Below are 52046 nucleotides of genomic sequence, written 5' to 3'. Positions count from 1 at the left end.
AAGGCATTGCTGGTCCCCGAAACGAAGATAAAAACGCTGTCTCAAACCAAAACCCAAACCCAGAAACGAAACCGCCAGCGCACCCAGGACTCTCATAAAAACTGGCTCAAACTTCGGGGGCATTCCAATCTCGGTCGCAATGATCTTGCCTGCCTTGTCGGTATAATATCGGCCCGAATAGTGGTCACCTCCACGCGCCCACCATTTATCACGATAACCTCTGGCTTCCGGATTATTATCAAATCCGTCCATCATAACAGACATTTGCTCTGAATTGCTCCCTTTGGCCCGCTGGTTCAGAAACCCTATTGTTTTCCTGAGTATGATTGGATTTTGATGTTCTATACCATGGGTTATCTCGTGCATAGCATCACTCAGGCTGGCTTTGTCTGGATCAAGTTTAATGGCTCTTTCGGTACTGTCATAGGTCGCTCTGGGCTTATTTGAGGAGACAAGACCTACTGTCAGGCTTGGCAAAAGGCGAGCATCAACATACTGAGCTGTCAAGTCACCCGCTGCGGCCGCGTGTTTGCCCAGATCCAAGACCAGCCTTTGCCTCCATCTCACGTGGCCACGTTTATCTGGGGGAATGGCTACTAACATGCGTGTCGCCTCGGCCAATGCGAGTCGCCTCTTTGTAACAGTATCTAGCATGGCTTTAAATTGCTTTTTTGCAGCAGTGGCTTCGATCTGTTTTGAATGCGACATGCCCCCCTTAATAAGAGCATGATCCAAAGTCTTCAATTCCAACTCGAGCCTGTTTGCCTCATTTATCAGATGCCTGGCTTCTGCCTGCATCGGTTTAAGCATGGATTGCAAGTCGTTTATGGTCTGAGGCAATCAGATGCCTGGCTTCTGCCTGCATCGGTTTAAGCATGGATTGCAAGTCGTTTATGGTCTGAGGCAATTTGATATTTGCAGAGGAATAGTTACTAAAGGCAGGCACATTTTTAGTCAGTGAATCGAGAAGCACTTCTCTTGTTGGAGCAAGTGACTCCAGAGAGGTATCGTTTGGGCCTAAATCCCCACTAGGAACGGGCGGTGCCTCAAATACGTCAGAGCCCCCCAATCTCCCCACCGTCGCCCTCTCCAGCATCTCATACAACGGCCCGCGCTGCATCCCCGTCATCGCGGCCACCTGGCTTTCCTTGAAGGTCTTCTCCGTGCCATTCAAGCGCACCTGAAAAGTCCCGTCCGGGTTGCGACCCAGCACCGCCGCATCCTCACCATGGCGCGCACGGCCTTGCCAGATCGGGGGCAGGGAAGGGGGATGAGGCAGGGCGAGCTGCTGCCGGGTGGCCTGGGCCAGGTGCAACTCAAAGCCTGCCAAAAGCAGCCCCACGGCTTGCATCGCCTGAGCGGGCGACCGCGCGACATGATATCAATGCCACATCCGCCTCACGCGGATAGGAATGGTGATGCGCTACCCTCATTCAGTTGTCTCACAGGTCGCTCACGGGGTGGGCGGTCCTGGATCCAGGACATGCCAGGCGCGTCTCCTGTTGGGATAATTAAACGGGGGTTGCATCAGGATGTCGATGGCATCCTCTAAGGGCATGGTACCATTTCTTACAGCTTGCGAATACTTGCCCACCTGCATGGCCAGTTCCATTTGTTCTTGGGTCGGGTGCTTATGTTCTTGGTGGGTGTCTTTCATAGCCATCCTTTCTTTAACATTAAATCATCCATAACTTTTTTCATCTGATCCCAGTCAGTGTTACAGCAACCCAAGGCCTGCACCGTCTGGGCAGCATCAGCACCAAATCCAGTCCTTGCCTGCACGTGTGGAAGTGACCATCCGACAGCCTTTGATATTATGGGGATGCGATTAATCCAAGCTATCAATAAACCATCTGCGGGGCAGTCAGTAAATGATGTCATCTGGGCCAAGACTGTCAGAATACCCTGAGCCCGGCCTTTCAGGAAGGGTCAGGCTTTTGCGGACAATGTATTGTTCATAGTCTCCCTCTAGACGCAGGCCATGATCGTGAGCTGCAATGGAAAAATCACTCTTTAGAAGTTTGGGTATGGATTCTATGTGTATTTCATTCACCAATGTAGTGTCACCTTCATAAGTTACAGGAAGGAACCTGTCATGGTCTTTGTCTGGTGTATGGGCGGTTCTCGCTGCCAATACAATCTTGCCGTCTTTCAGAAGATGGATGAACATATTGATATCTATTATAATGGGCCAAAGAGGGAGGTGACAATGTCAAAAGTTTCCGTTTGGTGCTTGTTCCTACAATGATAGGCGATTCTCTCGGGTCCCCAAGAGACTTCTTCGAGATAGACGGAGGGTATTTCTGCGCCCCCTGCCCAGCCTCGGTAGAGTCGGCCAGCATATTCATTGATCCACCCGTCAAGAATGTATCTCCATCCTTCCTCATGCGTGCGGATGGGTTGCCCCTGCACTCGCTTCAGCCAATGCAAACGGATGGCTTGTTTCCAATCTTTGAGGCGCGGGTGGGCATCAGCCTGGTGATACAGCCAGTGTCCCAGTTCATGCCACATGAGCTCCCGCATTTTTCCTGCCCGCAGCCTGCCCGACCATACCTTGTATTCATCCAGGGATATACTCAGCATGTTGGTGTTGGCATCGTAATTTCCGAGGACTTTGCCTGGAATCTCCTTCACGAGCTGGACGTTTACCTTGCCTACCTTCTCCATGATTTCTCTGGGCAGCAGATCGAACAAGGATTGGGCGGCTCTTTCCGTTTCAAAACGTAAATCCTGGAAAGAAAGTCCCTCCACCCAATCAAACACATCACTGGCAGCCATCGGGTTAGGAACGTGCTTGTTCTGGAGCTTTTGGCGCCATTGTTCCGCGACTTTGGGGTCTGTTCCTGCGGGCAGGGGCTTGCGTGCCCAGCGTGCCTCTAGAGGCTCTTTTAACCGCTCGCTGTCGGTCTGCGTCTGAGATCCTACGGTAACGGGCACATCTGTCCGACTTCGCCGCATCTGCCGCATCCGCCCCACCGTCGCCCTCCCCAGCATCTCATACAGTGGCCCGCGCTGCATCCCGGTCATCGCGGCCACCTGGCTTTCCTTGAAGGTCTTCTCCGTGCCATTCAAGCGCACCTGAAAAGTCCCGTCCGGGTTGCGACCCAGCACCGCCGCATCCTCACCATGGCGGGCACGGCCCTGCCAAATGGGTGGCAGGGAAGGGGGATGGGAGGCAAGACTGCCGTTATGGGGATTGTTCGATAGCGATGTAAAAAGGTGGTTTACATCATCCAATGACGAGGTGCTTCTCCTGTCGGGCGTGGCCTGCGGGCGGAAAGAATCAGGCGCGGACTGCCCCGCGTTTGTCCTGTCCCTCACCGGTCTCAAGGCGGCCTCGCGGGCGCGGCGTTGCAGGTCTTTTACCTGGGTTTCAAAGCTGCGACCCAGCGTGGACTTCAGGTTTAGACTGGCCATGAAATCCAGCACCATCTCACGAAAGGCATCCCACATTTGCCGGGGCAGGCTGCCTTTCTCCAGCAGGCTCACCTCCTTCTCCGTGCGGCGGGCGAACCATTCAAAGGCGAGATCCTCGCGTCTTCCAGCCAGATGCCTGTACCCTGTCTCCGCCGCGATGGCCTCCAGTTCCGTCGGCGGGATCTGTGCACTCAGGGCAGCCCAGCGGCGGGAGCGGGCGCTCTCTGCATCGCCTAACAAGATTTGCAACCCACCATGCCCCACGCGCTCATGCAGCAGCACGCGGATGAGGGCCTGCTGCGGGCTTTCTCCCGGCAGCAAGCGGGTGTTTTCGGCGATGACGAAGCTGTGGCCCGTCTCCGTATCATGGAAGCCTTCCGCCTTGCGCAGGCTGGCGATCTGCTCCGCCGTGAAGGGGTATTGCCGGGCATAGTTGGAGGCTAGCAACTCCTCCACCGTGGTGAAGAGATGCGTGTGCGCATTGACCAGGCCGGGCTGTTTCTGATTTAGAAACCGGGCCGTCTCGGCAAGGGCGGTGGCGAGCCCACCGGGCCCTCTGGATACGGCGTCACCCACTCGCCTTTGCGGTAAGCCTCCAGCGCTTTCCGATGGTCGGCTATAGTAAAGATCGCGTGCCACCGACACCAACTCCCCATCGAGTCCCCCACCCTCAGTCCCTCCGGTGTGTCCACCCTGATCCGGGTATATAGTTGAAACGCCGCTCCCGGCGGACGATCGCTGTAACGCGGATCCGGTGACAAGGGCCCTAAGAAGTGTAGCCGAGCCAACTCCACTAACTCCGGGTTCCAATCGGTCCACAAGAGATTCGAGAGTTGCTCTGGTAATGGGGGTCCCTGTATGGCCATCAAGAATGCTATCCGTCGCCAGATCGTGTGTCAAATGGCTGAGGTCAATGCCCCGCGCCTGCGCCTCCTGCATGACATAGGCGTGCTCGGCCCTGAGAAGAAGGGCCAGGTTATGATCGTGGTCTCCAGGTTTCCAGCCAGGGACTTCGGTCTTGATCGCCCGAGTGGCTGCGTCCTTATAAGTAGCTAGGCCATTGAGGTGCTGGGTGGTGCCATGGCGCAGGGCGCTGGAGACCATCTGGCTGATGCGCCGTTTCTGGGCAATGGGGCTGACGGTGTCTTCTGGAAGGAAGGTGTAGCCGTGGTTGTGGGCAAAGGTCTGCACCATTTGGTAAACCTGAGCACCCCCGCCCGCCTTCTCTGTGTTGCTATCAAGACCGGGCGAGTTGATTTGGACAGTCCCCTTGTCCTGCCCTTTGGGCGGGTTAATGATCACAAAGGCAGAACCTTTGTTGGTATGAAGATAGAAGGCGTATCCATCCGGATGGTGCTGGTAATCTTCTCCTAAGATTAGTGGGCTTTCACTCACGGAAAACGCCACGGCCAACTCCTCCAGGGAATCACGCCAGTCATTTTCTCTGGCATTGCCCAGGGTCTCTGGCTTGCTCTTGCCAAGCTGGAAGGCGTCCTCAGATTCCGCGATCCGGTGGTGGACGCTGACGACTTCACTGTCGGCTGAATTAGTCTGGCTGAAGTGGAGTCGGCTTCTTGGAACTCCAGCGATAGCCTGAGGCGGAAGCAAAGCCACGCGAGCTTTGTTCACCGTCGCCCTCCCCAGCATCTCATGCAGCGGCCCGCGCTGCATCCCCGTCATGTAGGCCACGTCGCGCTCCGTACGGGTCCTTTCCTGGCCGCCGATGCGCGCCTGAAAAGTCCCGTCCGGGTTGCGACCCAGCACCGCCGCTTCCTCACCATGGCGGGCACGGCCTTGCCAGATCGGGGGCAGGGAAGCGGGATGAGGCAGGGCGAGCTGCTGCCGGGTGGCCTGGGCCAGGTGCGCATACAGCGGCCCGTGCTGCATCCCGGTCATCGCGGCCACCTGGCTTTCCTTGAAGGTCTTCTCCGCGCCATTGAGCCGCACCTGGAAGGTCCCGTCCGGGTTGCGACCCAGCACCGCCGCATCCTCGCCATGCCGCGCGCGGCCCTGCCAGATGGGTGGCAGGGAAGGGGGATGGGAGGCAAGACTGCCGTTATGGGGATTGTTCGATAGCGATGTAAAAAGGTGGTTTACATCATCCAATGACGAGGTGCTTCTCCTGTCGGGCGTGGCCTGCGGGCGGAAAGAATCAGGCGCGGACTGCCCCGCGTTTGTCCTGTCCCTCACCGGTCTCAAGGCGGCCTCGCGGGCGCGGCGTTGCAGGTCTTTTACCTGGGTTTCAAAGCTGCGACCCAGCGTGGACTTCAGGTTTAGACTGGCCATGAAATCCATCACCATCTCACGGAAGGCATCCCACATTTGCCGGGGCAGGCTGCCTTTCTCCAGCAGGCTCACCTCCTTCTCCGTGCGGCGGGCGAACCATTCAAAGGCGAGATCCTCGCGTCTTCCAGCTAGGTGCCGGTACCCTGTTTCCGCCGCGATGGCCTCAAGCTCTGCTGGCGGAATCTGTGCACTCAGGGCAGCCCAGCGGCGGGAGCGGGCGCTCTCTGCATCGCCTAACAAGATGTGCAACCCACCATGCCCCACGCGCTCATGCAGCAGCACGCGGATGAGGGCCTGCTGCGGGCTTTCGCCGGGCAGCAAGCGGGTGTTTTCTGTGATGACGAAGCTGTGGCCCGTCTCCGTATCATGGAAGCCTTCCGCCTTGCGCAGGCTGGTGATCTGCTCCGCCGTGAAGGGGTATTGCCGGGCATAGTCGGAGCCCAGCAACTCCTCCACCGTGGTGAAGAGATGCGTGTGCGCATTGACCAGGCCGGGCTGTTTCTGATTTAGAAACCGGGCCGTCTCGGCAAGGGCGGCGGCGAGCCCACCGGGCCCTCTGGATACGGCGTCACCCACTCGCCTTGGCGGTAAGCCTCCAGCGCCTTCCGGTGATCGACTATAGTAAAGATTCCGTGCCACCGACACCAGCCGCTCATTTGATTGCCGATCTTGTTCTCCTCGGGTGTCTCCACCCTGAATACGCCGTACAGGTCGAACGCTCCCCCCGGATCCCTCTCGCTGTAACGCGGATCCGGTGACAAGGGCCCTAAGAAGTGTAGCCGCGCCAACTCCACTAGCTCCGGGTTCCAATCGGTCCACAAGAGATTCGAGAGTTGCTCTGGTAATGGGGGTCCCTGTATGGCCATCAAGAATGCTATCCGTCGCCAGATCGTGTGTCAAATGGCTGAGGTCAATGCCCCGCGCCTGCGCCTCCTGCATGACATAGGCGTGCTCGGCCTTCAGGAGGAGGGCCAGGTTGTGGTCGTGGTCTCCGGTCTTCCACCCCGGCACGTCCACTTGCCACTGGCCGTTCTCATCTACAAATTCATGGTCACCTTTCAGATGTTGCGTGGTGCCGTGCCGCAGGGCACTGGCGATCATCTGGCTGATGCGGCGTTTCTGGGCAATTTCGGACACGCTGTCATCGGCTCGGAAGCGGAAACCTTTGTTATGTGCGTAGGTCTGCGCCAGTTGATAGATTTGTGCCCCACCGCCCGCTTTGGATTCGTTGCTGGCAGCCTTGCTCGTGTCCACGAAGATCTCCTTTTCGCGGGTCAATTCCACCATGCGGACAATCCCTTTCGGAGTCGTTAGCAGATACTCTCTGCCTGCCCCTCGGTAAGGTTTTTCTTCCAGCAGTTTCAAAGGCTGCTCCTGCAAAGAAAAAGCCTCCACCAACTCCTGCACGGAGGTGCTGTCTGGCTTGCTCTTGCCAAGCTGGAAGGAGTCCTCAGATTCCGCGATCTGGCGGTGGACGCTGACGGCCTCACTGTCGGCTGGGTGGGTCTGACTGAACTGAAATCGCCTGCTTGGAACTCCAGCGAAAGCCTGAGGAGGCAGAGGGGCTTGGCCTGCCTTCTTTTCTCGGTTCACCGTCGCCCTCCCCAGCATCTCATACAACGGCCCGCGCTGCATCCCCGTCATCGCAGCCACCTGACTTTCCTTGAAGGTCTTCTCCGCGCCATTGAGCCGCACCTGGAAGGTTCCGTCCGGGTTGCGGCCCAGCACCGCCGCATCTTCGCCATGCCGCGCACGGCCCTGCCAAATCGGGGGCAGGGAAGAGGGATGAGGCAGAGCGAGTTGCTGCCGGGTGGCTTGGGCCAGGTGCGCATACAGCGGCCCGCGCTGCATCCCGGTCATCGCGGCCAGCTGGCTTTCCTTGAAGGTCTTCTCCGTGCCATTCAAGCGAACCTGAAAGGTCCCGTCTGGGTTGCGACCCAGCACCGCCGCATCCTCGCCATGCCGCGCGCGGCCCTGCCAGATGGGTGGGGCGGGGGGAGCCACACGGTGAATGGCCGGGGCCGTCGCCTGCGCCCTCTCCGGGTGGTTGCTCACTGCCTGCGGCGGCTGCCCTGGCGGCATGGGATCTAGCGAAGCCTGAGGGGCGGGGCCCCCAACCTCGTCACCCACCGCCATCGGCAGGCCAGGCGGCACAGGTGCCGGGGGCTGTGTAGGCAGGGGAGGGGTTGCGGGCACGCTGGCATCTGGCCGCTGAATCTCCGCTGTATTCCCTGTGGCCCCACCCGCACCCGCCACGGGCGGCACTGGAACGGGCCTGTCACCACCCTGAGCTGGCAGCAGGGGCACTGGCGCAGCAGCCTGCGCCTGCTGGCGCGACGAGTGCAGGCCGCCGCTGCCGCCCAGCAGCATGACCGACCCGATGAACTCGGGTGACTCTGCCAGGAACCCGCCCAGGGCCTCCTTAGGGTCCTTCCCCAGCGCCATGGCCTCGATGACGGTCGAGGCCATTTCATCGAAGAACTCCTCCGGCACCTCCTTCATCGCATGGGCGGGCACATTCTTCAGCGCCTCCTTCCAAAAGCCGCGCACCCCTTGGGCCACCCTGCCGCGTGCGCCCGGCAGCAGCAGCGCCTCCGTGCCCGTGGCACCGCCCAGGGCCGTCAGCCCAGCCGTCGCCAGGCCCGAGGCCATGGCCGGGCCGCTGGCGCTCAGCCACGCCTCCATAGGGCCTGCCCCCTGCTGCCGCAGTTGTCCGTAGAGCGCGGCATACTGCCCGCCTGCCGTCTGCGCCCCCGCCAGCCCGTAGATCACCGCCTTGGCCGCCTTCTCCGGCAGCATATTCACCCGCAGGCCGCGGGTGATCAGGGCCTGCGCCACCAACGGTGGCAGCATCCGCACCACGCCCCCGGTCACCCGGCCCAGGGCACCGGTGCCCGTGCGCGCCTCCGTGCTCTCATCCACCATCGCGCCCAGCATGGCCAGGTCGGCCGCGTTCTGGGAGAAATACTCGCCCACGCCCGGCAGCCCCCCCGTGGCGATGGCCAGCCCCCCATTCACCTGGGTGAAAAAGTCCCCCGTGCCTAACAAAAAGGATGTTCCCAGCTTATCTGCCAGGCGCGTGCCATAGCCCCGCTGCACCTGCTCCCGCAGGAATAGCCTGGCCTGTTCCGCCTCCGGCAGCACGCCAAAGGCAGGCTCCTCCTGCGCCCGCCGCCCCACATAGTCTGTGAACTGCTCCCCAGGGAAGAAATCCGGCGTGGACTTTAGCGAAGGCAGCAGCGCCTTTGCCTGGCCGCGTTGCAGATCCCTCAGCCTGTCCATCGCCTGCCGTTTCGCCTCCGGCGTGGCCTGCGCCTCCTGCACCGCCTTGGCATAGGCCATATCATCATGGATGAGCAGCGGATTCACCACCACGCTGCCGTCCGCCAGCAGTCGGCTGTTTTCCGCACGGTTCACCTCCCACTTCCCCTCGGTCAGGGACTGGATCATCGCGTTTTTCAGGGACTCCGCCTCCGCCATCCCGGTGCCCGAGATCGCGCTTTCCCCCACCTGCTGGCCCCCTGCGGTCCAGTCCATCTGCTTCGCATCCTCCAGCAGGCGGGCATGCTCCGGATTGTCCGGATCCAGCCCCGTTTTTTTCACCGCCTCCCGCCGCAGTACTTCCGCCTCTTCCTCACTCCGCACCTGCTGCTGCACTCGCTTCCTCTGGTGGTCATGGGGGCCAAAATCATCCACCACCTTCTGCGCCCACCAGCCTGTATTCAGCGGCCCCGGCAGTTGCAGCGCATCGCCGATCGTATTCGCCCATTTGAGCAGCGGATGCTGCTGCTCCGCCCACGACTTCTCATGCGCCTCCATCCGCTCCTCATAGGCCTGCTGCCCCTTCCGGTGCGCGATTCCCGCCGCCGTTCTCAGCGACTCCGCCTCCGCGTTCAGCGCCTGGTTCATGGCCTTGCCCACACGCAGTCGCTCAAACAGCAGCTCCGTCTCCAGCTTCTTCACCATCTCCTCCTGCTCCGCCTCCGGCAGCGTGGCGCGGATGTTTTCCCTCATCACCTTTTCATCCGCCTCCAGCCCTCGCAACTGCTGGGCAAAGCGTGCCGTCACCGGGTCCTCCTCCAGCCGTTTCATCTCGCCCTCATGGGCGGCGCGCTGCCGCTCCATCTCATCCTCCGGCACGCTGGGCAGAGGGCGTGGCGGGTCCACATTCATCTGGAAAGGAGGCCGCTGCGCTGGCGACCTCTCCGCTGGAGCACTGGCCACCGCCTCCGGTGCAGGCCCCAGGGGCAGTCCATAAAAAGTCCCCGCCCCTCGCTGAGGAAGCTGGGCCGCAGGAGCAGCCGGGGCCTGAGGGGCCTGAGGGGCCTGAGGGGCCTGAGGGGCCTGAGGGGCCTGAGGGGCCGATAGCAGGCGCGATGCCTGGGAGCCATAAATCAGCGGCTTCACCTCCGGGACCGTCGGTGCCGGGGGCTGCAGGATGGCTTCAGGCTGAACTTGGGGCACAGGCTGCACCTGAGGCACAGGACCGGGCGCAGCCACAGCGGGCACATCCTCCGGGTAGGGTTTCTTGCGCAGGGCTGGCCGCGCCAGCTCCCCGGGGTGCATCGTCTGGACAAAAGGCATAACAAAAAGCGTGGAATGATGGGCCGCCATCCGCACAGGCGCGGCAGCCCGGAATCAGGTAATCAGGATAACAAAAAGCGTGGCGTCGGCGGACCTGCGGCATCCTCACGCCGCAGGTCCACCAGTCACCTTCAGGCCAGCAGCGTCTTCTTCGTCCGCGCAGGCGGCTGGGCCAGGTGCGAGTAGCTGTTGCGCATCAGCGGCGGCAGGCCCAGGTCCATCGGTGGCAGCTCCTTCTTAAAGGCCGCGCCCGGCTCCGCCTGGAGGGTGCCCATGCCCGCCGCCTCCCCCTTAGGCTCCAGCGACTTCGGCACCGGCACCGGATTCGGCACGGCAGATCCCCCTCCGCCGATGATCTCCCTCGGCGGCAGCTCCTTCTTAAAAGCCGCCGCCGTATCCGCCTGGATCGTGCCCGCCTGGATCGTCGCCGGAACGTCCCTCTTCGGCTCCGATGCCAGCCGTCCCGCCTGCGAGCCAAAGATGTTGTGCGAATGCCGCTTCTTCATCTCGTCGATTTCCGCCCGCAGCCTCGGGTCCCCGGCAGGTTTCACACCGGGCTGTCCCGGGGTGGAGGATCCCTTGCCATAGGGGCTCGTCAGCGTCCGGCTGCCATCCTTGGCGGTTTCGATCTTGGCCGGAGGCAGCGCCGGAGCCTGCGGCGCAGATGGCCGCTCCCGCACCTGGGACTGCGGCCGTGGTCGACCACCCTTTTGCATCGCATAATATCCGTCCAAGCCACCGCCCTGCGTCAGCGGGCGCGACTCATACAGTGGCCCGCCCCGGTACTGGCGCTGGCTCGTCTGCGCGCTGATTTCCGCACTCGTCGGCCCCACCACCCGCTTGCCCTCAGGCGTATGGTACACATTGCGTGGCCGGGCGTCAATGCGTTGCCGGTTTGGATCATAGGAACTGCTCATGCATCAATTTCCACCCCCGCACCCACCCTTGTCTAGCCACTAGCACCCCCAGTTAGGCCAAGTGCCAAAAAAAGTTTCCCGCCCGGCCTCAAAATCAGAAACACACGCGTATCATCCTGAAACATTGCCAAACATCCGGCAGCAAATCATACGCTTTAACCACACTGATTGTGTGAAACCAAGTTTCAGGCCTCCTGGGACTAATACACATCCCGATGCCTCTTTCCCCAGCCGCAGAGCGGCGTCCGTATTTTAGCCGCGCCTTTCAAGGCGCGGTTTTGGAGGGCGCACCATCTTCACTCATCGCGTCGCAGCGCGACGCCCGAACGGCCGCAATTTCACCCATCCATCACGCTAAATCGGATCATCCTAAAAACCGCCCAAAGAAAAGTCTCCTCGCGTCTCTGCGTTACTCCCCTGACAGACCCGTCGCCCTCCAGGCGGGCCACCTCACCGTGCCAGCGCCTTTTTCAGGATCGCGTCCAGGTGCGTCACCGGCAGGGAGTAGTGCCCCTCCTCCTCCAGCCACTCCGTCGTCGTGTGCGGCATGATGCCCGCCAGCTTCTCCGTGTAGCGCCAGTCAATGTTGCGGTCCTGCTTGCCATGCCAAAAGTGGATCGGGTAGCCGATGGCCCCCACCTCAAAGCCCCATTCAGAAAGGTAGATGTCCGCATCTGCGATGACCGACCTCGGGCCCCGGCGCAGCGCCTCCACCATGCCCGCGCGCACCTTGTCAAAGATCTCCGGCTGCCTCAGCACCGCCCGGTCCGCCCGGCCCAGCATCCCCACCAGCCACTTCAGCGGTGCCCGGTCCGGCGCGCCGCTGGCCACCTTTTCCCCCACCCGCAGCAGCCCCCCCAACACCGTCGGGAAGGCATGGCGCAGGCGGATCATCAGCCGGTACATCCAGAACATGTGCTCATAGCCCAGAAACGCCAGCGGTGGTGCCCCGCACACGATCGTCGCACTCAGCAGCCGCTCCGGCATCGTCAGCGCCGTCACCAGCACATACGGCCCGCCGCCAGACCAGCCCAGCACGTGAAATTGGTCGATCCCCAGGTGCCCTGCCAGCTCCGCCAGCAGCGGCGGCCAGTCCTTCAGCTCCCGCCCCTCATGAAAGTCAGAAAGGCCGATCCCCGGCCGGTCCGGCGAAATGAACCGCAGCCCATGCCGCCGCCCCGCCTCATCCATCAGCGCCCCCTGCACCCGCGCACTCGGCCAGCCATGAAAGTAAAAGCACGGCACCCCCGCAGGATCACCATGCTCAGCAAAGCCCAGCGTGCGGCCAGAGGACAGTCGGAAAGTATGGTCAGCCATGCGTCGCAGAAAAAGGGGGGGTGGGGGAGCCCGAAACATAAAGCCAACCCGCCGCCCTCGCAATCAGCATCCTATGCAGACCGTCATTGCATTCCCTAGCCCCCCGGTCAGCCAGCCCCCGTCCGCCGCCCCGCCGCGTTTTTCTCCCACAGGCCCCGCACTTTGCAAAACCCGATTGCACCCCGGCAATCCCACTCTACTCTCAGGCCGCGTCGAACACCCCTTCATGAAAACCGTCCCCGCCCTCCTCGCACTCGCCACCCTCCTCACTGCCTCCGTCTCTTGCGACAAGCACTCCTGGGAAGAAACCCAAGTGCTCCATGAAGGCATGCACAAAGAAGGCCACGGCGATGCCCACCACGGCGAAGCTAAAAAGGACGACCACGCCAAGCCCGCCGCCCACGCACCTGCGGCCCATGCTCCTGCTGCTCCTGCCGCCCACGCCCCAGAGGCCAAGCCCGCAGCCCACTGAGCCGCTTCCGGGGAAAGACCCCCAGACCGCCCATCGTTATCGGGCCGAGCTTTTTACAGCTCACTTTGGAAAAAGCTTCCAAAGTGAGCTTTTTTTTGAGCATCCTCCGTAGAAGAAGACTCCAAATACCGATGGCCTCCCACCCAGCCCCCCGCTGCTCCCCCCTGCGCTTCTGGCGCACCCTCGCCTGCCTCGGCACCCTCGTGCTCACCGGCAGCCTCCAGGCCCAGCAGCCCGCCGCCCCCGCCCGCCCGCTCGATTCCCTCACCGGCGAAAACGTCTGGCAGACCACGGCCGATCAGTTCCAGCAGCACTTCGCCCAGACCGGCCTCCAGTGGCTCTCAGAAAAGCGCGACCAGGCCCGATTCTTCGGCCCCGGACTCAGCCTCTGGCAGGGCCGCCTCCCCGTCACCGAGGCCCTCATCAATTTCAGCCCCGAAGGCCAGCCCACTCGCATCAGCCTCTCCATTTTCAACCGGGGCGACAGTAACAGCGAGTTCATGACCCGCGAGAAATTCGAGGCCCTCATCGAAGCTCACCGTGCCACCATCGGCCAGCAGCTCGGCGTGCCCTCCACGGAGCGCGGCAAGGACAAAACCACCACCGCCGCCGCCAAGGCCCCCTCCGTCACCAAAGACTCCCTCACCGCCAACCTGAAGCGCGAGGAAAATGGCGATGTCCTCATCGCCAACGTCCCCATGGTGGACCAAGGCCCCAAAGGCTACTGCGCCGTCGCCACCGCCGAGCGCGTCTTTAAATACTACGGCATCCCCGTCGATCAGCATGAGATGGCCCAGGTGGCGGATAGCAGCAGCGACGGCGGTACCAGCCCCGCCAAAATGTACGAGGCCCTCAACAAGCTCGAAGGTCGCCTCCGCGTCCGCGTCCGTGTCATCGAAAACTGGGATTATAAAACCTTCATGGACATGGTGGGCGACTACAACAAAGAGGCCAAACGCGCCGACAAACGCGAAGTCAGCGCCGCCCCGCGCGACGGCACCATCTACATTGATGAAATCTACGGCGCCATGGATGGCGAAGTCCTCAAGACCTCCCGCATCGGTCGCGACCGCTCCGGCTTCGGCAAATTCCAGCGCAGCATCACCGGCCTTATTGATCAGGGTATCCCGGTCATGTGGGGCGTCATGCTCGGCCTCCTGCCCGAGCCCGAAATCCCCCAGGCCGCCGGCGGCCACATGCGCCTCATCATCGGCTACAACCTCAAGACCAACGAATTTCTCTACACCGACTCCTGGGGCGCTGAGCACGCCCTCAAGCGCATGCCCATCCCCAACGCCTACACCATGACCACCGGCATCTACTACATGGAGCCGATGAAGTAACTCTCGGTTAGGCCAAAACGCCCCCCGTAGCTGCCTGCGCCAGCAGGTGGCCGACTCGAAAGCTCTCCCCCAATCGAGCTCCCCCAAAACCCCACGCCCTTGCGGGCGCAGCTACCCCTTGTAAACACCCGCGCTCCGCGCGCGTGATGGCCGAATGCTCTCACATCTCGAGCATTCCAGACATAGGCCCTATACGATCTCTAGGTCCTATCTCCTAACTTCGCAGCCCCCAAACCCCACGCCCTGGCGGGCGCAGCTACATCCCGTAGCTGCCCGCGCCAGCGGGTGGAGGGCCCGAATGCTCCCCCACAACGAGCTTCCCTCACGCCCACAAGGAGCAAGACTTGCCAAGTCCAGTCCCCTGAACCCACCCCCACCTTTCCTCCTCGACAGTCGCAGCGGCACCGCAGCCGCGAAGCGTCCTGGACTGCGCCAGTCCTCTGGCGCTTTCGAAAGCTCACCCACCTCCGAGCTTCCAAAAGGCCTCCCTTCTGCGGAATTCCGCACCCGCCACTCCGGCCTCGGCTCCCGGAGGGAGCCCGGAAAGTAGCCGGTGGTGAAGGGGGCGCAGCCACCGAGAACCACCGGACCCTCACCTAACAAACGATGTCAATCAAGGTCGCGTCCTGAAAGGACGCTGGAAGCCCCCGTCCGCCCCCACATCCTCAAGCTCCCCAAAAACTCCCCAAACCACGGGACTTGGCAAGTCCCGCTCCTTGGGCTCAAACCGGATTACACCTCCGTTCTCGCCAGCTCTGTTGGTGTCTAGCCTTTAGGCGATCTGGAGAAGGTCCGACAGGTCAGGGAGTCGCCTAAAGGCTAGACACCAACAGACCGAACAAACCTGCTCCCATCCGCCCCTTGGCCACACTTCCTGTAAATCCTGCCAATCCTGAAATCCTGTCTAAAAACTCCCCGCTCCCACTCCCTCCCAACCACCACCTTCCGTGTCTTCCGCATGTTCCGTGGTTGAAAAATCCGCCCCCGCCTACTTGCCACACATCTTGTTAATCCTGTCATCCTGTCAATCCTGTTAAAAAAAGCCCGCCCCACTCCCTCCGAGATCCGTCCGCCCCCCCGATCCTCCCCACCCACAAAAAAGGGTGCAACCTCGCGGCTGCACCCTTGATCAAATAAACGCGAAGCTTACTTCTTCGCCTCGCCGCCGCCGGCGTTGGCCACGGCCTGCATTTCGGGAGGCAGGAAGGCCTTGAAACGGCCTTTGTCGATGGCCTTCATGTACGCCTCCATCGGGCTGGCGTAGCCGTCGCGCAGCTTCTGCCAGATGGCATCGTCCATGAACTGCATGCCCTGGGCCTTGCCGCCGATGATGACGTCGTAAAGCTTCTGGGTCGCGCCTTCACGGATGATGGCACCCACGGCTGGGGTGGAGACCATGATCTCATTCACAGCCACACGGCCCTTGCCGTCGGCCTTCTTCATGAGGAGCTGGGCCACCACGCCTTTCAGGGAGGCAGCCAACATCGTGCGCACCTGGCTCTGCTGATCCGCCGGGAACACGTCGATGATACGGTCAACGGTCTTGCGGGCGTTGTTCGTGTGCAGGGTGCCGAAGACCAGGAGACCCGTCTCCGCCGCCGTGAGGGCCAGGGAGATGGTTTCCAGATCTCGCATTTCCCCCACCAGCACGATGTCCGCATCCTGACGGAGGGCAGCGCGCAGGCCGTCGGCGAAGCTCGGCGTCTGGATGGGCACCTCACGCTGGGTGATGATGCTCTTCTTGTTCTTATGCACGAACTCGATCGGCTCCTCCACCGTGATGATGTGGCGGCGGAAGTTCGTGTTGATGTAGTCCAGCAGGGCGGCCAGCGTCGTGGACTTGCCGGAGCCCGTCGGGCCCGTCACCAGCACCAGGCCGCTGCGCATGTGGCCAAATTCCTTCACCACCTGCGGGATGCCGAGCTGCTCCAGGCTGGCGATCTTGGTGGGAATGATACGGAAGACCGCCCCGTAGCCGTTCTGCTGCTTCAGGTAGTTGCAGCGAAAGCGGTGCTCCGCATCCATTTCATAGGCGAAGTCCAGATCGCCCTTTTCGGTGTAGCGTTCCCAGGCACGGGCTTCGCAGATCTCGCGCATCATCGTCTCCATCGTGGACTTCGTGAGGAGGTCCGGAGAGATGGCTTTGATGCTGCCGTGGACGCGCACTTTCGGTGGCTGCCCCTGGCTGAGGTGAAGGTCGGATCCGCCCAGCTCGATGAGCTGCTGGAAGTAATTGTCAATGATCGGCATGGCTTGTCAGAAGGTAAAAACGTGGATGATGGGGGGCGTGCTTAGCTCTGGAAGAAGAGGCGCATCTGCTGTTTGTCCTCAGCGCGGGATTCGCACTCTTCACGGCTGATGAGACCCTTGGTGAACAGGTTTCTCAGGGACTCATCCATCGTGATCATGCCGACGTTTTTGCCCGTCTGCATCACGCCGTTGAGCATGTAGGTTTTGCCTTCACGGATACAGGCGGCCACCGCAGGGGTGTTCACCAGAAGTTCCAGGGCCATCGCACGGCCGTTGCCATCCGTCTTCGGCACCAACTGCTGGGAAATGATGCCGCGCAGGGATTCAGACACCATGATGCGGATCTGGTCGCGCTGATCCGGCGGGAACACGTCCAGCACACGGTCCAGCGTACGGGCAGAGTTGCCAGTGTGCAGGGTACCCAGCACCAAGTGACCCGTTTCCGCCGCCGTGATGGCCAGGGAAATCGTTTCCAGGTCGCGCATTTCACCCACCATGATCACATCCGGATCTTCACGGAGGGCACCGCGCAGGGCGGCGGCAAAGGAATCCGTGTGGGTGCCCACCTCGCGCTGGTTCACGTGGCAGCTCTTCGGCTCCACCACGTATTCGATGGGGTCTTCCAGGGTGATGATGTGGTCCTGGCGCTCCTTGTTGATTTCATCCACCAGGGCAGCCAGCGTGGTGGACTTGCCGCAGCCCACCGGGCCGGTCACCAGCACCAGGCCGTTGTGATAGCGGATGAGCGTGCGCACCATGTCTGGCAGGCCCAGTTCATCCACCGAGCGGATGCTCGTGGAAATGATGCGGAAGGTGATATCGATGCCCAGGCGCTGCTGCACCACGGAGGCACGGAAGCGGCCAAAGTCTGGCGAGTAGGCAAAGTCCACATCGCCCTTGGTTTCCAGTTGGTGGATCTGGGCTTCGGTGAGGAAGCTGTAGGCCAGACGGCGGGTGTCTTCAGGCCCGAGTTGCACGGCATTGCCCCAGATCGGGGTCAGGTTGCCGAATCGTCTCCAGATGGGCTGGGCGGCGGTGGCCAGGTGCAGATCGGACGCTTCATACTGCATGCAGAAACGCAGATAGTCATCCACATGGCCCAGCACGGGCACGAGGTCTTGGGGGGCGGCTTGGTCGGACATGAGAGGGGTAGATCACGCACTCGGGCGGTCACCCTCGTGCTGAGAGAAATGTTGGGTCAGGTAAGATTGAAGATACTGGCTTCCATATTTCCACGCCGCCTGCCGGACCATGCCAAGCATGGGCGACAGAATTAGCGCAATAAGGCCGCCTTTTGTAGCGGATGCGCCAAAGTTGTCACGCTCAATCTTGGATCCGGGTGATGGCATGAGACTGCGCACCAGCAAAAGCCCCGCCGCAGCCGCCCCGCCAGCCCAGATCCATGGGTGTTCGCGGAGGGAGCGGGAGAGGATGACCTTCGGGTTCAGCTCCGCGCTGGCCAGTTGCAGGTGGGAGCCCAGATGGTCACGGGCTGCGTCCAGGTCTTTGATGGCCTTTTGTTTCGCTGTCATACGCCGGGAGGTGGGTTGCCGATCCATTCGCGGTCGCGCTGGAACTGGTGAAACGTTTCTTCAAACACGCGCAGCCTTTTCAGTCGGGATTTCAGCCGCAGCAGGAAAAGCATGGCCAGAAACAGGTGCCCACCGGCCGCACCCAGCGCCACCTTCCACCAGGGCCAGCCCTGGCTGTCTGCCACCAGCCACACCAGCGCAGGCAGCGCCAGCATCCAGCCGAACAGCAGAAAGCCGCTGAGCAGGGCCGCGAAGATGAGGATCTCGCTCAGCTTGGTCCCCGCCTCCTGCGCCTCGATCTGCAGCAGCCGCCCGCGTGCTTCCGCATACAGGGCCAGCGTGCGCAGCAGGGATCTCACCCGGGAAACCTCGGTGTCCATCATGATTCAGGCTTTTCTAAAAAAGGGGTTCTTAGCGGCGCAGCAGCAGGCCCACGACGAGGCCCACCCCAAACGCCGTCAGCAGCGCCTGGCGCGGCTTTTCACGCGTCATGTTTTCCGCTTCGGCCACCAGGTCCTGGTACTTGTCCTTGGCCTGGCCCAGCGCATCGTCCGCATAGTGGCGGATCTCGCCGGCCTTTTCCGTCAGGTCCGTCTTCAGCTCGGAGGCCTTCTGCTCCGCCACAGACTTCAGGTGCTGGGCGCGGGATTCAGCGGCACCGCGCAGTTCGCTGGCCTTTTGGCTGGCGGCGGCACGCAGCTCTTCGGCGGCTTTCATGGCGCTGGCCTTGGCGGCCTGGAAGGGATCATTGGCAGAAGGGCTGCCGAAACCGAGATCAGGGATGGAGGGCTCGTTCATAAGCTGGGAATGGGGATGCGATTCAAGGTTGGTTTTAAGGCCAACTGCCCTTCCTGGCGAATGAAAAAACAGGCACCAGGAAGTTCTCTGCGGCCGCCTGCCGGGTGGGGCAGGGCGGTTCGCACGGGGGCAGCGGACCAGCCACTTTTCCCTGCAATCTCCGTGCCACGTCCCGCGCATGCCGCGTGCCGATGCATGAACGGTTGCCGTGGCCTAACAAAAAGGGCGGAATCCTCACGGATTCCGCCCCTGAATTTCCAGTCGCCCGGCCTTACAGCTTCGTGTAGCCCACGCTCTCGCAGGGCAGGTCCCACAGCGCCTTCAGCTCCGCGTCCAGCTTGGTGATGCTGAAGCTCACCCCCGCCATCTCCTGGCAGGTGACGATGCTGTCCACAATCGTCTGGTGCACCTTGATGCCGCGTGCATCCAGCAGCGGTCGTGCGGCGCGCAGCATGATCAGCAGCTCCATCATGTGCGTGCTGCCCAAGCTGTTGACAAAAAACACGATCTCATCGCCGGCATTCAGCGGCAGGTCATCGCCAAACAGCAGGTCGATCATCTTCGCGGCCAGCTCATCCGCCGTGCACATCGGGATCAGGCCCACGCCTTTTTCACCGTGGATGCCCATGCCCAGGCCGATGACGTCATCCGCCAGTTCAAAGGTCGGCGCACCCGTGGCAGGGATGGAGCCCGGCTTGGTGGAGACACCCACCGTGCGCGTGGCGTCCACGGCCTTCTGCGCGATGCGGGCCAGCTCATCCAGGCTGTCCACCTGCGTGGCGGCAGCACCGGCCAGCTTCACCACCGGCACCAGACCACCCACCCCACGGCGCTTGGACTTTTCGGAAGGAGGGGCGGAGCAGACGTCATCATTGATGAAAACCGTCTTCACCGTGATGCCTTCTTCTTCGGCCAGCTCGGCACCGATGTCGAAGTTCATGATGTCGCCGGCGTAGTTGCCGTAGAGATACAGCACGCCCTTGCCACGGTTCACCGCCTGCGTGGCCTCCAGCACGATGTCTGGCGGCGGGGCGGCAAAGATGTCGCCCACGGCAGCACCGTCGCCCATGCCTTTGCCCACCAGACCGTGGTAGATCGGCTCATGGCCTGCGCCACCGCCGATGAGCAGGGCCGGGGCATCCGGGCGCAGATCGTTCATCACGATCGAGCGCTTGCCCACGCGGCGGGCCTTGCCGTCATAGGCCAGCACGAGGCCCTCAAAGAGTTCGTCGGCACATTTCAGGGGATCGTTGATGATCTTCTTCGCGGAATTCTTGCTCATGGTCAGTTGCGATGGATTTTGGGCCGCAAGGTGTAGCGGGTGGGCTTTGCGATGTCAAAGCAGGAAGTGATCATCGGCCAATCATCACCGAATCACTCAGACCAAAGGCATTTTCGATTAGATTCAGCTTCGGTTCCTCCCCTGGCAGCAGCAGCACCTCCAAAATATCAAAGCGGTACCGCACGTGCGGCCAGCGCATGATCCGCAGCCAGTGATGCGCCCCGCGCTGGATGAGCTGGCGCTTTTTGGCATTCACCGCATCCGCCGGGCGGCCAAAGTCCGCGCTCGTCCGCGTCTTCACCTCGATGAAGGTCAGCACCTTCCCATGCCGGGCCACGATGTCCACCTCCCCGCCGCCAGGGGCAAAATAGTTCCTATACAGCACCTTGCGCCCCTGCTTCGGCAGCCAGCGCGTGGCCAGCACCTCCCCCGCGTGGCCGATCTCCCTCTGCGTCATCCGGTGCCCCAGCACCAGCGGGTAAAACGGGCGGCGGAGGGAAAGCGTCCACTCCAGCACATGGCTGCGCGCCCACAGCACATGGTGCCGGTTCACCCCCGGCAGCCGGGCCAGCCGCAGCGCCACCCGGGCCGCCAGCGGCGGTTTCACCAGGGGCGGGGCTGCCAGCGGTGCGGTCATACCTTCAGTCGGGAGACGGAGATCTGGCCGCCAAAGCACACCTCCACATCGGAGCCTGGAATGCGCGGGCGCTCGGCATAGGAGGCCGTGTAATGGTAGCCCCCATCCGGCGCAGCCTGGTAGGCCACCTTCAGCGGCAGCCTTTCCGGATAGCAGCGCACCACTCCAGGCATCGGCAGCGGGCCGGGGGGGAGGTGGGGAAAGTTCACATTCCAGAATTCGCCATCGTGCAGCCGCTCGCCGGAAAGGCGACCCGTCAGCTCCACCACCCAGGTGGAAATGCGCGGCCAGTCGATCTCCAGCCCCCGGATCATGTAATGGGAAAAAGCCATCGCCGCGATGCCGTGGTACGCCGCCTCCCGCGCCGCCGCCACCGTGCCGGAGATCACCACATCCTGCCCCAGATTACCCCCGGCATTCACTCCAGAAATCACCCAGTCCGGCTTCAGATCCAGCGCAAAAAGGCCGATGCGCACGCAGTCTGCCGGGGTGCCGCCCACCGCCCAGCGCCGGGGTCCCCGCTCCTCCACATGCAGCACCTCATGGGTCGTCACCCGGTGGCCGCACATGGAATATTCGGCGGGCGGAGCCACGATGGAGACCTGCGCCCCCGGGATGGCCGTGATGGCCGCCGCCAGGGCCGCCAGGCCAGGGGCATCAATGCCATCGTCATTGGTCAGGAGAAAATGCATGCTGGCTAGGATTAGACGGGCACCCCCCGGCCTTGTCCACTTGAAAAGCCTCCGCAAAAGCACCGGCAGGAAAGGAGATGCCGGTAGAGATGGCAACGACCCTCAGTGGCTGGAGAAATAGGCACGCAAAGGCGCAAAAATTCAGGTCTTTGGCGGCTTTGCGCCTTTGCGTGAGTTCTGCTCCTGAATTTAGCAGGAGATTTTCAGGCGTGAACCGGATCCGATTATGACATTATCGTTTCTCGCATTGCCTTGTCATGACTTTGTAAATATGCACCATTGATTTAATGACCTATATTGCCCGCGCATTCTTTCTAGCGGCCAGCTTGGGGTTGGCCACCGCCAATGCTCGGGCCGCAGAACCGCGCCTCGTCGTCAGCCAGGTGGGCCTGCACTTCATCTGCACTGCCGATGGCCAGCCAGACATGTATAGCTGGCGCACACCTACGCTGGATACCAGCCCCTCGGCCAGCCCCGGGGATTTCATCATCCCGGTCATCAGGGAATCCAGCTTCGATGAAGCTGTGGTGTCCACAGTTCCCGTCATCAGTGGAGGTCGCACAGCGCTGCGGGTTTCTTCAGAGATCAACAGCACCGACATCGCCCACATGCACCCCGTCGGATTTGAAGGCGAGACCGCCCGTCTGGTCAATTTGGACGCTGTCCATTGGCGCAATGATAATGCCCCCAATGTGGGTCCTCACATGATGAAGGACCGCTTTTACTCCAATTTCCCGCCGCTGCGGAATCCAGATCAGGCCGGCCGATACGGTACGACGGCCGTCGAAGTCCCTGCGACCCATTCCCTCTATCCCCGCAATTACAAGAGGCATCCTGGCTATGACCCTGCCAACTGGAACTGGAGCCTGGACTATGACACGCCCTTGAGCACTGACAAAAAACGCCTCCAGGGGCGTCTACATCTTGAGTTGGTTCGCCCGCCCACGACAGATTCAGATCCGCCCATGGACTTCACCCTGGTGATTTCCGGCGCTGGCATGAGCACGATCTCGGTGAGTGGGCTACGCATTTTCACCACCCCAAATGACCTGGTGTACAAAGTGAATCGCGGCCACTTCCGCAATGTCGGCAAAGCCGAGACTGAAAGTGTCGCCAGCGCCCGCCAACAGACGCTCGGTCGCAGGAGCGGTGCCCGTGGAGCCAGGCCTGAGGATCCTGGCTACACGAGTGAAGGAGACAAGACAGTGCTGGATATTGACCTCCTCTCCCGCTTCTTCAACGTTCAGTATTATGACCAGCTTTCCTTTTCCTCCGGCATTATCGAGATCAAGATTTACAACGGTCATGACTGGACCACGGGCAATCCTCCACCTGCTCAGATCGTCCAAGTCCGCCTGCCAGCCGGCCAGGCCCCGGCACCGACCTTGATCACCGCAGGTTCCTTTGCTGTTCAGTATTTGCAGCCCAGTTCGGGCGCTCCCACGGTTTACAGTCATCCCGCCGTGCAGGCCCCTCGCTGGTGGTCATTCAACCAAACAGGAACTCTGGGCATCTTTTCAGCCATGGGGGAGCCGCAGCCTTCCCCGGCCTCCTTCGGTCGGTTTCACCCGGGGCCAGACTTGGTCACCAGCCCTGGCATCAGTGCCGTGGATCCCCGTTCCAACACCCAGCGCGTGCCCGGCGTGAAGGCCCTCTTTTACGGCCGTTCCGATTTCCTATACCCGGATGTGCAGCAAATTCCCCAGCACACTTTATTCTCAGATCCCTTGGCTGTCATCCGCTACGATGAGGACTCCGGCTACAACCGCCCGCAGCATTACGGCTCGGACTCGTTTCGTCTGGTGAAACATGCGGCCCCCCTCATCGCGGAGGCCGAGGTGCCATCCACGCGTTATCAGCCGACCCCCGAGTATACGGACAGAGACATTCCGATGGCGGCTGATTTTGTCGATGAGCTGCCCATCATGCGGACACAGCCCACTCTGCCGCCTGATCTTTTCTTTCCGGGCACGCTCCGCCTGACGGCAGGCGCCTTCAGCACCTCGGAGGCCACCTATCAATGGCGGCGCAATGGCGTGAACATTCCGGGCGCCACCCATACCAACCTGAACGCGCCGCTCGATTCCGCCGCTGCCGCCGGGAAGTATGATGTGAAGGTGACCAATGCCAAAGGCAGCATCGTTTCGGACTCCGTCGAAGTCACCCTCCCAGACCCCGTCATCTTTGAGCAGCCGCGCAGCATCACCGCCTTCAGTGGCGACAAGGTCATCTTTTCCGTGCAGGCCGAAGGCACCGGCCTCCGCTACCAGTGGCGGCGAAACGGCCTCGCCATCAGCAAGGCCACCGCCAGGACTTACGCCATCGCCAAAGTCAGTGCCGATGACCAGGCGAACTACGATGTCTTCATCACCGGCACCAAGGGCACCCGCCTTTCCGCTCCCGCTCTGTTGCGGGTGCATCAGCCGCTCACCATCACCCAGCATCCACTCAGCGGTGTGGTCCATGCGGGCCTCACCCTGGCCCTCAAAGTCCGGGCCGTCGGCGAAATGCCGATCAACTACCAGTGGCGGCGCAATGGCGAAGTCATCGAAGGTGCCATCAATGACAGCCTGCTGGTGCAGGCCACCGAGCCCGGAGCACCTGCGGATCGTTACGAAGTCGTGGTCACCAATTCCGTCGCCACCCGCACTTCCGCCACCGTGGAGGTACGCACCATCGGCTATCCGCCCGAAATCTCCCAGTCGCCTGACTCGGCCACCGTGGACATCGGGGGCGAGGCCACTTTCTCAGTCGCCTTGTATGGTGATTCCACCGGCCTCACTTACCAATGGCGGCGCAATGGGGTGAACATGCCCAAAACCAACTTCGCCGATCTTGTCCTGAAACCGGCCAAAAAGATCGATGAAGGCGTGTATGACTGCATCGTCAGCAATGCCTACGGCAGCAGCCTCAGCGAGCCTGCCACACTCCTGGTGGGTGAGCGGCTGACTTTCAGCCTGCTGCCAGGAGACGCCGCTGTGAACCCGGGTGAACCCGTCACCTTTGCCGCCACGGCAGGCCATGAAGGGGATGTCGTGACCTACCAGTGGTCCCTCAATGGCAAGCCACTGGCAGGGGCCATTTACCAGACGGTGGAGATCCCCGCTGCCCTGCCTGCGGATGCGGGCCTTTACACCGTCACCGCCACACGCGGCAAGGAAAAGGCCACGGCCACGGCCCGGCTCAATCTTTTGGAGAAAGGCGTGCTGTTTTACAAGATCACCGGCACCACCACCAGCCATGCGGCGGATCAAACCACCCGCAGCGCCCTCAGCGGCCTGCTTCTGGTGGATGTCAGCCGCGACGCCGTCGGCGGTGCCCTGGTCCTGACGAGCAAAGATGGCAAAGTTACCCGCTACAAGGCGCATGTTCTCATGAACCTCCGCGTGGATTCCACCAGCCCCGGCAGCGGTGGGCAAATGGCCATCTCCTATGTCGAAGACCCCGGCAGCTATAGCGGGGAGCCGGGCTACCGCGGGGCCCTGTGGCTCCAGGGTGCCCAAAGTCTCATCCGCCTGGATGCCCAGACTCAGACCCTGGGGGCCAAAACACTGTCCGGCGTGATGAACAACCTTGAGGTGTTTTCGGCCAACTCCGGCCTGCATACGGAGCTCGAAAATCTCAGCCTCAAAGGCGTGCTGGATCTGCCTGCCACCATCCTCTCCCGGCAGAAAGGGGAGGGGATTGATGCCGCCCTGGACCGCCTGAGGATTGATCTTCAGACCCAGGGCATGATGGAAGACAGGTCAGCCCGCTGAGCTGAATCCAGCTAGCCTTTTCCCCTCAGCCCTGCAAAGAAAATGCAGGGACTGTTTTGTATTGCCTTGTCATTACTTCGTAAATAATGCAGGCTGAATTAATGACCTATTCAGCCTGCGCATTCTTATTAATGGCCCTCGGAGTGACCGTGGGGAATGCCCTGGCTGCTGAGGCTCCGCGCCTGGTCGTCAGCCAGGTGGGCCTGCACTTTATCTGCACCGCCGATGGCCAGCCAGACATGTATAGCTGGCGCATGCCCAAGATGGAGACGGGCCCGGAAGCTGCTTCGGGAGACTTCGGCATCCCGTTCATTGCGGATGCCAATTTGGACGCCTCAGCCGTGGGCAATGAGCCCATCGTCACAGGCGGTCGCACGGCGCTGAAGGTTTCGTCTTTGCCGAACAGCACCCGTATCGCCCACATTCATCCCCCGGCTTTTCAGGGCTCTTCCGCCCGCCTCGTGAATCTGGACCAGATCCACTGGCGCAACGCCAGTGATCCTGATGCAGCGCCCTTCATGATGAAGGACCGATTCTATTCCAATTACCCGCCGCTGCAAAATCCGGACCAGGCCGGGCGCTACTTCACCACCGCCGTTGCCAGCGCTCCCACCCAGGCCAACTACGCCCGGTACTTCAGGAACCATCCGGGTTATGATCCGGCGAACTGGAACTGGACGCTGGACTATGACACGCCGCTGGAGGTTCATCAAAAGCGCATCCAGGCACGCCTGCACCTGGAAATTGTGCACCCGCCGTTGGCAGATCCGGATGCCCCCATGAATTTCACCCTGGTGATCCCCGCGGCTGCGCTTGCCAGCATCGTGGTCAATGACCGGCACATTTTTTCCAAAAGCCAGGACGTGGTGTACAAACTGAACCGCAGTCACTTCCGCAATGCGGGCAATGCCGAGACAGCCGGCGTGGCTAGCGCCCGCATGCAGACTTTGAATCGCTTTGCGGGTCCGCTGGCCAACACCCCAGGCGATGTCGGTTACACGACCAACCCTGCGCTGAAAACGGTGCTCGATTTTGATCTGCACTCCAACTTTTTCACAGTTGACCGGCAAGACATGCTGACCTTCGGCTCTGGCCATATTCCAATCGAGATTTACAACACACATGACTGGCCTGCTGGCAATCCAGAGATGGCCCAGAACATCAATGTAATCCTGCCATCCGGCCAGGCACCCTCTCCCACATTGGTCACGGCGGGTTCGTTTGGGATTAATTATATACAGCCCCTGGGCCACGACATGGTCCTCTACCAGCACCCTGCCATTCAGGCTCCCCGCTGGTGGTCCTTCAACCGCTCCGGGCCGTTGGGGCTGGTGGGTCCTGGGGGAGAACTGGTGACGTCTCCCCCCACCGTCGGACGTTTGCACGTGGCTGTGCCGGATATGGTCAGCGGCACCGGCATCAGCGCGGTGGATGCCCGGTCTAACACTCAGCGTGTGCCCGGCGTGAAGGCCCTTTTCTACGGTCGTTCGAGCTTCCTCTATCCCGATGTGAAAGAGCTCCCGCTGGAAGTCCTGACCTCGGAGCCCACGGCCCGCATCGCCTATGATTGGAGCTACAACCGCCCGCTCCATTATGGGTCGGACACGCTGCGTTTGGTCCAGCTCAATCCTCCTTTCGTCGCCGAGGCGCAAGTGTCTCCCTCGCGTTACACGCCGATGGACAACTATGGAAATCCAGGCGTGAACTTGCCACCTTCATTTGCGGATGAACTGCCCATCGTCACTTCCCAGCCTACTTTGAAGGTGCCGCTTCAGATTCCAGGCACCCTTCGTCTGGTCGTTGCCGCTTCCACCACTTCCACCCTCAGTTATCAGTGGCGGCACAATGGCGAACCCATTCCTGGAGCCACCGATTCTAACCTGCACGCGCCCATCGAAACCGCCGCCGACGCGGGCAGGTATGATGTGAAGATCACCAATGCCAAAGGCAGCGTGATTTCCGATCCTTTCGAGGTCGTCTTTCCCGATCCGCTCATCTTGGGGCAGCCTCAGGCCGCCACCGTCCAGGTGGGAGGAAAGGTGACTTTGTCTGTGGAGGCCATGGGCACCGGCCTTCGCTACCAGTGGCGGCGCAATGGCCTCGCCATCAACAAGGCCACCGGCAGCACCTTTACCATCGCCAAGGCGGCCCTTGCGGACGGCGGCAATTACGATGTGCTCATCACCGGCACCCATGGCACCCTCCTTTCCTCGAAGGCTCTGCTGACGGTCCAGCCACCGCTGGCCATCCTCCAGCATCCCGTGGGCGGGATGGTGCGTCCTGCACAGACCCTCCAACTCTGGGTCTTGGCCGTGGGCCAGCCCCCGCTCAGCTATCAGTGGAAGCGTAATGGCGAAATCATCGAGGGACCTGCGGGCCTCGATAGTTTGCTGCTGGCGGAGGCCGGTGAACCTGGCAGCACCGACCGCTATGAAGTGGTGGTTTCCGATGCCACGGGCAGCCGCACATCGAACCGCGCAGAGGTGCGCACCGTCGGCCTGCCGCCGGTTGTCAGCCTGCTGCGGGGCAGCACCTATGCAGAGGTCGGGGCGGAGGTCACCTTCAGTGTGGGAGTCGAGGGAGACCCCTCCGGCGTCACCTACCAGTGGCGGCGCAATGGCGTGAATCTGCCGAAGACCAACTTCCCAGACCTCGTCCTGAAGCCCGTGAAGAAAACGGATGACGGCATCTATGACTGCGTCGTCTCCAATGCCTATGGCAATGCCATCAGCGACACCGTCTATCTGACCACGGGCCAGAGCATCGCTTTCACCCTGCTGCCGGGGGATGTGAATGTTGCCCCTGGGACGCCAGTGAGCTTTACCGCTCTGGCCGGAGACTTCGTGTATGCCTCAGGTGGGCCGGCACAGAGCCCGCAGACCCTGAATGGGCAGCCTTCGCAGACGCCCAACACCACGCTCGCAGGTGCCGAGGATGACATTTCCTACCAATGGTCCTTCAATGGCAAGCCCCTGGCCGGAGCCATTTACGCAACCCTGGAGATTCCTTCGGCCCTGCCTGCCAATGCGGGCACCTACACCATCACCGCCACCCGTGGGAAAGATAAAATCAGTGCTTCTGCCCGGCTGAATCTACAGCAGCACGGCGTGCTTGTTTACAAGCTCAGCGGCACCACCACCACCCAGGATGCAGACCAGGCGACTCGTGGTGCCCTCACTGGTTATCTCCTGGCAGAGTCCAGCAGCTCGGCTCCCGCCGGTGTGCTGGTGCTCGTGACCAAGGATGGCAAATACACCCGTTTCCAGGCGCATGAGCTGCCCGGCCTGCGTGTGAATGAGAGCGGCCCAGGTGCCGGTGGGCAGATGGTGATCTCCAATGTGGAAGATGCTGAGGAAGGCTCCCGTCGGGCCGTGCTCTGGCTGCAAGGCGCGCAGAGCATCGTCACCCTGGATGCCGTCAATCAAGTCGCCGCCGCTCGCACCCTTTCCGGCACGGCCAACCAGATCGAAGTGTATTGGGCTGACAACGGCTACCGCACCTCCATCGAAAACCTCAGCCTCAAAGGCGTGCTCGACGTCCCCGCCACCACCGCCTCGCGGGTGCGTAGGGATGAGTTGGAGCAGGCCCTGGAGACCCTGAAGATCGAGCTTCAGCGCCAGGGGATGGTCGAGATTGTAGAAGAGCGCTGAGTCTGGGGGAAACCCAGGCTGTCGTGACGATCAGGAGAAGCAAAAGGTTCGGAATGATTTAATTCTTGCTTTTTATGGTAAAAACCATAATTATTGCATCGAATAGAATCCTCTTTTCGCCTTACTGCTCTCTCCATGATGCCCCTCATCCACCAGATCCTCGCTGAAGCGGGCTGTGCCGGACTGCCCTCGGTGCAGGCGGCGGTGGAGGAGGCCTGCTACAACCAGACCTCGTTTGTCGAGGCGGTCCTGGACTGTGAAGGCGTGCGCGAACGCGACTTCCTCATGGCCCTCGCCCACACCCTGTCCTTGCCCTGGTGGGAAGGCAGCGCGGACAAGCCTGCGGAGCCTGGTCTGCGCCGCCATCTGCCGGCGGAGATCGCCCTGCGCCATCGCCTGCTGCCCATCGCCTTTGAGGAGAAACCCGAGGTCGAAGGCCGCGCCCGGGGCGTGCTCCACATCGCCACGTTTGATCCCCTCAGCCTCGTCACCCATCAGCGTGTGGCAGGCAGCCTGCAGGTCACCGTCGTCTGGCATGTGGGCCAGCGCACCCGCATCGTCGAAGGCCTGCAAAAGCTCTATGGTCTGGGTGCAGACACCTTTGAAAAAATCCTGCGTGGCCGTGCCGACTGGGCCGCCGAGGACGTGGGGGATGAAGTCACCGTTTTGGATGAACCGGAAAATGAAGAGGCCAGCGTCGTCCGCTTTGTGAATCAGATCATCCGCCGCGGGCTGGAACAACGCGCCACTGACATCCATGTGGAGCCGCAGCAGGATCGCCTGCGCATCCGCTACCGCATTGATGGTCGCCTGGAGGAGCTGCCCGTGCCGGAGAACATCAAGTCCCTGCAGTCCAGCGTCATCGCCCGCCTGAAGATCATGGCCCGGCTGGACATTGCCGAAAAACGCCTGCCGCAGGATGGCCGCATCAACCTGGAACTCGACGGCCTGCCCATCGATGTCCGCGTGGCCACCATCCCCAGCGTGGAGGGCGAAAGCATCTCCCTGCGTCTGCTTTCACAGCAGGCCATGACCATCGGTCGCCTGGGCCTCACCGATACGGTGAAACCCGTGGTGGATGAACTGCTGAAGCTGCCCAATGGCATCATTCTCATCACCGGCCCCACCGGCAGCGGCAAGAGCACCACGCTTTACGCCTTCCTCAGCGAGATGAACCAGACGCACCGCCGCATCGTCACCATCGAAGATCCGGTGGAGTACAAGATGCCGGGCATGGTGCAGATCGCCGTGAAGCCGGAGATCGGCCTCACCTTTGCCACCGGCCTGCGCAGCATCTTGCGTGGCGATCCCAACGTGGTCATGGTCGGGGAAATGCGCGACCTGGAGACCACCGAGATCGCCATTCGCGCCGCCCTCACTGGCCACTTGGTTTTCAGCACGCTGCATACGAACGATGCCATCGGCGGCATCACTCGTCTGGTGGATATGGGCGTGGAGCCCTTCCTGGTCAGCAGTGCAGTGCGCGCCTTTTTTGCGCAACGTTTGGTTAGGAAACTCTGCCCGCTTTGCAAGGCCCCCGCCGAGGTCGAGCGCGAGTACCTGCGCAGCATCGGCTTCCCGCTGAATGTGCCCGGCCAGATCATGCACGCCGTCGGTTGCGAGGCCTGCCGTGGCAGCGGTTATCAGGGCCGCCTCAGCATCTATGAGGCTGTGCTGATGACCAATGCCCTCCAGCACCTCATCAACATCCGCGCGCATCCGGCCGAGTTTTATAAGCAGGCGCAAAAGGACGGCTACCTGCCCATGCGCGGTTACGGTTTCCAAAAGGTCCTCGCTGGTGAAACCACCATCGAAGAAGTCCTCAGCGTCACCGCCCTGGAGCGTGCCCCGGAGGCCACCGTGAAGACCACCCTCACCCAGCCCCTGCACCTCGCGGCGGCCTGAGTTTTCCTTTCCTGATTCCCGCCTCCCATGCCCACCTTTTCCTACAGCGCCCACGGCCCTTCCGGTGTCATCACCGGACAGCTCGCGGCGTCGGATCGGGCGGAGGCCATGAGCCTGCTGGGCAAGCAGAGGTTGCAACCTTTTAAGCTGGAGCAGTCCGGCAGCACTGCCGCCGCAGCCACCAGCCGCAGCGCCCTCCCGGCAGCCCCCACCGGCCCTTTGCGGCTGAAGCTGGCGCAGGTGCTTCTCTTTACCGAGGAGCTTTCAGACCTGCTCGGCGCAGGCATCCAGCTCGAGCCCGCACTCGCCACCATGGAGCGGCGGCGGGAGCTTTCCGGTGTCAAAACACTGGCCAGCGTGCTGCGCAGCAAGGTGCGCGACGGCATGCCTTTCTCGAAGGCCGTAGCCGCCACCAGTCCCAGCTTTGGCCATCTCTTTTGCGCCCTTGCTACGGCGGGCGAAGCCAGTGGCACACTGCCCCTCATCCTGCGCCGTCAGGTGGCCTACCTGCGTTCGCTGGCCGCGCTGCGTTCGAAGGTCGCCTTTGCGCTCATCTATCCCGCCTTCCTCGTGGTGGCGGCGGTTTCCGTCACCCTGCTGTTTATCGTTTATCTCATCCCCAAGCTCACAGAGCTGCTGGATTCCACCGGCGGCTCCCTGCCTCTCGGAGCGCAGATCATCCTGAAGTTCAGCGAAGTCTTCAAGGCCACGTGGTGGATGCTCGGCCTGGGCATCTTCTGCCTGTTCATCGCGGTGAAGGCCTGGCTGAAAAAGCCGGAGTCGCAGGTGCCCTGGGCGCGTTTTCTCCTGCGTCTGCCCTTGTTTGGCAACATCCTGAAGGCGCGCTTTTACGTGCAGTTTCTGGAGACGATGTCCAATTTGTTAGGCAGCGGCCTACCCATGGTACAGGCCATGCAGCTCACCCATCAGGCCATTGAGAATCCCTATTTCCAAAAGGAGTTCGAATCGGTCATGCGCCACGTCGGCGAAGGCGTCAGCCTGTCCCGCGCCCTGGACCGCAGCGCCATCTTTCCCCCGCTGCTGCTGGACATGGTGAGCGTGGGCGAACAGACCGGCGACCTCTCCGCCGCCCTGGCCAAGGCCGCCGAACGCTTTGACCGCGAGCTGGCCCAGAAGGTCGAAAAACTCAGCGCCATGGTCCAGCCCCTCATCGTCTGCCTCATGGCCGGCATGGTGGGCATCATGGCCTACCTCATGATCACCACCATCTTCCAGACCATCTCCGGCATGAGCCAGTGAGGCGGGGAAGAGAAGACATTTAGAAAGCAGAAAACAGACCCTTTAAACAGACCCCGACATGAAGATGCGAACCCACTCCTCCAAACTCCGTCACGCCAGATCCGCCGGTTTCACCTTGGTGGAAATGGTGCTCGTTCTCGGCATCGTCGCCCTCCTTGTAGGCGCGGGCATCGTCTCCCTGGTGGGCGTGCTCGACTCCGGCAAAAAGACCCGCGTGAAGGCGGACCTGAACACCCTCACCGCCGCCTTCCGCAGCTATGAGACGGACAACATGTTTCTGCCTAGCACAGAGCAGGGCGTCATGGCCCTGGTGCAAAAGCCCGCCTCCCGCCCGGCCCCGGTCAACTACACGCCGAAGCTGAAAAAACTGCTGCTCGATCCCTGGGGCAACCCCTACCACTACAAGCGCCCCGGCGCGAAGGACAAAGGCGGCTTCGATGTCTATTCCGCCGGTGCCGATGGCCTGGCCGATACCGCCGATGACATTGGCAACTGGGATCTCTAGTCCACGGCTCGTCATCACCCTGCATGACACTTCCTCCTCCAGACAGACGTTTCAGCACCCGGTCCTCACAGGCCGGGTTCGCTGCGTCCTGCGGGGCAGGGGAAATTGCATTTTTTGTTAGACCATCGGTCCGCCACTCCGGCTTCACGCTGGTGGAGGTGTGTGTGGCCATGGCCATCGCCGTGCTCGTTCTCGGCGTCGCCACCTTCAGCATGGCAGGTTTGCAGGGCGAGGTGAAGCTGAAACGCATGGCCGCCCAGGTGGAGTCCCTGGCCCGTGATTCCCTCCTCCAGGCCGTCATGCAGCAGCGTGCCGTCACTCTGGATCTCAATGGCGGTCTCGGGACCGAAGGCCGCCTGCAGGTGCGCCGGGCAGGGGACAAAAGCTTCCGCCAGCCGCTGCGGGGCGAACTCTGGGAATTCAGCCCCACGGGCATCTGCGAGCCGGTGGAAGTGCGCGTGAGCAATGAGGCCGGCGAGATCGAACTGGGCTTTGATCCGCTGACCGGCTGCGCGAGCAGGAAGGAGGTGCGGGTCAAATCATGAACGCCCTCCCCAAGTCAGGCCTAACCAGAAGGAGAACCAGCTTTGCCGGTTCCGGCAACCGCCGCAACTCGGTGGAGAATGCCGCCTGGCAGTCCCCGCAATCCGGCCATTCCACCGCCTCTCGGGATCGTGGTTTCACCCACCTGCTGCCGCCGCTTTCCCCAGCCCGCTCAGGTTTTGCCCTGCTGGAAATCATCCTCGCACTCGGCCTCTTTTCCATCGTCGCTGTCGGCATGACACAGGCGCTGGACCAAATCGCCCAGACCTCCAAACAGGCCCGGCAGGAGGCGCAGGTGCTGCGTGTGCTGGAGTCCGTCCTGGCCGAAGTCTCCCACCAGCCCGAGCTAAAACCCACGACGGTGAGCTTCCCAAAAAGTGCCGATGGCGTGGATGCCCGCGCCAGCATCGTGAAGGTGAAGCTGATGACCCAGGACAAGACCGAGCTGGACCACATGTTCCTCGTGCAGGCCGAGGCCTGGCTGGAAACGGGCCCGAAGAAGTCGCTGAAACGGCGCATGGAAACCTATGTTTATTCACCCCACAGCTCCTAGACAGACGGCGCGTGGGTTCACGCTGCTGGAGGTCATCGCCGCGCTGGCGCTGATCTCCCTCATCATTGGCGGCGTCTATGGCGTGGCCGATGGATCGCTGAAGCTGGGCACCTCCATGAACAAGGCCCGCATCGCCGAAATGCGCGTGAGCAACTTCGTCCATCAATGGCGCGACTGGTTGGAAAACGTGCCGCCCACGCTGCGCCTATCCTCCGGGCTGGACAAGGTGAAGCGCGGTGCTGCTGGCACTCTTTTGGTGGAGGGCGGCCCTGCACCCTTTGTCTGGACCTCCAGCCTGCGCCTGGCCGATGCCGTGGAATTTGCCACCGTGCGCGGGGCCGAGCCGAAGTCCCTCACGCTCCTCGTTCGCCATCTCAAGCGCCTGGAAAAACCCACCGCCACGGATGCCTATGAGCAGATCGCCGAGCTGCCGCTGCTCACCGGACTCAAGGAGTTCAAGACGCAGTTTTACGCCGCTGAGGACAAACGCTGGTTCTCCACCTGGAACCCCGACAAACGCGCCGCCCCACCCCTGTTCATGCGGATGCAATTCACCTTCCTCAATGACCCCCGCGAGCACGAAGCCACCTTTTGGATTGCGAATGATTTGGTGGGGAGGGGGCAAAGCGGTCAAGGCGGTCAAGGCGGTCAAGGCAGTCAAGGCAGTCAAGGCAGTCAAGGCAGTCAAGGCAGTCAAGGCAGTCAATCGTCAACAGGTCAAGAAACACCTCCTTGACCCCTTTGACCCCTTTGACCCCTTTGACCCCTTTGACCCCTTGACCCCTTGACCCCTTGACCCCTTGACCCCTTGACCCCTTGACCCCTTGACCCCTTGACCCCTTGACCCCTTGACCCCTTGACCCCTTGACCCCTTGACCTCTTGACCTCTTGACCTCTTGACCTCTTGACCTCTTGACCTCTTGACCTCTTGACCTCTTGACCTCTTGACCTCTTGACCTCTTGACCTCTTGACCCTCATGCACTCCCACCTCCCACCACCCCGCCGCCAGGGCTCCGCGTTGATCGCGGTGTTCTGGATGATCGCGGTCCTGGGGCTGGTGGTGTATGCCGGTGCCAAGGCCCTGGAAACGGATGCCCGCTATGCGCGCCAGATGCGTGGCCGCACCTATGCCAAACGGCTGGCGCAGATGGGCCTGGAAATCGGCCGTCATCCGGGGCTGCCGGAGCATGATCCGCTGCTGCGCTACACCAGCCCCGAGGGCGGCACCTATGAGGTCAAAATCGTGGCCGAAGAGGCGCGGCTAAATATCAATGTGCTGCTGCAAAATGACGACCGCATCTTGCTGCCGCGCCTGTTTGCCCACTGGGGCATGAAGCCTGAAGCTGCCGCCGCCCTGCGCGATGCCTTGAAGGACTGGGTGGATGCCGATGACCGCACGGGCCTCAATGGCGCGGAGCAGCGCGACTATGAAAAGGCCGGACTGGAGGGCATGCCCTTCAACCGCGCTTTCAAGGAGGTGGATGAGATGCTGCTGGTGCGTGGCATGGCTGAGGTGAATGTGGCGCGCCCGGACTGGCGTGAATGGTTCACCGTGCATGGCGACGGGCGTGTGGATGTGAATGATGCGCGGGCGGATCTCATCGCCCTCCTGGCCAATGTGCCGATCGAGCGCGTGCAGCCCCTGCTGGCCCTGCGTGCGGGCCGCGATGGCGCACGCGGCACGAAGGATGATGTGAAGCTGGGCTCCGTGCCCCAGGTGGCGCAGCTCCTGGGCGTGTATCAGCCGCAGACCGTCCAGCAGCTCACGCAGTGGATTCAATTCAGCGGCCCCATTCGCCGCATTGAAAGTATTGGCCAGTTCGGTGATATTCGTCGTCGTTTGGTGCTCATCACCCAAAATCAACAGGCGCTCTGGCGCGGAGAGATTCCTACACATGGCCAAAACTCGTAAACCCACTCAGGACCTGCTTTTGCCGGGCGCAGCGGGCTGGGAACGCTGGGCTGGCACCGCCGGGGAGGACTGCGCCTTGGTGGCCGAGTGCGGCCCTGGCGCGGGCAGTTTTGGCAAGGAGGCGCAGACCCGCCTACTAGCCCTGCCGGTGGCGCATCTGTGGGTGCTGCCCGCCTGGCTTCAGGGCGAGGCCGCCCATCTGCGCGACATGGCCGCGCTGCATCTGGAACGCCTCGGCGTGCGGGTGGCAGATCTCCCTCACGGCCTGCAGATCCGCTCCATCGCTGAGCGTGACGGAGCCCATCTCGTGTGCATGACGGCGCTGAAGGAAATGCCCGTGCCGCTCTCGGACTTCGCCCGCCTGCCGGATGAGGTCCTGCCAGCGGCCGCCTGCCTGCCGCTGCCGCCAGATGCGATGATCGTTTACCGGGAGCTTGGCCGCCTCGTGCTCGTCATCACCCACGGGGCAGACATCGTTTATGCCAGCCCGCTTTCCTCCCTGGCGCTGGATGAACATGCGCTGGGGGAGGTGAATCACCTCTGCCTCCAGCTCGGCTTTCAGGGCGTGCTGGGCCAGGTGCGCCACATCCTCCTGTGGCTGGAGGAAGAGGGGGATCTGGACCAGATCAAACGCATCACCGGACTGCCCGCCCTGCGTGTGGCCCGCCCCGCGCCCCTCATGCCCGCGCCCGGCCACAGCACGCTGGTGCCGCCGGAAATTTTGGCCGCCCGTGCCCAGCAGGTCCGCAGCGCCCGCACCCGTCTGCTGGCCCTCACCGCCGGGTTTGCCGTCGCCGCCGCCATCGCCGTCATGGCCGTGCTCATCGCCTGGGCAACGCAGGAACGCGACCTGCTGCGGGATCGCGTGGCCGCCCTCACGCCTCAGGCTTCCCAGGTGCTGGATCAGAAAAAGAGCTGGCTGGAGGCCGCCCCCGCCGTGGACCCAGCGCACTTCCCCATGCAGGTGCTGCTGGACTGCATGCAGCCCCAGGCCGCAGGTGAGGTTTCCATGACCCATTTTGAATGGGTGCCGGAGCGGGTGCTGCTGCGTGGCCGCATGCCCTCGCCCTCCCTCGCTCTTCAGTATGCCCGCGAGATCCCGACTGTGCCCGGCCTGGCCAAATACTCCTGGGAGACTCCCGCCCCCGTCATCGCCAGCGACAACAGCGCCACCTTTGAAGTGAAGGGAGCGGCCCGCCCATGAAACGCAGTGAACGCATTTTGTTAGGCGTCTTCGCCCTCGTCTTCCTCGTCGTCGTGGGCGGTGGCGCGCTCACCTTTGGCCTCAATCATTACCGCAGCATCACAGAGGAGACGCAGCGCCTGCGCGACCGCTTGGTGGACATGAATCAGGCCATTACCGAAGGGGCCGAGTGGCAGCGCCGCAGCGAGTGGCTGGATGCCAGCGTGCCCGCCTTCGCCTCCCGGCAGGAGGCTTCCGCCCGCCTGCTGGAAATCATCCAAAAGCAGGCCGACAAGGCTGGTCTCACCCTGGCCGGGCGCGAGTTCCTCGAAGCTCCTAAGGAGGTCGCCGAAGATGGTCTCCCCGTGGAAGGCGGCAGCGGTTACTTTGATCGTGCCACCGTCCGCCTCACCCTCAGCGCGGTGAAGGAGCAGGCCTTCTTCACCTGGATGCACGGCGTGCAGCAGCCCGGCAGCTTTCTCGGCATCACCCGCCTCATGGTCAGCCCGACAGGGCAGGGGAAGAGCATCAATGCCGAGGTGGAGGTCACTCAGTTTTACCGCGAAGGCGCGTCCACGGCAGGCAATACCGGCGGAGGTGCACAACCATGAAATTCTTTTTGTTAGTCCTGGCCGCCTTCGCCGCCATGCCCTGCGCCGTTTTCGCCCAGGTCCCGGCTGCGGGCAAAGAACCTCCGGTGCCGTTCCCGGAGCTGAAGCACTACGCGCCGCTGTGGGAAAAGTCCCTCTTCACCACGCGCGATCTGCCCTCGCCCGATGCACCTGCGGGCCCCTTGTTTACGGATGCCCTCTCGCTCGTCGGTGTCTATGAGGTGGATGGCCAGGTCGTCGCCGTGCTGGTGGATCGCACCACCTCCCTCATCAGCGAAGCCCGCCTGAATGCCGAAAACGAAAACGGCATCCGCATCCGCAAGGTCACGCCCGGGGCGACCATGGACAAGACGCGCGTGCAGCTTCAGAAGGGCGACCAGGCAGGCTGGGTCGCCTTTGCCGAGGCTCCCGCTGCGCCAGCACCCGCCGCCCCCGCTTTGCAGACGCGTCCGGCAGGCGGGCAGCCGACCGTTTCGCCCCTGCTGCCCCCGCTCCCCACCCAGGGCGCAGCCCAGCCGGTGACCCCGAAAGGCGACGTTCCCCTGCCACCTCCTTAAGAGTTCATTTTCAAGTTGCCAGTTAGGGAGCCGGATGGGAGCTTGTCCGTCATGTTCGAACTCGTGGAGTTTCCCCCGCTCAATTGGCTGACAGCGTTCAAAGCGCTGTTTGCTCTCTGCATCGGTCACGCGGTGGCAGACTTCCCCCTTCAGGGCGAATACCTGGCCACGGGAAAGAACCGCCGTTTTCTCATCCGCCTTCAGGATCCCTCCCGACCTGTCAGCATCTGGGTCGTCTGCATGAGCGCGCACTGCCTCATCCACGCAGGCGCGGTGTGGCTCATCACTGGCTCGGCCCTGCTCGGCATGGTGGAGTTCGTGGTGCATTGGGGCATCGATGTGGCCAAGTGCGAGGGCAAGACCAATTTTAACCAGGATCAGGTCCTCCACGTCGTTTGCAAAATGGCCTATGTGGCCGTCGCCTGGGCAGGTTGGGTCACTTTTTGAGGCCGGGGAAAATCCCTCGCAGCTTCCTCCACCTTTCGCGCCCGTTTCCGCAGTGGGCCTGTCAGCCAGGGTCCGTTCCACGTCAGCAAATAGGCGGCCCCGCGTGCCGTTTTGAGTCGCCTTGCTCTGCGGGATTAACCTCCGGTAAGCACGATATTTTGTTTTCTCATGCGCGGAGAAATGGGGTGTTAAGGTGTTGCTTTATATCAAATTAGTTTGAATTTGTATTATAGATATTGATTCAATCGGGAATTGACTGAGGTTGATCATCATGAAGAGGCGAAAATTGAACAAAAGTGAATAATTTTCCCTTTAGCATGGATCATTCTTTGCCTTTATTTATATAATTGCTATAATATCTGGAATATATGGAATTGGGCATCCCGGCTTTAGTTTTCCTGGCCACCACGCTTGCCGTGGGGGGGGCTTGCCTTGGCCTTCTGAGGAAACAATTCCACAATACCCATCACCATCTTTTGGTGATCGCCCTCGTCGGTGCCGTCGCTTACCTAGCCCCGCTGCACATTTCCCGCTCTTCGGCTCGGGTGGCGGATCGCCTAAGCCTCTCTTGGATGGGCATCGCCCGTGTCCATGCCCATGCTCTGGAGCGTGCCACGGAGAAAGTCAGCGACCTCACGGCAGAGACCATGCAGCCGGTCGTCCAGCGCACCCAGCGCCGCCTCGGCCAGGAGGCCGTCTTTGGCCGCGCCATCGCCACGGCCTCAGTGACCCCAGACGGGCGGCACGTCCTCCAGTCCCTGGGCCTTCAGAAGCCGGAAGACCGCCTTTACCTCCACGCCGGCTGTGAGGAAAAACTACTCCGTTGCCTGGAGGGCAAAGAACTCTGGTGTGTGGATGCAGGCAAAAACGGCCAGGTCACCGGTCTCATGGCGCTCATTCCTCTGCGCGATGGCGCGGATGCCGTCAAAGGCGCGATGGTGCTGGAATTTTTCCCCAAGTTGTACAATGACGCCATTCTCCGCGAGCAGTGGCGCGTGGTGGGGGAATTCATCGGCTTGCTCGTCATCTGCGTCTGCCTGGGCGGATTCCTGGTGGTGCGGACTGAAAAACGCCGCCAGATCGAGTTGGAAAAGGCCATCCGGCCCCTGCGAAAGGACATCGAAAGCCTCGATGGCATGGTCAATGCCGTGCAGGGCGTGGTCTGGGAAAGGCCCGCCTCAGGCGGCACCTTCACCTACCTCAGCCAGAGTGCCGAAGGTTACCTGGGTTATGATCTCGACCGCTGGGCCTCGGAAGCCGGATTCCTCAGCAACATCATCCATTCGGAGGATCGCGAGCGTGTGGAGGAGAACTGGAAGAAGGCCCTGGCCAATCTGGAAAGATACCAGGCCGAGTACCGCGTGGTGCGCCAGGATGGCTCCACCGCCTTTGTCCAGGAATACGGCCAGGCCGCCCGCCTGATGATGGATGGCCTGGTGCTGCGCGGCATCCTGCTGGACATCACCGCCCAGCGTGAAAATGAGGCCAGCACCCAGGACATGCACAAAGTCATGGTGGAGGCCTCTCGCCAGGCTGGCATGGCCGAAATCGCCACCGGCGTGCTGCACAATGTGGGCAACGTGCTCAACAGCCTCAATGTCGGTGCCAAGCTCCTGTCCGAGCGCCTGAAAAAGTCCCGCATGGACAAGCTCTGCCAGGCCACCCAGCTCCTGAAGGACAACCTGCCAGAAAACCCCGCCTTCTTCACCGATGACAAACGTGGCCAGGTGCTGCCCGGCTATCTGGTGGATCTCTCCAGCTACCTGCGGGATGAGCAAAACCGCCTCAATGCCACCGTCAGCGACATGATCGAGCGCATCGAGCACATCCGCGACATGATCATGCTCCAGCAGTCGCACAGCAGCGTGCGCACCCTTTGGGAACCGCTGGATCTCGTCACCGTCATGGAAGAGGCCCTGCGCCTGGAGATGGATGTCAACATCGCCCATCAGCAGGTCACCGTGGACCGCCACTTTGCGGATCTGCCGCCCATTTACTCCGCCCGCGGCCTGCTGCTGCAGATCCTGGTGAACCTGCTGGCCAATGCCTGCCAGGCCATGGGGGACAAGCCCGCCTCCCAGCGCCGGATGACGCTGCGCATCCAGCCCCAGGGGGAAACCCACGTGCGCATCGTGGTGGAGGATACCGGCTGCGGCATCCAGCCCCGCCACCTCACCAGCATCTTCACCCAGGGTTTCACCACCAAAAAGGATGGCCACGGCTTCGGCCTACATCACGCCTGCCTGCTCGCCCAGGATCTCGGCGGCAGCCTGAAGGCTGAAAGCGAAGGCCTGGGCAAAGGGGCCCGCTTCATCCTGGAAATTCCGGCGCGCAAGGACTCTAAAACCGGTCCTCTCCCGCCGCCCAACACTGTCTCTGCGTCAAACCTACCGTGAACCCTCGCATGAACCCGCCCCGCCCCAACAACGATCCTGCTGCAGATCTGGTCGCCCAAGACCCGCTGCATGTGAACCATCGCATCCTGATCGTGGATGATAACACCACGATCCACGAGGACTTCCGCAAGATCCTCTCCCCCACCGACTTCGGGGAAGGCGACCTCAACATGATCGAGTCCGCCGTCTTTGGCGATCCCCAGTCCTCCCGCTCCATGCCGGAGTTCGAGCTCGCCTTTGCCGCGCAGGGAGATGGGGCCGTGCGCCTGGTGGAGATGGGCCTTCAGCAGGCCCGCCCCTTTGCCCTCGCCCTGGTGGATGTGCGCATGCCTCCCGGCATGGATGGCATCGCCACCATTAAGAACCTGTGGCGCCTCCAGCCGGATCTCCAGGTGGCCATTTGCACCGCCTATGCCGACTATTCCTGGGACGACATCGTGGACCACCTCGGCATCTCCCACCGCCTGGTCATCCTGAAAAAACCCTTCGATCCCATTGAGGTCATCCAAATCGCCAATGCCCTCACTTCCAAGTGGGGTTTTGAGCGCGAATCCGCCCTGCGCCAGCTCGGCCTCCAGACCAAGCTCTGGGACAGCACCAAGCGCATGGAGGACACCTATGCCCGCCTCCGCCAGGAGCACGATGACCGCATGCGCCTGGAGGAAGACATCCGCAAGATGCAGAAGATGGATGCCCTCGGCGGCCTCGCTGCCGGCATCGCCCATGACTTTAACAACGTCCTCACCGTCATCCAGGGCCACCTGAGCATGAACCTCATGAACGGCGACCAGCCCCCCGGCATCTCCGAATCCATGGGCGAAGTCCTCCTCGCCGCCCGCCGTGCGGCGGATCTCACCAAGCAGCTCCTCAACTTCACCAGCCGCGATTACAAGACCCCGCGCCCCGTCTCTCTGGAGCGCGAAATCGAGGCCGAGCTGGACCTGCTGAAGCGCACCCTGGGCAATCATGTCACCCTCGAGGCCACCTTCATGGCCGACCTCCCCGAAGTCATGGCCGATCCCGGCTCCCTGGGCCAGATCGTGGTGAACCTCGCCGTCAATGCCCGCGATGCCATGCCCAAAGGCGGCACCCTGCGCATCAGCACCCGGCAGACCCACATCGCCACCTCCGAAGACGCCCGCGCCCTGCATCCCGATGCCCACGCTGGCCACTTCGCCATTCTCTCCTTCAGCGACAGCGGCAGCGGCATGCCGCAGGAAGTGCTGAAGCAGATTTTCGATCCCTTCTTCACCACCAAGGAACCCGGCAAAGGCACTGGCATGGGCCTCGCCATGGTGCGCGGTCTCGCCCGCCACATGGGCGGCTGGGTCACCGTCTCCAGCGTTGTCGGCGTCGGCACGGACTTTGATATTTACCTGCCCATCGCCACGCTGGAAAACGAGATCGTCGCCCCGATCACCGGCGGCCAGGACTTCGATGGCCTGCTGCATGAGGTCGCCCCGTGCAACCTCCTCATCGTGGACGATGACTCCAGCGTGCGCCACGTCATGAACTACGTCTTGGAAAACCAGGGCCACACCGTCCATGCCGCGAAGGACGCTCATGAAGCCTGGCAGATCTGGCGTGCCCACCGGCACAGCATCAATCTCGTCATCACCGACATCAATCTCCCTGGCGATGCCAGCGGCTTTGATCTCGGTCGTGCCATCTTGGGGGATGATGCCAGCCTGCCCATCATCTTCACCAGCGGCTACTGCCCGGACATCCTCGGCCAGACCACGTCCCTCCAGCTCGGCATCAACTACCTGCCCAAGCCCTTCGACGTGCTGGATCTCCTCAACGCCGTCGGTCAAGCCCTCACCACCGGCATCCAGCGCAATCCGCTGCCCGCCCGCCCCCTGACCTCCCGCATCAGCCTCCCATTCTCCCGCTCCGGGGAGTGAGGTCCGCTCTTGTTTGATGATCCGTCCGTGAAAAGCAGCCCCGGCTACCTTTCACGGCGGTCAAACAAGCCTAACAAAAAGTGCGTCTTTCATTCTCCGATCTGCCCTTGGTCCTGCACTCGCGCAGAAAAGTAGCCCGCACAGTCCCTGTGCGGATAGCTGCGCCGACACCTCACAGACAACCGAGCCAGTAAAGACCACCCCACCGAACTCCCCTTAACCCTGCGGCGGTGGGAAAATCTGGAAGCATGGCGGCTCGGGGCTTCGAGGTTGCTGTCCGCACAGGGACTGTGCGGGCTACTTGTCGGCAAATCCTCATGGGTGAATGCGCCAAGCATCGAAAGTCTCTTTGGTGATTCACCCAGCCCGAACGTCGTCGCATCTGTCGCTTGTCAGGCCCGCGTTCGCGTCCAGTCTCATGGGCTGGCGCAAGCTCCTCCGGCTCGCGTTCCATCCTCCCCCGTTCCACCCCTGACAGGCAGGCCGCCGGATGTCTGACGTCATGAAACGCCTCTGCGCTTACACCTTCCTTGCCTTGCTCTTCGCGGCCATCTTGTGGTGGGCAGATCCGTTTGTGCTGCGCGTGTTGGCCTTCCTGGGGGCCGCCGTGGGGGTGCCCGTGGCCCTGCTGGCCGCCTTTATGCTCTGGCGTGCCAGCCGCCAGGGGCGCACCATGCCCGCCCTAGTGCAGGTGCTGCGTGTCTTGGCCTATGCAGCCGTGCTGGGCAGCGTGGCCTTGCCCTTGAATCACCATGTCTTTCAGCGGGCCATCGCCCAGGCCAAAGCCTGGCCCCAGGTCCTGCGGCCACACCTGGAGGCCTATCGTACCGCACATGGCACCTACCCGCGCACGCTCCAGGATCTGCCGTCGCATCCGCCCTTGCCGCGCCTCATCGGGAAAGGCGGCTACAGCTCCGACGGCCGAAATTTCACCCTCTGGTTTGGCGATCCCATCGGTGGCTTTTTTGATGCCTGGGTTTACGAAAGCAGCACGGGCCAGTGGCATTTCTCCAGTTAGAGATTCCCCTCCGGATGCGGCCCCGGCTTGACTCCCCGCCTCTCCCCGGCAAGTTGGGCGGCCCATGACTGATGCCATTTCCAATGTCCTTGCCGAACGTTACGCCACCCCCGCCATGCGCGCCCTCTGGTCGGGCGAGGGCAAGGTGAAGCTGGAGCGGGACTACTGGATCGCCGTTCTCAAAGGCCAGCGCGACCTCGGCATCCCCGTGCCCGATGGCGTCATCGAAAGCTACGAGAAGGTGAAGGACCAGGTCAACCTCGCCTCCATCATGGAGCGCGAGCGCGTCACCCGTCACGATGTGAAGGCCCGCATCGAGGAGTTCTGCGACCTCGCCGGGCACGAGCACATCCACAAAGGCATGACCAGCCGCGACCTCACGGAAAACGTGGAGCAGCTCCAGGTCTTCCGCGCCCTCCTGGAAGTGCGCAAGAAGAGCATCGCCGCCCTTTCCGGCTTCGCCAAACGCGCCGCCCAGTGCCGCGACATCCCCATGACCGCCCGCACCCACAACGTGGCCGCGCAGGTCACCACCGTGGGCAAGCGCATCGCCATGTTTGGTGAGGAAATGCTTCTTGGGGTCGAGGCGCTGAATGCCCTCATCGCCAGCTATCCCGCCCGTGGTTTGAAGGGCGCTGTCGGCACCCGCCTGGATCAGATCACCCTCTTCAATGGCGACTCCGCCAAGGCCCGCGCCCTGGAGGACCGCATCCTGCATCACCTCGGCATCAATGCTTCCCTGGATGCCGTCGGCCAGGTCTATCCCCGCAGCCTGGACATGCAGGTCGTCTCCACCCTGACCCACGTGGCCAGCGGTGCCGGCAGCTTTGCCAAGACCCTCCGCCTCATGGCTGGGCATGAGCTGGCCAGCGAAGGTTTCGCTAAAGGCCAGGTCGGCAGCTCCGCCATGCCGCACAAGATGAACAGCCGCTCCTGCGAGCGCATCAACGGCTTTCACGTCATCCTCAAAGGCTACCTCGCCATGGCCGCAGGCCTGGCTGGTGACCAGTGGAATGAGGGCGATGTCTCCTGCTCCGTCGTCCGCCGCGTCATGCTGCCGGATGCCTTCCTGGCCATGGATGGCCTGCTGGAAACGCTCCTCACCGTGCTTAACCAGATGGAAGTCTTCGAAGCCGTCGTCGAGCAAGAGCTCATGCGCTATCTGCCCTTCTTGCTCACCACCACGGTGCTCATGGAGGCCGTCAAAGCCGGCGCTGGCCGCGAAGCCGCGCACGAAGCCATCAAGGAGCACGCCGTCGCTGTCGCCCGCGACATGCGCACCGGCAAAGTCAGCCACAACGACCTCCTCGCCCGTCTCGCCGCCGATGACCGCCTGGGCCTCAAGGCCGATGCACTCGATGCCATCATGGCCCAGGGCAAGGCCAACTCCGGCGATGCCCCCCAGCAGGTGGACCACTTCGTCTTCCGCGTCTGCGAACTCGTGGCCAAGCACCCCGAAGCCGCCGCCTACGAACCCGGCAGCATCCTTTAAGATGCTGAAATTGGCTTTAGCTTTCCCATGATTTTGATAGGACCTGTGCGACCCATGGGTCCTATTTTTTTTGTTCGAAGCCAAACGGGTCTTCTTCTGGTAAGATGAACAATCCAACTCTAAAAATTGCCGGATACGGGTCCGGGTTGACGAGGGTGGTCATCACGCCGTAGCCTTGAGACATGAAGGATCAACCGCTCCGCACCTCGGTCATTGGCAGCTACCCGTTTCCAGGCTGGTTGGAGTTTTCTGCTCAGCACCTGGACCAGTTTGGCAGCGCCGACCGGGCCGAGCTGCAGGACGATGCGGCCATGGTGGCCATTCAGGATCAGATCGCCGCCGGGCTGGATGTCATCACCGATGGCGAGCAGACCCGCTTTGACTTCAACCTGTCCTTCTACGGCTTCATCGAGGGCATCGCGCTCGAGCCCGCCAGCCCGCGCCGTTTTGGCCCGCCCGCCCATGATCAGCGCGGCAAGCATGAGATCGTGGGGGAACTGCGTGCCCCTCGCGGCCTCGGCGCGGTCGAGGAATTTCAGCGGCTCAAGCGTCTGGCTGGAGGCTCGGGCAAACGCCTCAAGGTCAGCGTGCCCGGCCCCTACACCCTCAGTGGCCGCCTCGCGCCTAACCAACAGTATGCCGATCGTTACGCCATTACGGAGGCCCTGCTGCCCATCGTCCGCCAGGAGATCGCCGATCTCGTCGCCGCCGGTGCGGAGGAAATCTGCGTGGATGAGCCCAGCATGAGCTGCTACGGATTTCGCGAAGACACCCGCCGTTTTGTGGATCTCTTCAACCGCACCGTCGAGTCCGGTTATGGCCGTGCCCGCATCTGCACCCACCTGTGCTTTGGCAACTTCAAGGGCCACCCCGTCGGCTACCGCAAATACGCCCCGCTGTTCCCCGCCTTCTTTGACCTCCACTGCGACGAAGTGCATGTTGAGATGGCCAACCGCGAATACGCCGAGCTGGAAATCATCGGCGAGATCGCCAAACGCACCGATGTCGCCGTGGGCATCATTGATGTGAAAAGCTACTACGTCGAGACCCCCGAAAACGTGGCCGAAAGCGTGCGCGCCTGCTTGAAGCATGCCCCGGCTGATCGCCTCGTCTTTGCCCCCGACTGCGGTCTCAGCCAGACCGCCCGCTGGGCCGCGAAGCAAAAACTCGCCAACATGGTCTCCGGCGTCGCCCAGGTGAAAAAGGAGATTTGAGGGCATGCTTGGCTGCATGGCATCGCACCTTTTTAAAATCGATTTCTGAAACACGGCCAGAGCAGACCTTCATCAAAAGTAGCCCGCACAGTCCCTGTGCGGATAGCAGCGCCGACAGCTCACAGACAACCGAGCGAGCATATAAATACCAGCCTACCGTACTCCCCTGAACCCTGCATCGGCGGGAAAATCTGGGAAGCATGGCGGCTCGGGGCTTCGAGGTTGCTCTCCGCACAGGGACTGTGCGGGCTACTTGTCTGCCAAACCTCATCGGCGGATGCGCCGAGAAAAGCATCTCAATTAGCCGCCGCTCGCAGGACCAGCCGCCCTGAATAAATCGGCGATCCTGGCGTGCTGCTGCCGGGGAGCAGGAAGTGGCCTTCGGCAGCTCCGAGATAGGGAATGATGAGGCCGCTGAAGCTGCCGGGGCGCTGGCGGTTGAGGGCCGGGTTTAGCGGATCAATGTCCAGCTTCGTGCCCGTGCCGGTGATGAGGCCCGTTTTGGCGTTCAGCGTCATCTTGATCTGATGCGGATTGAACTCTCCGGCAGGGAATTGGGCGAGGTGGCCCGCCGCCAGGGTGAAGTACTGCGTGAAGCTGGTGAAAAGCCCGCCCTGGCTGAAGTCGAGCTGCGCATTGAGGGCCGTCAGCGGCAGATCCAGCACCAAGTTACCCGCGACAGGCGGCGTGTAGCGCGTGCCTTGGCCGCTCAGGCCGTGGCGGGGGAATCCGTTGCCATGGTTGCGGGTGCCGGGAGGCTGCGGGGATTTGATCCAGTCCAGCAGAGCCTCAAACCGGGGTGCGCCTTCCACGAGGGCCAGGCTGCCTTGCACGGAGCCCGTGCCGGCATACAGCAGATGATGCACGGGCAACAGGCCAGCTCCGGTGCCGATACCGCTTCCGGTTAGGCCAGTGCCATCGGCCAGACGACCTGTGTAGGTCAGGCGGCCACGGTCGGTCAGGGTCACGGCCAGGTAGCCGCTGCCCAGAGGATAGGTCAGGCTGGTCTGCTGCGTCAGCAGCGGCAGGTTGTAGGTTCCGGGCAGGCTGGCGAGTTCGGCAGGCAGGGCCGTCCATTCACGCTGCGCCCAGAGGGAGGCGTACTCCTCATCCACATGGCCCAGGCTGCCATCCAGGCGACCACTGTCCACGGTGAAGGTGAACTCCAGCGGCGGGGCCGGGGCAGGGCGGGGGAGGCTGAGGTTCACCGTTGCAAAGGTTTCGCCCGGATAGGTATCGAGCGCGCCTTTGAAGGCCGTGCGCAGCTTGCCGCGTGTCAGCGTTCCAGTAAACGTCCCCGTCTTGCCCACAGTCACCAAGAGCGAGCCGCCGTAGCCGTTGTTGTAAAGATCGTTAGGCTCCACCAGTCCCCGGTAGGTGCCCACCAGTCCTGTGGGCAGGGATTCCACCACCCAGTCAAAGCTCAGCGGCGGGCTGGAGCCTGCGGCATTGCTGGCCGTGAGGGTGATGCGGTAGGTGCCGGGGAGGGTCGGGCGACCAATGAGGCGGCCATGGCGCGCATCCAGCTTCACCCCCGGCGGCAGGCCGGTGGCGCGATAGGTGGTGGCGCCGTTGTCGGCCAGGAAAGGCAGGTCCAGATAGGCGCTGACAATGCCCGGTGCAGGCGGCACAAAGTCCTCCAGCGTCGGCGGGATCATGATGCTCAGTCGCCCACGCAGGGTATCCAGCGGCGGCGCATCGCCCATGCTCACACGGCAGTAATAGTCCTCTTCATCCGTGGTCTGCACCCGGCGCACTGTCAGCGTGGGGCTGCGGCTGCCGGTGATGCGGCCATCATCCCGCAGGGCGAGGCTGCCGATGAACCACTGGTAACGGAGCAAAGGCCCTGCCGCCGCCACCTTGAAGGTGGCCGTGCGCCCTGGCAGCAGATGCTGCGGAACGAGGCTGCGCCGCACCACGCCGAGGGCGATGGGTACCTCGATCTGGGTGGTGAGGTTTTCCGCCGTGTAGCTGTAAAGGCCCGCATGGCTGAGCTGCACTGGATTCAGCGCCAAGGTGCCGCTGCTACTACCGCTGACGGGCTTGCCCGCCTTCAGCCATTGCTGCTCCGTTTTGCCATAGGTGGTGGTGGCACCTGTGAGCGCCAGTTCGCTGCCTTCCGCCACGATCTGGCTGTTGGGAGTCGTGGTGAGACGGATGCCCGGATAGGCAATGCCGTGCAGGGTGACGGTGACGGACCCCAGTTGGCCATCCACGCTGTCTTCCGGCTCGCTGGCCACCACGGACCAGATCCCTCGCGAGGATTCGCCCCAGTGGCGCACGCTGCTGAAGGTCCATTCCGTGTAGTCGGCTCCCGTGTCCAGTTTGGTGTAGCTGGCCAGCGTGCTGATGCTGCCGCTGGGGGAGATCAGTTTCAGCGTCAGGTCGCCACGGCGAGTGTGGGTGGCGCTGAGCTTCACGGTCACATTTTCCACCCGCAGAGGGGCCGCGTTGCTGAAGTCCAGATTCAACCGGGTGGACTTGACCTTTGTCTGCGTCTCTTCCGGCAGGGGCACGATGATGGTAGTGCCGCCCATCGGGATGATGCTCTGGCCCTCGATCTCCACTTCAGGCACGGCTGTGCGCGTCACGGAAGTCATGGCTCCCAGGCCCGGCCAGGCCTGCGCCATGGCGACTGCGGAAGGGGCATGGATGAGGCCGCCGCCATAGGACTGGTGATGCTTGATAGGGGCAAAGCCCTGTTCCCACACATCGCGGTTAGGCCGTTGCAGCCAGCCTTTGTCCTTGGGGAAAATTTGCGTGGAGGAGCGCAGCAGGATCTCCTTCACATCGCGCCAGTTCAGGTAGGGATTTGCCTCCAGCATCAGCGCGACCACGCCCGCCACAATGGGGGTGGAGGCGGAGGTGCCGCGGAAGTCATTCGTGTAGTTCACTTCGGACAAGTTCTTCAGGCTGCCCTCGTTGTACCCGGCTACGCCCACGAGGTCCGTCGTCACGATGCCGCCTTTGCCCTGGGTCTCTGCGGAGGGGGCCACCACGCAGAGGTGGCTGCCGGTTTCACTGTAATAGGTCAGCGCGCCCTGGTGAGTGACCGCCCCCACGGTGATGGCATGCATGTTGTTGCCATAGGGGTCTTTGTTTCCTTGCATCCCAACGTGCCTCCCGTTGCCTGCGGACCATACGGAGATGGTGCCGCGCCCGTCACGCCCTGTCGTGGCGGCGTAGGCCATGGCCTCCGCCATCAGCGAGCCCGTGGGGAACAGGTCCGAGGCGCTGCCGCCCAGGCCCCAGCTATTGTTTTTGATCTGGATAAAGCCCGCCCCGCGTGTGGCGGCTTCGGCCTCCGTGACATCGGTCACCAGTCCGGAAATCAGACGAAAGCCCACCAGTGTGGCCTGCGGGGCCACCCCGCTCACCCCCAGGTTGTTATTGCCACGCGCCGCCGCCAGCCCGCCCACGGCGGTGCCGTGAGAGTCCTCGTCGGAGCCCGGATTCGGGTCCTGGTCGGCATCGTTCCAGTCGTAATGGTTAGGCGCAGGGTCCACATTCGGCGCCAGGTCTGGGTGCGTGAGTTGCAGCCCGTCATCCACGATGGCGATGCGTACGCCCTGTCCCTGAAAGCGGTCCCACACACTTTCGGTGCCGATGTCCACCCCAGCCTTGCCGCCGGACTGGCCCGTGTTTTTGAGATGCCACTGGTCCCTCAGATACGGATCATCCAGCAGCACCCGGCGCACACGCTGCCGCATCAGCACCGGCTCCACAGCGGGCAAACCGGCATCCAGCGCCGCGATGGCATCCACCGCCGCCACCGGATCTGCCGCCTCGGCGATGAGATGTTGCGGGGCATACTCGGGGTGTTGGGTGATCTTCAGTCCCTGGCTCGCGGCCAGTTTTTCAGCCGCTTCCACATCGGCAGCTTTCAGCAAAACCTGCTCCGTCAGCACCCGGCGGTGCGCGGCATCCACGGGCCCGTTTTCGGGATAAATCACCAGTCCAGGCCAGCGCCCCAGCCGCTCGGCCTCGTTTTGCGCATAGCTCAGCAACTGGCCTGCATCCGCCTGCGGGGCGATCTTGCGCAGCCGCTCAGGCACCGGGGCGGTGGCATCGTAAATCTCATCCAGCGCCAGGCGAAACCGCGTCGTCCTGCCGTGCTCATTCATCGCAAAGCTGCGTCCGGCCCGCAGGTCCTGCCCGGCTCTCTGGCGGGCTTTTTGGCCTTCCTCCTCCCGCAGCTTTTGCGCAGCCAGCCGGGGATTCGGCATCGGTGGGGTGGTCTTCTGCACCAGGGGGCTCTCGGCCTGCATGGGCGCCTTCGGGAGAGCCGGGGCTGTGGGCTCCTCAGCGTGGGCAGGGGATTCCACGGCGACCTCCGGGTCCAAAGTCGAAATCAAGGAGAGGCCGAACCAAAGTCCGGCACTCATCGCCCCCAGCAGGAGCAGCAAGGCCAGCAAATAGCGGAAAAGGTAGGGCAGACGGACCATGGGAAGAGGGCAGTGGCATAACATCCTGCATCGGGTCCTCTAAGCCAAGCTTAATTTATAGAAATTATGGATTATAATGGTTGTTTGAGTTTAAGGAGGCGCTTCAAATCGGGTCCGCTACCTGTTTGGGGTCTGTTTTGTCCCCATAAATCCGCTTCGCCCCCGGCCCTGCAATTTGCCTTTGCCCCGGTTGTGCTTCACCATCCGCCCCTCACATGCCCGATCCCGCCCAGCCCTCTGCCTCCGTTTTTTCTCGATACCGTGCCGGCGTGCTTTTCCTGGGCGTCACCCTGTTCATCCTGCTCATCCAGAGCCTCACTGGCGTGTGGACCTCCGACATCGGGGCAGATCCGGACGAGCCCGCCCACGCGGTCACCAGCCTGATGGTGCGGGACTACCTGGCCACAGGCCTGGGGCAGTCGCCGCTCACCTTTGCGCAGCAATACTATGAGGATTTCCCAAAGGTGGCGCTGGGCCATTACCCGCCCGGATATTACGCCCTGGCGGGCCTCGTCCTGCTGCCCTGGCCGCAGCCGCAGGTCCTGCTCGTTTTGCAGGCGCTTTTCACCGGCCTGCTTGCCCTTCAGGTCTATCTCATGGGCCGCCGCATGCTGCGGGACTCTTCCGCCTTGGCGGCTGCCGTTCTCAGCGCCGCCTTCCCAGTCACGCTGAAACTGGCCCAACTGGTGATGGCAGACCTCATGCTCGCCTGCCTCTGCCTGCTGGCGGTGGAACTGTGGGTGCGTTTTTTGGAAAAGCCTGGCTACCGCCTCGCCCTGGGTTTCGGGGTCGCCGCCGCCGCTGCGATTCTCACCAAGGGCTCCGGCCTGGCCCTGGCCCTGGTGCCAGCCGTGACGGTGCTGGCGCTGCGCCGTTGGGACCTGCTGAAAAAGCCCGCCTTTTGGGTCGCAGGGCTGCCGGTGGGCCTGCTGGCCGGGCCGTGGATGCTGTATTCATCGAAGATCACCAAGGAAGGCATGGTCTCCGCAGGGCTGGTGGATTTCGCCCTCGGCGCGGTCACTTATTACAGCTCCGTCCTCTCCACCGCGTTCGGGTTTGTCACCGTCATGATCGCTGTGGCCGGGCTGGCCCTGTGGCTGGGGCTGACGAAGTTCAAGCTGCGCCCGGATCCCCGCCGCACCGCGCTGCTGGGCCTGCTGGTGGG

The 52046-nt window shown here is 62.3% G+C and carries 38 protein-coding genes (1 of these 38 running past the window's edge); 21 read left to right on the top strand and 17 right to left on the bottom strand.

Translation table 11 applies throughout. The features are described 5' to 3' along the window. From ABEB25_RS16460 to ABEB25_RS16430, 7 genes are all read right to left on the bottom strand, one after another. Nucleotides 1-810 (bottom strand): hypothetical protein (locus ABEB25_RS16460; protein WP_345737517.1); only part of this gene is annotated, 810 nt, incomplete at its 3' end. After that, nucleotides 803-1342, bottom strand: coding sequence for a hypothetical protein (locus tag ABEB25_RS16455; RefSeq protein WP_345737516.1), 540 nt, complete (start codon nt 1340-1342; stop codon nt 803-805). The genes ABEB25_RS16455 and ABEB25_RS16460, both read right to left, overlap by 8 nt. A 111-nt stretch (nt 1343-1453) precedes the next feature. After that, the gene (locus tag ABEB25_RS16450) at nt 1454-1657 is read right to left on the bottom strand and encodes a hypothetical protein (protein WP_345737515.1); all 204 of its coding nucleotides are present in this window, start codon (nt 1655-1657) and stop codon (nt 1454-1456) included. A gap of 207 nt (nt 1658-1864) precedes the next feature. Next, entirely contained in the window at nt 1865-2170 is a 306-nt protein-coding gene (locus tag ABEB25_RS16445; RefSeq protein WP_345737514.1) for a hypothetical protein, read from the bottom strand. An 11-nt stretch (nt 2171-2181) separates the two neighbouring features. Continuing rightward, nucleotides 2182-10287, bottom strand: coding sequence for a hypothetical protein (locus ABEB25_RS16440; protein ID WP_345737513.1), 8106 nt, complete (start codon nt 10285-10287; stop codon nt 2182-2184). A gap of 131 nt (nt 10288-10418) precedes the next feature. Next, a complete protein-coding gene (locus ABEB25_RS16435) occupies nt 10419-11204 on the bottom strand; it encodes a hypothetical protein (protein WP_345737512.1) in 786 nt (261 codons plus the stop codon). 450 nt (nt 11205-11654) lie between these two features. Next, entirely contained in the window at nt 11655-12521 is an 867-nt protein-coding gene (locus ABEB25_RS16430; RefSeq protein WP_345737511.1) for an alpha/beta fold hydrolase, read from the bottom strand. 226 nt (nt 12522-12747) lie between these two features. Here ABEB25_RS16430 and ABEB25_RS16425 point away from each other — a divergent pair, with 226 nt between their 5' ends. Together ABEB25_RS16425 and ABEB25_RS16420 are read left to right on the top strand one after the other, a co-directional pair. Then, complete coding sequence (locus tag ABEB25_RS16425) at nt 12748-12993, top strand: hypothetical protein (RefSeq protein ID WP_345737510.1); 246 nt, start codon at nt 12748-12750, stop codon at nt 12991-12993. A gap of 131 nt (nt 12994-13124) precedes the next feature. Further along, on the top strand, nt 13125-14336 hold the full coding sequence (locus tag ABEB25_RS16420; protein WP_345737509.1) for a C39 family peptidase: 1212 nt from the start codon (nt 13125-13127) through the stop codon (nt 14334-14336). Between the two features lie 1146 nt (nt 14337-15482). Here ABEB25_RS16420 and ABEB25_RS16415 read toward each other — a convergent pair. From ABEB25_RS16415 to surE, 8 genes are all read right to left on the bottom strand, one after another. Further along, on the bottom strand, nt 15483-16586 hold the full coding sequence (locus ABEB25_RS16415; protein WP_345737508.1) for a type IV pilus twitching motility protein PilT: 1104 nt from the start codon (nt 16584-16586) through the stop codon (nt 15483-15485). A 41-nt stretch (nt 16587-16627) separates the two neighbouring features. Next, on the bottom strand, nt 16628-17728 hold the full coding sequence (locus ABEB25_RS16410) for a type IV pilus twitching motility protein PilT (protein ID WP_345737507.1): 1101 nt from the start codon (nt 17726-17728) through the stop codon (nt 16628-16630). Between the two features lie 12 nt (nt 17729-17740). Further along, a complete protein-coding gene (locus ABEB25_RS16405) occupies nt 17741-18118 on the bottom strand; it encodes a hypothetical protein (protein ID WP_345737506.1) in 378 nt (125 codons plus the stop codon). Then, nucleotides 18115-18501, bottom strand: coding sequence for a phage holin family protein (locus tag ABEB25_RS16400; RefSeq protein WP_345737505.1), 387 nt, complete (start codon nt 18499-18501; stop codon nt 18115-18117). The genes ABEB25_RS16405 and ABEB25_RS16400 overlap by 4 nt, the downstream gene beginning before the upstream one ends. A 28-nt stretch (nt 18502-18529) precedes the next feature. After that, entirely contained in the window at nt 18530-18916 is a 387-nt protein-coding gene (locus ABEB25_RS16395) for a hypothetical protein (protein WP_345737504.1), read from the bottom strand. A gap of 271 nt (nt 18917-19187) precedes the next feature. Next, entirely contained in the window at nt 19188-20198 is a 1011-nt protein-coding gene (locus ABEB25_RS16390; RefSeq protein ID WP_345737503.1) for a dihydroxyacetone kinase subunit DhaK, read from the bottom strand. A gap of 70 nt (nt 20199-20268) precedes the next feature. Beyond that, nucleotides 20269-20835, bottom strand: a complete 567-nt coding sequence (locus ABEB25_RS16385; RefSeq protein ID WP_345737502.1) for a YraN family protein — start codon at nt 20833-20835, stop codon at nt 20269-20271. Next, the gene (gene surE, locus ABEB25_RS16380; protein WP_345737501.1) at nt 20832-21527 is read right to left on the bottom strand and encodes a 5'/3'-nucleotidase SurE; all 696 of its coding nucleotides are present in this window, start codon (nt 21525-21527) and stop codon (nt 20832-20834) included. The genes ABEB25_RS16385 and surE overlap by 4 nt, the downstream gene beginning before the upstream one ends. Nucleotides 21528-21814: 287 nt before the next feature. Here surE and ABEB25_RS16375 point away from each other — a divergent pair, with 287 nt between their 5' ends. From ABEB25_RS16375 to purB, 17 genes are all read left to right on the top strand, one after another. After that, nucleotides 21815-25285 (top strand): immunoglobulin domain-containing protein, encoded by a 3471-nt coding sequence (locus ABEB25_RS16375; RefSeq protein ID WP_345737500.1) that lies wholly within the window; start codon nt 21815-21817, stop codon nt 25283-25285. A gap of 131 nt (nt 25286-25416) precedes the next feature. Further along, complete coding sequence (locus tag ABEB25_RS16370; protein WP_345737499.1) at nt 25417-28935, top strand: immunoglobulin domain-containing protein; 3519 nt, start codon at nt 25417-25419, stop codon at nt 28933-28935. Nucleotides 28936-29070: 135 nt separating this feature from the next. Then, nucleotides 29071-30840, top strand: coding sequence for a GspE/PulE family protein (locus ABEB25_RS16365; RefSeq protein WP_345737498.1), 1770 nt, complete (start codon nt 29071-29073; stop codon nt 30838-30840). Between the two features lie 27 nt (nt 30841-30867). Then, a complete protein-coding gene (locus ABEB25_RS16360) occupies nt 30868-32100 on the top strand; it encodes a type II secretion system F family protein (protein ID WP_345737497.1) in 1233 nt (410 codons plus the stop codon). Nucleotides 32101-32158: 58 nt separating this feature from the next. Continuing rightward, the gene (gene gspG / locus ABEB25_RS16355; RefSeq protein WP_345737496.1) at nt 32159-32605 is read left to right on the top strand and encodes a type II secretion system major pseudopilin GspG; all 447 of its coding nucleotides are present in this window, start codon (nt 32159-32161) and stop codon (nt 32603-32605) included. A gap of 23 nt (nt 32606-32628) precedes the next feature. Further along, complete coding sequence (locus ABEB25_RS16350; protein WP_345737495.1) at nt 32629-33150, top strand: pilus assembly FimT family protein; 522 nt, start codon at nt 32629-32631, stop codon at nt 33148-33150. Next, nucleotides 33147-33701 (top strand): PulJ/GspJ family protein, encoded by a 555-nt coding sequence (locus tag ABEB25_RS16345; RefSeq protein ID WP_345737494.1) that lies wholly within the window; start codon nt 33147-33149, stop codon nt 33699-33701. Before ABEB25_RS16350 ends, ABEB25_RS16345 begins: the two co-directional genes overlap by 4 nt. Beyond that, nucleotides 33676-34437 carry a prepilin-type N-terminal cleavage/methylation domain-containing protein gene (locus tag ABEB25_RS16340; protein WP_345737493.1) on the top strand — a complete coding sequence of 254 codons (762 nt, stop codon included), beginning with the start codon at nt 33676-33678 and terminating at the stop codon, nt 34435-34437. The genes ABEB25_RS16345 and ABEB25_RS16340 overlap by 26 nt, the downstream gene beginning before the upstream one ends. Nucleotides 34438-34678: 241 nt before the next feature. Further along, nucleotides 34679-35614 (top strand): type II secretion system minor pseudopilin, encoded by a 936-nt coding sequence (locus ABEB25_RS16335; RefSeq protein WP_345737492.1) that lies wholly within the window; start codon nt 34679-34681, stop codon nt 35612-35614. Beyond that, entirely contained in the window at nt 35598-36818 is a 1221-nt protein-coding gene (locus tag ABEB25_RS16330; RefSeq protein ID WP_345737491.1) for a hypothetical protein, read from the top strand. Before ABEB25_RS16335 ends, ABEB25_RS16330 begins: the two co-directional genes overlap by 17 nt. Next, nucleotides 36815-37408, top strand: a complete 594-nt coding sequence (locus ABEB25_RS16325) for a hypothetical protein (protein ID WP_345737490.1) — start codon at nt 36815-36817, stop codon at nt 37406-37408. The genes ABEB25_RS16330 and ABEB25_RS16325 overlap by 4 nt, the downstream gene beginning before the upstream one ends. Beyond that, nucleotides 37405-37965 (top strand): hypothetical protein, encoded by a 561-nt coding sequence (locus ABEB25_RS16320; RefSeq protein WP_345737489.1) that lies wholly within the window; start codon nt 37405-37407, stop codon nt 37963-37965. The genes ABEB25_RS16325 and ABEB25_RS16320 overlap by 4 nt, the downstream gene beginning before the upstream one ends. A gap of 51 nt (nt 37966-38016) precedes the next feature. After that, nucleotides 38017-38412 (top strand): DUF3307 domain-containing protein, encoded by a 396-nt coding sequence (locus ABEB25_RS16315; RefSeq protein ID WP_345737488.1) that lies wholly within the window; start codon nt 38017-38019, stop codon nt 38410-38412. A 368-nt stretch (nt 38413-38780) separates the two neighbouring features. Next, on the top strand, nt 38781-40808 hold the full coding sequence (locus ABEB25_RS16310) for a sensor histidine kinase (RefSeq protein WP_345737487.1): 2028 nt from the start codon (nt 38781-38783) through the stop codon (nt 40806-40808). Nucleotides 40809-40816: 8 nt separating this feature from the next. Further along, nucleotides 40817-42712: a response regulator gene (locus ABEB25_RS16305; protein ID WP_345737486.1), complete on the top strand. Its 1896-nt coding sequence runs from the start codon at nt 40817-40819 to the stop codon at nt 42710-42712. 502 nt (nt 42713-43214) lie between these two features. Next, entirely contained in the window at nt 43215-43730 is a 516-nt protein-coding gene (locus ABEB25_RS16300) for a hypothetical protein (protein WP_345737484.1), read from the top strand. 64 nt (nt 43731-43794) lie between these two features. Next, entirely contained in the window at nt 43795-45222 is a 1428-nt protein-coding gene (gene purB / locus ABEB25_RS16295; RefSeq protein WP_345737483.1) for an adenylosuccinate lyase, read from the top strand. Between the two features lie 61 nt (nt 45223-45283). Here the strand turns inward: purB and ABEB25_RS16290 are convergent, their stop codons facing one another. After that, nucleotides 45284-45406 carry a hypothetical protein gene (locus tag ABEB25_RS16290; protein ID WP_345737482.1) on the bottom strand — a complete coding sequence of 41 codons (123 nt, stop codon included), beginning with the start codon at nt 45404-45406 and terminating at the stop codon, nt 45284-45286. Here ABEB25_RS16290 and ABEB25_RS16285 point away from each other — a divergent pair. Then, complete coding sequence (locus ABEB25_RS16285) at nt 45405-46436, top strand: methionine synthase (RefSeq protein WP_345737481.1); 1032 nt, start codon at nt 45405-45407, stop codon at nt 46434-46436. The two genes, ABEB25_RS16290 and ABEB25_RS16285, sit on opposite strands and share 2 nt — an antisense overlap. Nucleotides 46437-46732: 296 nt before the next feature. Here ABEB25_RS16285 and ABEB25_RS16280 read toward each other — a convergent pair whose 3' ends face one another. Then, nucleotides 46733-50881 (bottom strand): S8 family serine peptidase, encoded by a 4149-nt coding sequence (locus ABEB25_RS16280; RefSeq protein WP_345737480.1) that lies wholly within the window; start codon nt 50879-50881, stop codon nt 46733-46735. Between the two features lie 215 nt (nt 50882-51096). Between ABEB25_RS16280 and ABEB25_RS16275 the strand changes: the two genes are divergently transcribed. Further along, nucleotides 51097-52046, top strand: partial view of an ArnT family glycosyltransferase gene (locus tag ABEB25_RS16275; RefSeq protein ID WP_345737479.1) — the 5' portion only. It continues 637 nt past the right edge of the window; only the first 950 of its 1587 coding nucleotides appear in the window; it begins with the start codon at nt 51097-51099; its stop codon lies beyond the right edge, outside the window.

Source organism: Prosthecobacter algae (assembly GCF_039542385.1).
GTDB classification, from domain to species: Bacteria; Verrucomicrobiota; Verrucomicrobiia; order Verrucomicrobiales; family Verrucomicrobiaceae; genus Prosthecobacter; species Prosthecobacter algae.
Note: the sequence above shows the minus strand (reverse complement) of the source record. Positions and strands in the feature narration are given on the sequence as shown.

What these genes read in the sequence shown, in the direction of transcription:
- ABEB25_RS16450 (WP_345737515.1), bottom strand. Translation starts at nt 1,657, where the DNA reads ATGAAAGACACCCACCAAGAACATAAGCACCCGACCCAAGAACAAATG.
- ABEB25_RS16445 (WP_345737514.1), bottom strand. Translation starts at nt 2,170, where the DNA reads ATGTTCATCCATCTTCTGAAAGACGGCAAGATTGTATTGGCAGCGAGA.
- ABEB25_RS16440 (WP_345737513.1), bottom strand. Translation starts at nt 10,287, where the DNA reads ATGCCTTTTGTCCAGACGATGCACCCCGGGGAGCTGGCGCGGCCAGCC.
- ABEB25_RS16435 (WP_345737512.1), bottom strand. Translation starts at nt 11,204, where the DNA reads ATGAGCAGTTCCTATGATCCAAACCGGCAACGCATTGACGCCCGGCCA.
- ABEB25_RS16430 (WP_345737511.1), bottom strand. Translation starts at nt 12,521, where the DNA reads ATGGCTGACCATACTTTCCGACTGTCCTCTGGCCGCACGCTGGGCTTT.
- ABEB25_RS16425 (WP_345737510.1), top strand. Translation starts at nt 12,748, where the DNA reads ATGAAAACCGTCCCCGCCCTCCTCGCACTCGCCACCCTCCTCACTGCC.
- ABEB25_RS16420 (WP_345737509.1), top strand. Translation starts at nt 13,125, where the DNA reads ATGGCCTCCCACCCAGCCCCCCGCTGCTCCCCCCTGCGCTTCTGGCGC.
- ABEB25_RS16415 (WP_345737508.1), bottom strand. Translation starts at nt 16,586, where the DNA reads ATGCCGATCATTGACAATTACTTCCAGCAGCTCATCGAGCTGGGCGGA.
- ABEB25_RS16410 (WP_345737507.1), bottom strand. Translation starts at nt 17,728, where the DNA reads ATGTCCGACCAAGCCGCCCCCCAAGACCTCGTGCCCGTGCTGGGCCAT.
- ABEB25_RS16405 (WP_345737506.1), bottom strand. Translation starts at nt 18,118, where the DNA reads ATGACAGCGAAACAAAAGGCCATCAAAGACCTGGACGCAGCCCGTGAC.
- ABEB25_RS16400 (WP_345737505.1), bottom strand. Translation starts at nt 18,501, where the DNA reads ATGATGGACACCGAGGTTTCCCGGGTGAGATCCCTGCTGCGCACGCTG.
- ABEB25_RS16395 (WP_345737504.1), bottom strand. Translation starts at nt 18,916, where the DNA reads ATGAACGAGCCCTCCATCCCTGATCTCGGTTTCGGCAGCCCTTCTGCC.
- ABEB25_RS16390 (WP_345737503.1), bottom strand. Translation starts at nt 20,198, where the DNA reads ATGAGCAAGAATTCCGCGAAGAAGATCATCAACGATCCCCTGAAATGT.
- ABEB25_RS16385 (WP_345737502.1), bottom strand. Translation starts at nt 20,835, where the DNA reads ATGACCGCACCGCTGGCAGCCCCGCCCCTGGTGAAACCGCCGCTGGCG.
- surE (WP_345737501.1), bottom strand. Translation starts at nt 21,527, where the DNA reads ATGCATTTTCTCCTGACCAATGACGATGGCATTGATGCCCCTGGCCTG.
- ABEB25_RS16375 (WP_345737500.1), top strand. Translation starts at nt 21,815, where the DNA reads ATGACCTATATTGCCCGCGCATTCTTTCTAGCGGCCAGCTTGGGGTTG.
- ABEB25_RS16370 (WP_345737499.1), top strand. Translation starts at nt 25,417, where the DNA reads ATGGCCCTCGGAGTGACCGTGGGGAATGCCCTGGCTGCTGAGGCTCCG.
- ABEB25_RS16365 (WP_345737498.1), top strand. Translation starts at nt 29,071, where the DNA reads ATGATGCCCCTCATCCACCAGATCCTCGCTGAAGCGGGCTGTGCCGGA.
- ABEB25_RS16360 (WP_345737497.1), top strand. Translation starts at nt 30,868, where the DNA reads ATGCCCACCTTTTCCTACAGCGCCCACGGCCCTTCCGGTGTCATCACC.
- gspG (WP_345737496.1), top strand. Translation starts at nt 32,159, where the DNA reads ATGAAGATGCGAACCCACTCCTCCAAACTCCGTCACGCCAGATCCGCC.
- ABEB25_RS16350 (WP_345737495.1), top strand. Translation starts at nt 32,629, where the DNA reads ATGACACTTCCTCCTCCAGACAGACGTTTCAGCACCCGGTCCTCACAG.
- ABEB25_RS16345 (WP_345737494.1), top strand. Translation starts at nt 33,147, where the DNA reads ATGAACGCCCTCCCCAAGTCAGGCCTAACCAGAAGGAGAACCAGCTTT.
- ABEB25_RS16340 (WP_345737493.1), top strand. Translation starts at nt 33,676, where the DNA reads ATGTTTATTCACCCCACAGCTCCTAGACAGACGGCGCGTGGGTTCACG.
- ABEB25_RS16335 (WP_345737492.1), top strand. Translation starts at nt 34,679, where the DNA reads ATGCACTCCCACCTCCCACCACCCCGCCGCCAGGGCTCCGCGTTGATC.
- ABEB25_RS16330 (WP_345737491.1), top strand. Translation starts at nt 35,598, where the DNA reads ATGGCCAAAACTCGTAAACCCACTCAGGACCTGCTTTTGCCGGGCGCA.
- ABEB25_RS16325 (WP_345737490.1), top strand. Translation starts at nt 36,815, where the DNA reads ATGAAACGCAGTGAACGCATTTTGTTAGGCGTCTTCGCCCTCGTCTTC.
- ABEB25_RS16320 (WP_345737489.1), top strand. Translation starts at nt 37,405, where the DNA reads ATGAAATTCTTTTTGTTAGTCCTGGCCGCCTTCGCCGCCATGCCCTGC.
- ABEB25_RS16315 (WP_345737488.1), top strand. Translation starts at nt 38,017, where the DNA reads ATGTTCGAACTCGTGGAGTTTCCCCCGCTCAATTGGCTGACAGCGTTC.
- ABEB25_RS16310 (WP_345737487.1), top strand. Translation starts at nt 38,781, where the DNA reads ATGGAATTGGGCATCCCGGCTTTAGTTTTCCTGGCCACCACGCTTGCC.
- ABEB25_RS16305 (WP_345737486.1), top strand. Translation starts at nt 40,817, where the DNA reads ATGAACCCGCCCCGCCCCAACAACGATCCTGCTGCAGATCTGGTCGCC.
- ABEB25_RS16300 (WP_345737484.1), top strand. Translation starts at nt 43,215, where the DNA reads ATGAAACGCCTCTGCGCTTACACCTTCCTTGCCTTGCTCTTCGCGGCC.
- purB (WP_345737483.1), top strand. Translation starts at nt 43,795, where the DNA reads ATGACTGATGCCATTTCCAATGTCCTTGCCGAACGTTACGCCACCCCC.
- ABEB25_RS16285 (WP_345737481.1), top strand. Translation starts at nt 45,405, where the DNA reads ATGAAGGATCAACCGCTCCGCACCTCGGTCATTGGCAGCTACCCGTTT.
- ABEB25_RS16290 (WP_345737482.1), bottom strand. Translation starts at nt 45,406, where the DNA reads ATGTCTCAAGGCTACGGCGTGATGACCACCCTCGTCAACCCGGACCCG.
- ABEB25_RS16280 (WP_345737480.1), bottom strand. Translation starts at nt 50,881, where the DNA reads ATGGTCCGTCTGCCCTACCTTTTCCGCTATTTGCTGGCCTTGCTGCTC.